A 56,664-nucleotide genomic window follows, 5' to 3' on the forward strand; every position below is an offset into this window, starting at 1 on the left:
CCGGCGCCCTCACGTCCTCCATGAGGAAGGGTGTCAGGCCGACCCAGGCGGTGCCGTCGAAGGTCTCGACCGTCAGGCAGCCGGGCACCAGGGCCTGGACGACATCGGCGGGAAAGCGCCAGTGGACGAAGGTGATGTCCGACCAGCGGTGGTACATCACCGGCCTGGTGACTCTCGGGGAGTCGGGTGCTCGCATCAGGTGCTCCTGTCCTCGGGGAACGCTTCTACGAACGCCCTTCCGCGCCCGTCTCGGTGAGGAGGCGCTGTTCGAGCACCGCCTCGAGCGACAGCTCCCGGTAGCCGGCCTCCTGGAAGAGCACCGTCAGCCTGTCCTCGCCGCGCTGGATGACCTGGCCGTGGCCCCAGGTCTCGTGCTCCACGTGGGCGTGCACGCGGAAGGGGCCCTCCCCGTTCGCCGGCTGGTCGGCGGTTCCCGCCCGGCAGGTGTCGCAGTTGCCGCAGGGTTCGGCGAGCTCCTCGCCGAAGTACCCGAGCAGGAAGCGGCGGCGGCACTCCTCGGTCTCGGCGTAGCGGCGCATCATCTCCAGCCGGGTCCTTTCGACGTCGCGACGGCGCTCGGCCAGCCGCATGGCCAGCTCCGCGGCGGCGTGCGGGTCAGGCGCTCCAGGAACGGGAGACACCCTGCGCGTGCCCAGCCGTACGGCGCCGGCCCTTTCCAGCAGGTCGAGCAGTGAGGTCAGCCGCCGTGGCGACAGCTCGGTCCGCTCCCGCAGCTGCTTGCGGTCGGCGCCGGGGCCCGCCGCCGCGACGGCCTGGGCCAGCCGCTCGAGCGTCTCGGGGTCGGGCAGGGCGCCGGTGAAGAAGCGGTGCAGACCCAGATCCTCAGGCCGGTAGAACAGCACCGCCCTGGCCGCCTCGCCGTCCCTGCCCGCCCTGCCGATCTCCTGGTAGTAGGAGTCGGGCGAGCCGGGAACCTCCGCGTGATGGACGAAGCGCACGTCAGGCTTGTCGATGCCCATGCCGAAGGCGTTGGTCGAGACCACGACGTCCAGCTCGCCGCTCATGAACCTGCCGTGCACCTGGTCACGCTCGGCCCGCCGCAACCCTGCGTGGTAGGCCTCGGCCCTGAGACCCGCCTCGGTCAGCATCCCCGCCAGCCGGCCCGTCTGCCTGCGCGAGGCCGTGTAGACGATGCCGGGAAGCGGCTCCTGCGCGACCGCCGCGACGAGTTCGACGGCGGGGTCGTCGAGCATCCTGCGCACCGTGAGCGAGATGTTGGGGCGGTCGAAGCCCTGCACGATCTCCAGAGGCTCGCGCATGCCGAGCCTGTCGACGATCTCCGCGCGCACGGGCGGCGCCGCAGTGGCCGTCAGAGCGGCGATCACCGGACGGCCCAGCGCCTCGGCCACCGCCCCCAGCCGCAGGTAGTCGGGGCGGAAGTCGTGCCCCCACGAGGAGACGCAGTGAGCCTCGTCCACCACCATGAGCGAGGGGGAGGCCGCCGCCAGTTCGCGCACCACGTCGGGGCGGGCCAGCTGCTCCGGCGCGCAGAACAGGAACTCCGTCTCCCCCGCGCGCAGCGCCTCGAAGGCCTCCGACCGCCTGCTTGCGGGCGTGCTCGCGTCCAGGCTCACCGCCTCCTCGTCACGGCGGCGCAGGCTCTCCACCTGGTCGCGCTGCAGGGCGATCAGCGGTGAGACCACCAGGGTGGGTCCCGGCAGCAGCAGCGCGGGCACCTGATAGATCGCCGACTTGCCCGCCCCCGTCGGCATCACCACCAGGGTGTCCCTGCCCTCGGCCAGCGCCGTCATGGCCGCCAGCTGGCCAGGACGCAGATCGGTCAGGCCGAGGACGCGCCTGGCCGTCCTTTCGCACTTCGCACCCGCATCCCGCATCGAACCTCCTCGTCAGAGAGGTCCTTCCTGCCCAGGCAGCCACCCGGCATGTCAGCCGATCTCCCACTCCTCGGCCTCCAGCGCACGGCGGACCTTCGCCACCCTGTCCCGTCCCACTCGATGCCGGGGTCGGGTTCGAGGAAGGCGAAGAGGGTGGTGGCGATGCCGAGGCGCGCGCGCTCACCTCGACCCGTCGAGATAGGCCAGGACGGCCAGCACGCGACGGTTGTGGTCGTCGGAGGCGGCCAGGCCGAGCTTGGCGAAGACGGCGGCGATGTGCTTGCCGACGGTGCCCTCGCTGATGAACAGCCCTGCCGCGATGGCGGCGTTCGAGCGTCCCTCCGCCATGAGTCCGAGCACGTCGCGTTCCCTCGCGGTCAGCGTGGCCATGGGAGGCAGGTGGGCGCTGCCGGTCACCAGCTTGGCGATCACCTCGGGGTCCATGGCGGTGCCGCCGTCGCGGACGCGCCTGAGCGCGCCGACGAACTCGTGGGTGTCGAAAACACGGTCCTTGAGCAGGTATCCCACCCCGCCCGAGCCCTCGGCGATCAGCTCGCGGGCGTAGATCTGCTCGACGTACTGCGACAGCACCAGGACGGGGAAGCCCGGCGTGCGGCGACGGGCCTGGATGGCGGCGCGCAGTCCTTCGTCGGTGAAGCCGGGAGGCAGCCGCACGTCGACGATCGCGGCGTCGGGCCGCGTGCTCTCGATCGCGTCGAGCAGCGCCTGGCCGGTGTCGACGCCCGCCACCACCTCGACGCCGTGCGCGTTCAGCAGGTGGGTCAGCCCCTCCCTCAGGAGATAGAGGTCCTCGGCTAGGACAACACGCATGGCAGCTCCATCGTCGCGACGGTCGGGCCGCCCGGCGGGCTCGACAGGGCCAGGGTGCCGTCGAAGCCGGACAGCCGCCTGCGGATCCCCTCCAGGCCGCTGCCGCCGCCCGGGACGGCGCCGCCCCTGCCGTCGTCGGTGACGGTGCACCGAAGGACACCGTCGGCATGCGTCAGCTCGATGACGACCTTGGTCGCGGACGCGTGCTTGCCCACGTTGGTGAGGAGCTCGGAGACGGCGAAGTAGACGGCCGCCTCGAGGTGCGGGTCCGGCCGTCCCAGCAGGTCGATCCGGACGTCGGCGTCGAGCGGTGCGTCCATGGCGAGCGTCCGCAGCGCGTCGGGCAGCCCTCGATCGGCCAGGATCGGCGGGTGGATGCCGCGGATGAGCTCCCTGAGCTCCGACAGCGCGCTCGCGGCGCTCTGCTTGGCCTGCGCGAGGACCGCCTTGGCAGCGGCGGGATCGCGGTCGACGAGGTGCTCGGCCACGCCCAGGTTCATCCCCATGGCCACCCACCTGGCCTGCGCGCCGTCGTGCAGGTCGCGCTCGATGCGGCGCAGCTCGGCGGCCTGGGATCCGGCCGCCTGTGCCCTGGTCACGGCGAGGTGCTCCACCCTCCGGGTGAGCGCCGAGGTCCTGGTGGGAGCCAGCAGCAGGCCGCAGACCCGCCCGTGCAGCCGCAGCAGGGCGGGAGCGGTCGCCAGGCCGAGCGCTGCCGCGGGCAGCCCGAGCAGCGGGCCTGGAACCTCCTCCAGCGCCGGGATCACGGTGCCGACGAGCTCCATGGGAGACCAGGTGAACCCGGGGATGACCAGGGCCAGCCCCGCCGTCCACGTCCACAGCCAGCCCAGCCAGACCAGCCCTCCCGCCACCAGCGACACAGGCGGCGCCGCGAGGACGACGGCGCAGAGCGGTTCCAGCGCCAGCCACAGCAGATCCCGCCAGGAGGCCGGATCCTCGGCGATCCACTGCAGGCGGCGCGCCCTGGCCGCCCGCTCGGGCGAGCGGTACACCGACCCGAAGGCCAGCCACCCGACCCGGTAGCCGCCGTCGGGGCCAGGCTCGGGCGCGGCCGGCTCTGGCGCGTACGGCTCGTCGATCACCGCCCCGTTCCACCGGCCTGCCAGCGCGCGCCTCCAGGAGACGAACCGCCTCGCGGCCGGCACGGCGCCCGGCCCTGCCACGTGCGCGACGGCCAGCGCGGCCCCCGCCACCGAGAGCGCCGTCACCGCCGCCAGCCTGAGCACCGCCGTCATCCTCGGCGCCGTCCACGACCACAGCGGTGACGGGCCGCGGCGCCGTACCGGTGCCAGCAGGACCCGTGTCCACCTGCCGTGCAGGCGCAGCGTGGCGGGGCCGGCCGCCACTCCGAGCGCGGCGGCGGCCCAGCCGATCGGCCGGTCGGCGGAGACCGCGCCGTACCCGATCAGCAGCGGCGGCAGCGCCGCGAGCACACCGCCGACGAGCGGATCGAGCAGCATCCACCACAGGTCGCGGGCGGTGGCCGGGTCGCGCGCGACCCACTCGAGACCGCGCAGGTAGCCGGGGATCCACGGCGAGCGGAACAGGTCGTCGCCGTGCCGGTACCAGCCGTCCAGGTCACGGAGCGGCGGCTCGGGCGCCGGGTGGTAGGGCCGGTCGATCGGCTCCCCCGACCAGCGGCCCGCGAGCCACCTGGCGAGGCCGGGCAGCGCCCGCGCCCGCGCCACGACCAAGGCCGGGGACGGCACGCCCGCGTGCGCGCAGACGAACGTCACGACGAGCACGACGGGACAGGCCAGCGCCACCAGCACGAGGACGGCGCAGCGCAAGGGGGCGAGCGCGTACCTGCCTGCCATGGTCATCGTCCCCGCCGTCGTCATCGCGTCCGACCCATGAAAACACGGCGGCACACCCGTCGGCATGGGGGCTGGCACCCATGAGGGCCGGGTGCTGGGCGGGTTCTGCGGCAGGCACGCCGTTCGTAGCGTCGACGTCACCCGTCGAAGGAGAACCTCGATGTCGACAACGCTCGAGACCGCGCCACGCGCGACCGTGTTCGTGGACCGGCTGCGCGTCGTGCTCATCGCGCAGGTGGTGCTGCACCATGTCGCGCTGACCTATGGGAGCTTCCCACTCTGGTACTACCACGAGCCCACGATGCGCGGCCCCGGCCTTCCCGCCGGGTCCGCGTGGCCGCTGGACCTGCTCCTGCTGCTGAACCAGACCTACTTCATGGGCCTGTTCTTCCTGCTGTCCGCCTGCTTCGTGCCGGCCTCGCTCGAACGCAAGGGCGGGGCGCGCTTCCTGCTCGACCGGCTGCGGCGGCTCGGCCTGCCCATGCTCGCCGGCTACTTCCTCATCGTGCCGCTGGCCAAGATCCCCAAGTATCTGTGGCTCAACGAGCGCGAGCCGGTGCCCTTCGGCGCGTTCTACCTCGACGAGCTGGAGATGGGGCCCTTCTGGTTCCTCGCCACGCTCCTCGCCTTCACCCTCGCCTACGCCGGCTTCCGCGCCCTGCGCGGTCAGGCTCCGCCGCCGGTCAGTTCGGCGCCGAGAGCGAGGACGATCGTCGGGTTCGGCGCGGTGCTGGCGGCGGCAGGGGTGCTGTGGCGGATCTGGGAGCCGATCGAGCGCGTCCCCGTCCTCGAGGTGGCGGCCCCCGCCTACCTGCCGCAGTACGTGTGCATGTTCGTGGCGGGCCTGGCGGTCCACAGGCGGGGCTGGCTGACCGCCCTTCCCGCCTCCGCCGCCGGGTGGGGGTTCGGGACGGCGCTCGCGGGCGCGCTGCTCCTGCTGCCGGTGATCGTGGTGACCATGGGGGCGACGGGCGAGCCGCCCCTGCTCCAGCACCTCGCGCACGGCCTGTTCGACGGCGTGTTCTGCACCGGGATGACGGTCGGCCTGCTGTCGCTGTTCCGCCACAGATTCGCAGGGGCGCCGCGTACGGCCTTCCTGACCTCGAACGCCTTCGCCGTCTACGTCGTCCACGCGCCCGTGCTCGTCGCCGTCTCGGTGGCGCTGGCCGACCTGCGCGTCGACCCGGTCGCCAAGTTCGCCGTCGTCTCGGTCGTCGCGCTGCCCGCCTGCTGGGGCCTGGCCCATCTGCTCCGCAAGGCGCTTCCCCGCCGCGGGACCCAGTCATAACCGGTGGTTATGACAAGGGGTCTTGGACAGCGCCGCAGAGAGCGACCGAGCATGAACGCATGCAGCGCCTTCGCCCCGCCCTCTGCGCTCTGGTTCTCCTCCTCAGCGCCTGCTCCACCGCGCCGCCCGTCGCCTCGACGGCTCCCACCTCAGCGCCCGCCACCTCCCCGCCCGTCGCTTCCACGCCCGCGACGCCCGTACCCACGACGACCGGGGCCGCCGGCGGCGTGCCCGCCGATCACCGCGCGCTGGTCGATCGGTTCGTCGCGGCGATCAACGCGGGTGACGCGGGACAGGTGGCCGAGACCTTCACGCAGGACGCCAGGTTCGACAGCGTGGGCAGGATCTACGACGGCCGGACGCAGATCATGGAACGGTTCCTCGTCCCCGAGGTCATCGAGGCGGGCGGCGCCTACACCCTGCGCGGGGTGAGCGCCGGAGCGGGCGGCCGGGTGATCGCCGAGTACGACTTCGCCACCGGCCACGGCGGATCCGAGCACTTCACCTATGACTGCGCGGTCGAAGGCGCCAGGTTCGCCGACTGCGTGGGCCGCTACGTCGGCTAGCTCATTGCGCTTCATCACCCGCTAAAGGGCGTGGATCTCCCCCACGGGCACGCCGCCGCCGAGCACCTGGACCACGGAGAAGGCGTCGGCGCCCGACACGTCGCAGCCCATGCGGCGCAGCACCGACAGCGCGATGGCCGTCGTCGCCCTGGGGCTGCCGTCGATGACCTTGACGGCCGCCGTGTGGCCCGACTCCAGCGCCGCGACCAGCACGCCCTCCGCACCGCCCTTCACGACCGCGCCGGGGAGCGCCCTCATGAGCTCGGTGTTCTGGTGCCCGGTGCCGCCGACGTACTCGGGATGCTCCCGCATGGCGTCGGCGACCTGCCTCGGCGCGCTGCCTGGCGTGGCGAGGACGAGCGCCTGCACGGCCCTGGCCAGCCCCGTGAGGGAGAGCCCGAACAGCGGCGCGCCGCATCCGTCGACCGCCACGGCGGCGGCCTTCTCCCCCGACAGCTCCTCCACGGCGGCCCGCACCTGTCGCTGCAGCGGGTGGTCCTGGTCCAGATAGGAGGCGACGTCCCAGCCGTTGGCGACCGAGGCGGCCAGCATCGCGGCGTGCTTGCCCGAGCAGTTCATGCGCTCGCGGGTCTTGGTGAGCCCTTCGCGGATCAGCCGCCGGCGGGTGCTCTCGTCCTCCGGCCAGTCCTCGGGGCAGCGCAGGGCGTCGAGGCCGAGGCCGTACTCCTCGAGCAGTTCGGCGACCAGCCGGACGTGGAAGTCCTCGCCCGTGTGACTGCCCGCGGCGATGGCCAGGCGGGCGCCCGGCAGCGCCGCGCCGGTGACCAGGCAGGCCAGCGCCTGGAAGGGCTTGGCGGAGGAGCGCGGAAGGACGGGGGCGTCCACGGGGCCGAGCGCGACCTCGGCGCGGCCGTCGGGGGTGAGGCCGACGGCGCTGCCGTAGTGGACGCTCTCGGCGAATCCCGAGCGGACGACCTCGGCGAGGGCGGCGAATTCAGGCATGGGCTCTGCTCCTTTGCTCCAGGACCCTGGCGAGCTTGGACAGTGAGGCGTTGACCCCGAGGTAGATCAGTGCCACCACCACGTAGGTCTGGATGACCAGGCCGTTGTAGGAGGCCAGGACCTTGCCCGAGTACAGGAGCTCGCCGTAGCTGACCACGAAGCCGAGCGAGGTGTCCTTGAGCAGGCCGACGGACTGGCTGACGATCGAGGGCAGCACCCTGCGGGCGGCCTGCGGCAGCACGATCATCCGCATGGTCTGGCCGCGGCTGAGACCGACCGCCAGACCGGCCTCGGTCTGGCCGCGTTCGATCGACAGGATGCCGGCGCGGAAGATCTCGGCGAAGGCCGCCGCGTTCGACACCGTCAGCGGCACCACGAGCTTCCAGAACAGCGGAAGGTCGAGCCCGTACTTGGGCAGCGCGAACAGCACCACGTAGACCAGCAGCAGCGCGGGGATGACCCGTACGACCTCGACGTAGGCGGCAGAGGGGACGCGCAGCCAGCGTCGCTCCGACAGCCTGCCGAGAGCGAGCACCAGGCCGAGGGCCATCGACAGCGCCGCCGACACGACGGCGGCCAGCGCGGTGGACCACAGCCCGTCGAGCAGGTAGCGCCACATGGGCCAGGTGGCGTACGGCTGCCAGCGCTCGGGAGCCAGCTGCCCGTTGGCGGCGAACTGGCGGACGGCGAGCGCGGCGAGCGCGAGCGCGGCCAGGACACCGACGACCGTGGCGATCCTGATCCTGCGCCTGGCGCGCGGTCCCGGCTCGTCGAACAGCAGACTGCTCATCGGACCATCACCAGCCGCCGCTCCAGACGGCCCGTCACGAAGCCGACGCCGGAGGCGATGAGCGCGTATATCAGGCCCACGCCCACGAAGATCGGGATGGGCTGGGCCTCCACGAGGTTGATCCTTTTCGCCTCTTCGGTCAGGTCGACCACGCTGATCGCGCCGGCCAGCAGGGTGTTCATGGTGAGCGCGATGATGATGTTGCCGAGCGGCTGCACGACCGTGCGCAGCGCCTGGGGCAGGATGACGTACCACAGCGACTGCCTGAACGTCAGCCCGAGCGCTCTGGCCGCCTCACCTTGGCCCTTGCCGACCGAGTTGACGCCCGAGCGCAACGCCTCGGCGATGTAGGCCGCCTCGTAGATGGAGATCACCACGATCGCGGTGACCAGCGGCTCGGCCTTGATCCCGATCTCGGGCAGACCGAAGAAGGCCAGCACGAGCAGGACCAGCAGCGGGAGATTCTGGAACGCCTCCACGTAGGCGGTGCCGAGGGCGCGCAGCACGCCCACCGGGCTCACCCGCATGGCGGTGACCAGCACCCCGAGCACCGCCGCGCCGAGGAACGACGCGACGGTGAGCTGGAGCGTCACGACCAGTCCCTGCCAGATCACAGGCAGGTGGTCCAGCAGGACGGACATCAGGAACCCGGCACCGAGCCGATCTGCGGCGGGGCGGGGGCCTCACCCTGGACGACCGTGCCGATGGAGTTCTTCCACACCTGCTGCCAGACGCCGGCGCTCTGCGTCTTCTTCAGCCAGTCGTTGACGAACGTCTTGAACTGCTCGTCGCCGTGCTTGAGGCCGATGCCGTAGGGGTCCTGGGTGAAGGGGTTGCCGACCACCTCGATGGACGGGTCCTTCTTGGCGTTGGCGATCAGCAGCGTCTCGTCCTGGACGTAGGCGACGCCCCTGTCCTGCTTGAGCGCCTGCATGCACTCGGGGTCGCTGCCGAAGGTGACGATCTCGGCCTTCGGAGCCAGCTTCTTGATCGCGGCGATGGCCGGGGTGTTGGCGCCCGCGATGACCTTCTTGCCGTTGAGGTCCTCGGGCTTGGCGATGCCCGTGGTGCCCTTCTTCACGGCGATCGTGAGGCCGGAGGTGTAGTACGGGCCGGCGAAGGCGACCTGCTCGGCCCGCTCAGGGGTGATCGTGTACGTCTGGAAGACGACGTCCACGGTGCCGTTGCCGAGCAGCGCCTCACGCGTCTCCGAGGCGGAGTTGACGATCTTCACCTTCGGCTCGCCGATGATGTACTTCGCCAGCGCCTTGCCCATGTCGGCGTCGAAACCCTCGATCTCGCCGCTGACCGGGTTCTGCTGGGACAGCAGCGGTGCGTCGAGCGAGCCGCCGACGATGAGCTCGCCGCGCTTCTTGATCTTTTCCATCGTCGAGCCCGGCAGGATCGCGGCAGCGTCGGCGACGGGCGCCTTGGCGAGCCACTCGGCGGCGGCGGGCTTCGCCTCTCCTGGTACGGCGGGGCTGCCTGAGGTGTTCGTGCTGGAACAGGCGGCGAGGCCGAGGAGCGACACGGCGACGACAGCGACCATCTTCTTCATGGGCACCATCCCTTGCTTTCAGTGAGTGAGCACCTTGGCCAGGAAGTCCCTGGCCCGGTCCGTCTGGGGTCGGTCGAAGAAGGCGGCGGGCGCGCCCTGCTCGACGATCTGGCCGTCGGCCATGAACACCACGCGGTCGGCGGCCCTGCGGGCGAAGCCCATCTCGTGGGTGACGACGACCATGGTCATGCCGTCGGCCGCGAGGCCGGTCATGACGTCGAGCACCTCGCCCACCATCTCGGGGTCGAGGGCGGAGGTGGGCTCGTCGAAGAGCATCACCTTGGGCCGCATGGCCAGCGCGCGGGCGATGGCGGCGCGCTGCTGCTGGCCGCCCGACAGCTGTCCGGGCAGCTTGCCCGCCTGCTCGCCGATGCCGACCCTGGCGAGCAGCTCGCGAGCGGTCCGCTCGGCCTCGGGACGGCTGACGCCGCGCACCTTCATCGGGGCGAGCGTGATGTTCTCCAGCACCGTCTTGTGCTGGAAGAGGTTGAAGGACTGGAAGACCATGCCGACGTCGGCGCGCAGCCTGGCCAGCTCGCGGCCTTCCAGAGGGGCGGGCACGCCGTCGATGACGACCTCGCCCTGCTGTGCCGTCTCCAGTCTGTTGAGGCAGCGGCACAGCGTCGACTTGCCCGAACCCGAGGGGCCGATCACGACGACGACCTCGCCGCGCGCCACGTGCAGGTCGATGTCACGCAGCACGTGGTGCTCGCCGAACCACTTGTTCAGCCCGCGTACCCGAATCATCCGACCTCCACCCGTAACGCTCGTTACTTCCTTCGATATCGAAGTCAAAGGGGACCGTATTGGATGATTTCGAGATAAGTCAACACATTGTCGTACGAAGGTAAAGCGTGGTATTCATCTGCTCATGTCTGGCAAAGAGCGGCTTCCCGTGACCGGGGCGCAGGGGGGACTGCTGCGGCTCGTCGCCACCGGCCAGGCCGAGTCCCGCGCCGAGCTGGCGCGGCTTTCCGGCCTGGCCGCCTCGAGCGTGTCGCTGCGCGTGGAGGAGCTGCTCGAGGCCAGGCTGCTGGTGGAGGAGGGGTCCGGCACCTCGCGAGGAGGGCGAAGACCGCGCAGGCTGCGGCTGGCGCCTAGCGCCGGCCTGCTGGCCGTCGCCGACCTCGGCGCCCACCACGTACGGCTCGGCCTGCTCGACCTCAGCGGGACGCCGCTCGCCGTGGAGGAGAGGGCCTGTGACATAACGGCAGGCCCTGAGACGGTGCTCGACTGGATGGCCGACGCCTTCGACGACCTCCTGCGCACGCACGCTCCCCCAGGGGTGCCGCTGCGCGGCGTGGGGACCGGCATCCCCGGGCCCGTCGATCCCGCCTCGGGTCGCGTGGTCGGGCCCTCCCGCATGCCGGGGTGGAACAACTACCCGGTCGCCGACCAGCTTGGCGCCCGCTACGACCTGCCGGTGCTCGTGGAGAACGACGCCAACCTCATGGCCGTCGGCGAGGCCCGATCGTGGCCGGGCTCGGACAACCTCATGGTGCTCAAGGCGGGCACCGGCATAGGGTGCGGCGTGATCGTCAACGGCCGGCTGCACAGGGGAAGGGGCGCGGCTGGCGACATCAGCCACGTCAGGGTCCGCACCGACTCCTCTGTCATGTGCGCGTGCGGCCACCCCGACTGCCTGGAGGCGTACGCCAGCGGCGCCGCGCTCATGGCGGCGCTGGCCGAGGCGGGCGTCGCGGTGGACAGGCCCGCCGACATCGTCGGCCTGGTCAACGACGCGGTGCCGGAGGCGACCAGCCAGGTGCGCAACGCCGGGCGGCTGATCGGCGAGGTTCTCACCGTCCTCGTCAACTTCTTCAACCCCGACGTCATCGCGGTCGGGGGGAGCCTGTCGGCGGCCGAGCCCCTGATCGCGGCGATCAGGGCGGCGGTGTACGAGCGCTGCCTGCCGCTGGCCACCCGCGACCTGGAGATCGCCCCGGCCCGCGCGGGCCAGGACTCCGCGCTGCTGGGAGCGGGCGCTCTCCTGCTCGACGCGGTGCTCTGACGTCCTCGCCGACCGGTCAGACGGTCAGCGGCACCTTGTGGATCTCGTCGGCCGGGTGTCCGGCCCGCTGGTGGATGCGCTGGACGGCCTCCGCGTCGGGCGCCTCCGACAGGCAGTAGACCACGCCCTGCTCAGGGTCGGCCCACGCGTGCTCGAAGGCCACCCCCTCCTCGCTCTGTATCGCGAGGTCGGCGTCGTGCGCCTGCCTGAGCTGCTCGTCGGTGATGCCCATCATGCCGTGATGGACGTCCATGAACTTCGCCATGGCTTCCTCCCCAGAGGGCTGTGCCGATCATTCTCAGCGTAGGTCGCTCCCTGACCGCCCGACCCCAAAACTTCGCCAAAGAGGGCGCCTCTCCCCCTGTCCCGCGCACGCCTTCGCCACGGGCCGGTCGAGGGGGTGCTCCCTGCTGGTCACCGGAGATCGCCGCCGTGTACACTTCCTTACTGTTGATCTACGCGAGGAGGTGAGCCCCATGACCATGTTCCGGTCCGCACGGGCGCTCCTTGCCGCTGTGTCTGTCTGACCAGCGGTTCAGGAGCGTCGAACACTCCTGAACGAAGGAATCATGACAGTCAACGCTTTTCGCATCTCCGTGTCCGACGACGTGCTCGCCGACCTGCGTGCCCGTCTGGAGCGCACCCTCTTCACCACCGCGTCCGACTCCGCCTTCTGGGCGGCGGGGGTCGACCCCGGCTACCTGCGCGAGCTGGTCGCCTACTGGGCCGACGGCTTCGACTGGCGCGAGGCTGAGGCGTCGCTCAACGCCTTCCCCCACTACGTCGCCGAGGTGGCGGGGCGGCAGGTGCACTTCGTCCACCTGCGCGGCAGCCGTACAGAAGGCGGGCCCGCGCCGCTGCCGCTGGTGCTGACCCATGGCTGGCCCAGCAGCTTCGTCGAGATGCTGCGCGTCGCGCCGCTGCTGGCCGACCCCGACGATCCCGCGGACGCCTTCGACGTGGTCATCCCCTCGCTGCCCGGCTTCCTGTTCTCGGAGCTGCCTCGGGAGCCGTTCACCCGCAGGGGCGTCGCGGAGATCTGGCACTCGCTCATGACCGAGGCCCTCGGCTACGAGCGCTTCGGCGCGTTCGGCGGGGACATCGGCGGCGGCGTGACGCAGTGGCTCGGCGCCCTGTATCCGGGCGAGGTGGCCGGGGTGCACGTCACCTCTGCCGTGCTCACGACCGACTTCAGCCAGTCGCCCGCCACCCCCGAGGAGCAGGCCTATCTCGACGGGCTCGCCGCCTACGACCTCAGGGACCAGGGCTACAGCGAGATCATGTGGACCAGGCCCGACACGATCGCCGCCGCCCTGATGGACTCACCGGCCGGGCTGGTCGCCTGGATCATCGACAAGTACCGCGACTGGAGCGACTGCGACGGCGACCTGGAGACCCGCTGGGACAAGGACACGATCCTGACCGTCGCCACGCTCTACTGGGCCACCGGCACGATCGGCTCGTCCTTCCGCCAGTACTACGACTACCCGCACAACAAGCCCGTCCCGCCCATCACCGTGCCCTCGGCGATCACCCTGAGCAACGAGCCCGCCTACGCGAACCTGCCCAGGAGCCTGCCCGAACGCGTCTGCACCGACCTGCGCCACTGGAGCACGCCGGGGCGCGGCGGCCACTTCATGTCGCATGAGGAGCCCGAACAGGTCGCCCGCGAGCTCAGGACGTTCTTCGGCCCGCTGAGGCGCCAAGTCTGATCGCTCCCCCGCCGGGCGGCCGTACCTCTGACCGCCCGGCGGGTCGCCGATCACCCGGCGCGTCGGGGGCGTGAGGCTGAGCGCCCGGCGGGTCGCCGACCATCCCGCCCCACGCCTGAGGTGCGACCCTCGGACGCGGAAGCCCTACGAGGGCCAGGCGTCCGGCGAGCGGTAGTGGTTGCGGTGGCCGGCCTCCAGGACAGCGTGCAGGGAGGCGACATGCGTGGTGTCCTGCGGAAGGTCCAGCCGCCGCAGGAGGGCGAGGGCCGCCTCGGGCTCGAGGCCGCCGTAGACGTCGTGGTAGCTGCCGAGCAGTCCTGTGAACAGCGCGGGGTGGAGCTCGGGCAGCGTGGCCACCGCCTGATAGACGGGGTGCTTGGTCTCCCACGGCACCGGGCCGGAGATCTCCAGGACACGCCGCGCCCTGCGGAACAGCGGGTCCACGGTCAGCTCGCGGAGCCTGCCGTGGGCCCGCAGTGTCTCGACCTCGTCACCCAGCACCTCGCCGAACGCGGCCGCCGCCGTGGCGCGGTCCTCGAACCAGTCGACCCACAGCGAATAGGTGATGGGCTCGGCCGGTCGGGACGCCTCCAGCCGGCGGCGGTAGGCGGCCCACAGCGCCCCCGCCTCCCTCGGGTCGCGCCCTTCCAGGACGAAGCCGATCTCGCACGTCACCCAGTAGTCGTCGAGAAGGTCGAGGAGGCCGAGGGCCAGGCGCAGCCTGCCGTCCTGGTCGAGGTCGGGGTCCTCCAGCGCCAGGCGCGTCCAGGTGTGGGCCACCTCGTTGGCCGTCAGCCGCTCCTGCGGCTCCTCGCCACTGGTCCAGGAGCCGTCGCCTACCGGGACGACTCCGTCCTCCGCCAGCCAGCGCCGCGCGTACTCCGCCATCTCCTCGTTCACATCGCACAGTGTGGGTCACCGAGGAACGCTTTCACAAACGCGATTATCCCGATATTTCACTGCCAGTCGAACGGCGAACGCGGAATGGAGCCCCCATTCGGCTGACATTCTCCTGAATCTGCGATCTCATATTCCCGCCGGCCCCTCAGGGATCTTCACGGGAACAAGGAGAGCCATATGGCACATTCGCGGAGAATCGCGGGAATCGCTGTCGCCTTGACGGCGGCGACCAGTCTCGGAGTCGTCGCCGCAGCTCCGGCGGGGGCCACGCCACCTCAGGACCCACGAGAGGTGCAGATCACCCGCTTCCTCGGCGAGCAGCGCCTGCCGCACAGGATGCCATTCGAGGGAACCACTGTCGGCGGCCTTTCCGGTATCGACAGGGATCCCCGTACGAATACCTGGTATTTCATCTCCGACGACCGCTGGCGATACGATCCTGCCCGCTTCTACACCGGCCGCCTCGATATCGACAGGGCGACCGGAGAATTCACCGGAGTGAGCGTCACAGGGGTCACCACTCTGCTGCGTCCCGACTCCACCCCCTATCCCGGCTACGGCCAGCCCGAGTCGGCCGATCCCGAGACGATCCGCTTCGACCGGCGCAGCGGGCAGCTGCTGTGGGGCCACGAGGGCGACAGGCCCGACGCGAACAACCCCACGGTTCCGGTGTCGCAGCTGTTCGTCCGCAGGATCGACCGTGAAGGCAGGCACCTCGGCGAGCTCCCCCTTCCCCGCAACCTCAGGATGACCGAGACCACCAGCGGCCCCCGCCGTAACTTCGGGTTCGAGGGTCTGGCCATCGCGCCACGGACCGTCGCCGCCATCACGGAGGGCCCACGCCACGAGGACGGCGAGCCGCCGACCGTCCGGCACGGCGCGCCCACGCGCATCACCGTCTGGAGCCGCTCGGGCCGGACCCTCGGGCAGTTCGTCTACCCGCTCGACCGGCTGCCCGCCGAGCCGGTCCCGCAGGGCGGCCACTCCGACAGCGGCGTCTCCGAGATCCTCGCGATCGACGACGACCGCCACCTGGCCCTCGAACGCTCCTGGATCGAGGGCGTCGGCTACCGGGTCAAGCTGTACGAGATCGACCTGCGCGGCGCCACGAACGTGCTCGGCAGGGACAGCCTGCAGACCCGCAGGCCGTACCGGCCGGTGGCCAAGCGCCTGGTCACCGACCTCAGCACGCTGCGTCCGCCGGTGCAGAACCTGGAGAGCCTGGCATGGGGGCCGCGCCTGGACACGGGCGAGTGCACGCTCGTGATCGGCTCCGACGACAACTTCGACAGCGCGGAGGCCACCCAGTTCCTGGCGTTCGCCGCCCGGGGCTGCTGACCGGCTCCCTGACACGGGAAGGCCCTGGAGCCGGGCCGGTGGGCCCGGCTCCAGCGCCTCCAGGAAGGCCACACCAGGGTCGGCGGCAGCCTCCATGGCGGTGTTGTTTGCACGCGGCTTCCCTGGAATTTATGCATTCCTTATGTCCGGCGAGTTTCGACACCTATTTGTGAAGGTGGCGAAGCAGATATTTGGGCGGCGCGCTCAGCGCATGACCTGAGCGGCAATCCCCCACGACCGGAGTTCCCCCGGCGGGCAATTCCCGCTGTTTTCAGGTGGCCGTTCCGTACGCCCGCGGAAAGGCGCCGGCCGGGGCATCGCCACGTGCGCGTCTCGGCGGAGGAGAGCGCGCCTTCCCCTGCCAGGGTGAGCAGCGACAGGAGCCGCGCCGCCGCCACGGCGGGGTCACACGGACGCGGGCCGGCCGGACAGCGAGAGCCGCGCCGGCCTGTCCGCCGACGCTCCGCCGAGCGGGCTCGACATGCGCCCCCGGACGGCCTCGATCAGGCCGAAAGAGCGGGCGACCTGGGGATATGTCAGCCGGCGCAGCGCGCCTGAGCGCGCACCGCAACCGACCTGGCCCCTCCGGCAGGCCAAGAAGGTCGCGAGGTATCCGGCCTGGGGCAGACTCACCGACCCCGCCCGCGGCAGCGAGGTTCACACCAGCGCCTGACCAGGCGCGGACCTGCCCGGTCCACGATCGTTAGCACTCTCTGACGACCATGACAACTGCACATATAACCAGCCACCCACCAACAACACACCCACACTAGAGCCCTCCCGTCAAAACTGCCCCAACAAAGGAACTGCACGGACAAAGATCCGATTTTGGGTGCTAGCGTCCCATTTCAGAGAGCGAAAAGGAAAGGGGGCAACAATCATGATTCCTATGAAGCTCTTGCCGGTCCGCGCCGACCACTGGTGGGGCGGAGGTTGGGGCGGCTGTGGCCGTCGTCGCTGGTGGGGTCGCAGGAGGTTCGGCTGCGGCTGCCGCAGGCGGTGGTGGTGGTAGCAACGCCGCGTGAGAGTCGGCGGGCTTTCCGCCGGCTCTCATTCCAACCGGGGGCGAGCGGGGAACCGCTCGCCCCCTCCACGTCCATTCGTAAGACGTTCGCCGAGTTCTGGCCGAACACCAAGGGTCTGCGCTGGCTGTTCGTCTGCGGCATGATCCTCGCGATCGTGGCGGCGCTGTGCGAGGTCGCGGTGATCGCGCTGTTCGGCTACATCACCGACAAGGTGCTCACCACGGGCGACCTGAGCGCGTTCTGGGCTCCGGCACTGGGCTGGCTGGGGCTGACCGCCGTGGCGGGCGGTGTCGCCTTCGCCGGCACCATGACGACGGCCCTCGGTTCCGAACGGTTCCTGCTGCGGCTGCGCGACCGGGTCTTCGGCCACGTCCAGCGGCTCACACCCGACTATGTCGACAACCGGCGCCTGGGCGACCTCATGGCCAGGCTCACCGACGACATCGAGGCCATCGAGCAACTGGTCGGATCCGGGCTGGTCAAGGTCTTCACCACGGTGGCCACCGTCATCTTCTTCTCCGCGGCGGCCTTCTTCATCAGGTGGGATCTCGCGCTGGTCACCATGGCGCTGATCCCTGCCTTCCTGCTGGTCTCCAAGGTGTTCGCCTCCAGGTTCAGGACGGCGGCGGCGCGCGAGCGGCTCAGCAACGGCATGATGAACAGCGTCATCGAGGAGGGCCTGTCCAACCAGGCCCTGGTCCAGGCCTACAACCGGCAGGAGGCGGAGGCGCGCCACCTGCACAGGGAGGGGCGCACGTGGCTGCGGGCCAACATGACGCAGGCCCGGCTGTCGGGTCTGTACGGGCCCGCCGTACAGGTGCTGGAGACGGTCTGCCTGATCGTCATCATCGGCTTCGGCGCGTGGGAGATCGCGCAGGGCAAGCTCACCCTGGGCGGGCTGCTGGCCTTCGCCGCCTACCTGGCCTATCTCTATCCGGCGGTGCAGTCTCTCGGTGAGATCGCGCTCACGGTGTCGGAGGCGGCCGCGGGCTCCGACCGCGTCATGGAGGTCCTGGGCACCGAGCCCACGGTCACCGACCGGCCCGGCGCGGTCGATCTGAAGGAGCGAGGTCCTGGGCGGGTGGAGTTCGCCTCGGTGGGCTTCACCTATCCATCGCGCAGGCAACCGGTGCTGCGCGGGCTGTCCTTCACCGTCGAGCCCGGTGAGGTGCTGGTGTGCACGGGGCCGAGCGGCTCGGGCAAGTCGACGATCACGAAGTTGCTCATGCGCTTCTACGATCCCGACTCCGGCGCCGTCCTGCTGGACGGCACCGACATCCGCGAGCTGACCAGGCACTCGCTGCGCGACCACGTCACGCTCCTGCAACAGGAGAACCTGCTGTTCTCGGGAACGGTCAGGGACAACATCGCCTACGGCCGCCCCGACGCCTCGCAGGAGGACGTGGTCCGCGCCGCCACCCTGGCGGGGGTGCACGACTTCGTGATGGCGCTGCCCAAGAGGTACGACACGCGGATCGGGGCGCGGGGGCGGCTGCTGTCCGGCGGTCAGCGGCAGCGCCTGGCGATCGCGAGGGCGATCCTGCGGGACACGCCCGTGCTGGTGCTCGACGAGCCGATGACGGGGCTGGACGAGAAGACGGCGGCCCAGATCATGGAGCCGCTGCGGGTGCTCATGGCGGGCAGGACCACCATTCTCATCACCCACGACCTCAGGCACGTGCCCGTGGACGCCCGGGTGATCGCACTCGAGCCCCTCACGCGCGCCGCTCCCCTGCGGATCCGGCACGCGCAGGGTCTCAGGCGCGGAAGGGGGTCGATCACGGGCGCATGACCCGCGCGGCCGCGCAGCTCCGCTCAGTTCCCAGGCGGTCTGCGCGGCCGCGCGCTGCTCGGCAAGGGATGAGTCGCGTGCCGGGACAAATCGCAACTCACTCTCACCACATGCAACTCATTGCGAAATGACGCAAGCGTCATCCATGATGCGAGGGTCACGGTGCTGAGTGTGCGAAGGTGAGGACGAGGCGATGGCTGGGTTACGGGCACGCGCGCGACGGGCGGTCGCCAAGGTGGTCGCGGGCATGGTGGCAGGCGTGATGGCGGGCGCCGCGCTCGCCCTGCCGTCCGCGCCGCCGGCGGCCGCGCGGGGCGAGGAGCTCCTGCGCGCGGACTTCACCGGCGGCATGGCGGGATGGCGGGCCGTGACCGGCTCGCTGTCGGAGTGGACGACCGCCGAGGGGCGCGCGACGGTGGACACCAGAGGGCAGACCTCCGGCCGCTACCTGACCCTCGATCCCAGGCTCGACCTGCCCGAGAACTACGAGGTCACCGCCCGCGTCAGGGTCGAGGCGACAGGCGGGGCGAGCAGCAGGCCCTTCAACCTCATCACCGACTGGGCCGACCCCGCCGACGTGCGCGCCGCCAACCTCGCCGCCCAGGTGATGCCCGGCGGCGGGATCACGGTGGCCAGGCCGCTGGCCACCACCACTGTCTGCTCGGGCCCGGGGCCGCTGGTCGTGCAGGGCGACTGGTTCGACCTCACCGTACGCAGGGCTCGCGGCGTCGTCGTGGTGGAGATCGCGGGCGAGCGCGTGGCGAGCGTGGCGGCGCGTGAAGGGTCGGGAACGATCGGCATCGGCGTCTACCTGGCCAAGATCTCGATCGACTCCCTGGTGGCGCGCACGCTGCCGCAGATCCCCTCCGACCACCCCGCCCAGCCCGGCGGGTGCTCGTGGAGCGCGGCCGCCAAGCTCGTCATGGTCAACCAGAGCGGCTACGACCTCGAGGGGCCGAAGCGGTTCACCGCGCCGAAGGCGGCCGACGGCACCGCCTTCACCGTCGTCGACGAGGACGGCGCGGTCCGCTTCTCCGGGGCCGTGAGGGGCGGGGTCGGCGACTTCACCGCCTTCCGCCCGGCGGACGCGGGGCCGTACAGGGTGGTGGTGGAAGGCAGCGGGAGCTCCTTCGACTTCGGCATCGGGCCCGCGTGGACCTTCCGCGTCGCCTACCGGCGGGCCATCGAGTTCATGAGCGGCACCCGCTGCTACTTCGGCGACGCGGGTGTGTCGTGGGCCGGGTTCAACGCCTCGCAGTGCGGCTGGAGCGTGATGTGGCGCGACGGCGACACCTACTCCTTCGAGATCCCCACGCTCGTCGACCTGTACGCCGCCAACCCCTCGGCCTTCGAGGGGCTGCGTCTCGACACCGCCGTGTACAAGGGCCTGCGCCATCCGCTGCCGGCCGACGCCCCCGAGATCGTACGGCTGATCGCCTGGGGCACCGAGATGCTGCTCGACGCCAGGGTCGACACCACCCTGTGGAAGGAGCAGCTCGCCTCCTTCCTGGCCGCCTACCCCGACCTGTCGCCCTGGGTGCCGCGAGCCCTCTACGAGGAGGTTCGCGACTACCTGTTCCCGATCTGGGGTCAGCAGGAGCGCGGCAGGTTCAACTCCCCCTACGACTACACCGCGCACACCGGTGACCTGTTCCAGACCTACACCCAGCTCGGCACCGGCAAGGGCGAGTTCCCTCCCGGCCACTCCATCAGGCCGAACCTCGACATGTACGAGGTGGCGCTGCGCGAGGGCCGGACGGACGCGGGCCGCTACCTGGCCGCCGCCACGGCCAACGCGCGCTGGATCGTGGACAACCTCGACTGGGCCGACCCGCGCACGACGAAAGGACAGCGGCAGTCGGAGTACGTCACCGTCCCGTCCCTGGTGCGCTTTCTGACCGAGTATCCGGGGCACGCCCCCTCAGGTCTCCTGGCGAAGATCGAGGCATGGGCGCGCACCGCCGTCGACCGCTCGGGCAACCTCTGGGACTTCAGGAAGTACTCCGCCGACCGGTGGACGATCCCGTCGTTCAGCGGCGGCGGCACGGGCAGCGACCCCAACGAGACGGGCAACGTCGCAGGGTTCGCCGCTCCGGCGCTCGCCGCGGCAGGGGTCGTGCGCGACCCGAGCCTGGCCGCCAGGCTGCGCGAGGTGGCGGCGGCCCACGTGGACAACATCTTCGGGCGCAACCCCACCGGCAGGCACGCGACCTACCGCGCGACCACGGAGCGATGGGGCTTCGAGGGGGCCGACCTCGGCTGGTTCAGCGAGTACCAGGGCGGCGTCGGCATGCTGCAGGGCGTGCCAGGGGTGCTCGACGGCTCGCCGAAAAACGGGCACTACCCCTTCAACCCCGCTGTCGGCAACATCGGCCACACCGAGGGCTGGGTCTCGTTCAACACCGCGTGGAACGCCTCCCTCGCCTGGCTGGCCGCCGACCGTACGGCGGTGCGCCTGCTCGGCCCCGAGGGCGCGCCGGTCACCAGGGTGCAGCCGGACTCCCCCGTCACCGTCGAGCTCACCGCGCCGCTCAACCTCACCGCGGGGGCCCTCGACAGCGCCGAGGTCGAGGTGCGCGTCGGCGACGAGGTGGTCGAGGTGACGGTGAAGGAGAGCGCCCCCGACGCCGCCACCCTGCGCGGCGTGATCACGCCCTCGCAGCTGGGCGCCTCACCTGGCGAGGTGCTCGTCGCCTCCTACGGTCACGGCGACTTCGCCCGCTCGGTCCGCGCCCCCGTCACCGCGTGCGCGCGGGACTCCGCGCCGACGGTCGTCGTCGGGGAGGCCGACTCGGGCGTGCCCAACGCGGAGGACCCGCAGGGGTGCTCCCTGGCCCAGCGGCTCGGGCTCGACAGGACCTGGCCCGACCACGGGAGCCTGGTCTCCTACGTCGCCCGCGAGTCGCGAGCACTGGCCGCTGAGGGGCTCCTCACGGCGGCGCAGCGCGCCAGGCTGATCTCGACGGTCGCGGGGAGCTGACCGCGTCTGCCGTCACCGCTCTCGCCGGGCCAGCGGCTGCCAGCCGAGGCCGGCGAGAGCGGGCGACCAGTCCAGCACCCGCCGTTCGTGGTCGCCGGTGATCGTGTAGGCGGCGTGGCCTGGCTCCGCGCGTTCGAGCGCGGCGAGGAAGGCGGCGGCCACGTCGCTTCCCGCGGTGACCACGTCGTGGTGCTCGCCCCCGTAGGCGTGCCACTCCTCGTCGGGCATGGGTCCGACCAGCCGCAGGACGGTGACCGCGAGCCCGTGCTCCACCGCCGCCGCCTCGCACACCTGCTCGCCGAGCCGCTTGGTGAGGCCGTAGGCGTCGGTCGCGTCGGGTTCGGGGCTGGAGGTGTAGTCGCGTGCGGTGTAGTCGGTGAAGACCGACATGCTGCCGGCGTAGACGGCCCGCCGCACCCCTGCCGCGGCGCAGCCCTGGAGGGTCACGTAGGTCCCCGTCACGTTGGCCGCGAAGTGGCTGGCCACCCACTCGGGCCCCTCACGCCAGCCCGTCTTGCGCCCCATGGCCAGGTAGACGACGGCGTCCTGGCCCTCGGCCGCCCGCTCGACCGCGCCCGGATCGGTGACGCTGCCGTGGAAGAACTCGCTGCCGTGGAAGGGCTCGTCACGGGGAGGGCTGAGGTCCATGACGCGGACCGTGTGGCGGGTGGCGAGCACGGGCACCACGAGCCTGCCCACGGCTCCCGACCCGCCCGCCACGAGCACCCGCACCTCACGCCTCCGCTTCGGCCGCGAAGGCGCGGGCGAACTCCAGCGCTCTGCCGTACGCGGTCGCGACGATCTTCTCCCCCAGCTCCTGGCCCGCCAGGCGGGCGTCGCCGAGCGCGCCGCCCGCCGACAGCGCGTCGTAGACGAGCGGCAGGTCCACCCTCGGCGCGGGCGGCGCGGCATGCGGCAGGACGGGGAGCGCGGGGTCGGGCGGCCCGATCCGGTCCGCGCGGACGACCTGAGGCGCCAGCGCCATCGCCACCGACGTCTCGCCCTCGCAGGCGTGGCCGTATCGCTCGCTGCCCATCAGGTCCTGGATGAGATCGCCCGCCAGCGTCGCCCACATGACGTGAGCCATGATCACCCCGTGGTCGCGCCGCAGCTCGCGTCCGGCGAGCCTGACCGCGTCGACGTTACCGCCGTGGCCGTTGACCACGAGGATCCTGCGCAGCCCCGCCGCCGCGAGCGACTCGGCCACGTCGCGCAACACGCCCAGCAGGGTCGCGGGCCTGAGGGTGAGAGTGCCCGCGAACGGCAGGTGATGCTCCGACAGCCCGTACGGCAGGCCGGGGCAGAGCACCGCCGCATGGCCGAGGTCGGCGGCGAGCCTGCGGGCGAAGGAGTCGGCGATGGCGAAGTCGGTGTCGTAGGTGAGGTGCCTGCCGTGCTGCTCGGTCGAGCCGAGGGGCAGGATGGCGATCCTCGCCCTGGCGAGGGCCTCGTCGATCTCGTCGGTGACCATCCGCGCGAGTTCGTTCACCTGGTTCCTCCATGTGTTCTGACAGGGTGCCGGTTCATGGCGCGTTCCGGGCGAGGCCGTCGAGCACCCGCATCGCGGGCAGGACGTCGTCGACCGTGCAGGCGGGCCGCCGCCCCCGCGTGATCGCGGTGACGAAGTCGCGGTCCTGGCGGGCGAGCCCTTCGCGCTCCATGCGGTCGCCGTCGCCGCGGTCGACGAGGACGCCGTCGTGGTCGCGCAGCGCGCCTCCCGACAGGTGCAGGGTGCGGTCCTCGGCGATGATCGTCAGGTCGCGCACGGCCAGGCGCGAGTGATAGGAGAGGGCGATCGTGGCCAGCCCGCCCCCTGGCGCGCGGAGCACGGCCGCCACGTCCATCGGCTTCCCGCTGCCCTGCCACGGCTCGCCGCGCGCCCCTCGCACGACGACCGCCCCCGAGGCGTCGCCCCCGCGCTCGCGGGCGGACTCGGCGCCGAGGAACCACAGGGCCGCGTCGACGGTGTGCGCCCCGTGGTGCCACAGGACGTCGTCGCCCCAGTCCCTGGGGCGGCCCTCCATCCCGAGATCGCGCTGGCGCATCATCAGCGTGCGGGCCACGACGTGCGTCACGCGCAGCTCGCCCGCCTCGACCAGCTCACGGACGGCGAGGTAGGGCGCGCAGTGGCGCAGCGTGTGCGCGACGGCCAGTCGCCTGCCGGTCCGCGCGGCGGTCCTGGCCAGCGACTCTGCCTCGCCCAGGCTGAGCGCCACGGGGATCTCGCACAGCGTGTGGAGCCCGGCGCGCAGGGCGGCCTCCGCCTGTGCGGCGTGGTAGGCGTGCGGCGAGGCGATGACCACGGCGTCGAGCCCCGGGTGGGCGAACAGGTCGCCGGCGGTCGCGTGGACGGCGGGCGGACCGTGGCCGGGCGTGGCGTGGGCCTCGGCGAACGCCGTGGCCTGCTCGCGGTCGGGCCCCGCGACGGCCGCCAGCACCGCGCCCGCCTCCGCCAGCGCGTCCGCGTGCCGTCCGGCGATGCCGCCGGGGCCGACGATGCCCACGCGCACGCTCATGGGGCGAGCCCGAACAGCTCGCGGGCCGCGCCGCCGAGGATCTGCCGCTGGTCGTCCTCGGTGAGGTAGGGCCGCTCGAGGACGTGCCTGACGGCGGCGGCGTAGTCGCCCGGTGCGGGGTCGGGCCTGTTCCAGTCGCCGCTCCAGGTGATCCTGCGCGCGCCGTACGCGGCGACCGTCTCGCGCAGGTACGGGTCGGCGTCGGGATACGGGTACGGCGTGCCGCTGTTGGCGTGGAAACCGCCCCACATGGTGTAGGTCAGGGGGCGGGCCGCGAGGGCCAGGAAGCGGTCGAAGGCGGCGCGGTCGGCGTCGGGGTAGGTGGTGAAGCCGACGTGTTCCAGCCGTACGGGCAGCTCCGGCAGTTCGGCGAGCAGAGCGGCGAAGCGCGGGCTCGCGATGTCCTCCAGCGGCCCCCTCACGCTGGCGACCAGCCCCTCGGCGGCGATCGCCCGCCAGAGCGCCAGCGGGTCGGGGCCGGGTGAGCGGGTCTCGGCCCACAGCCTGACGCCCCTGACCAGGCCGGTCGCGGCGAGCCGCGCGACGTGCGCAGGGGCGCCGTGGGTGTCGGCCTCGACCATCGCGACGGCGGCGAACCTGCCGGGGTGCGCGGCGACGAGGCCGGTGAGGTAGGAGTTGTCGGCGTTGCCGATGAACTGGACGAGGACGGCGCCCTTCACCCCGGTCTGCGCCATGGCGGGCAGGTAGTCCTCGATCGGCGGGTACTTCCACCTGCCGACGTGCACGTGCGAGTCCACGATCACCGGTCGGCCACCCTGACCATGGCCTGGGTCCCGCGCTCGCCGCCGTGCGCGGCGCGCACCCGCTCGGCCAGCTCGGCCACCCGGTCGGTGCCGGGCATCGGCAGTTCGCCCGCCGCCTCGCGGATCAGGCCCAGATCCTTCGTGAAGTGGTCGAGCTTGAAGCCGGGCTCGAGGTCGCCTTCGGCCAGGCGTGACCACAGGTAGTCCAGCAGAGGGGAGCCCGCCACGCCCGGCCTGACCGACTCGCGGACCCTGCCGACGTCGAGCCCGCCGTGCACCGCCAGCGCGTACGCCTCGCAGGCGGCCAGCGTCGCCCCCGCCACGAGCGTCTGGTTGACCAGCTTGGCCAGCTGTCCCGAGCCAGGCGGCCCGTGGTGGACGACGGTCGATCCCATGAGCTCCAGCAGCGGCCTGACGCGCTCGAAGGCGGCGGGGTCGCCGCCCACCATGATCGACAGGGTGCCCGCCCCCGCACCCGCGGGGCCGCCGCTCACCGGGGCGTCGAGCACGGCCACGCCCCTGCGCTGCCCCTGCGCCGCCCATGTCCTGGCCAGGGCGGGGGCGGTGGTGGAGCAGTCGACGACGACCGTGCCGGGAGCCGCGCCCTCCAGCACCTCGGCCATGACCTCGGAGGGGAAGGGCAGCATCGTGATCACCACCTCCCCCTTCACCTCCGCGACCGTCGCCGCCGCGCTCGCGCCCAGCTCCACCAGCGGGCCCGTACGGCCGGCCGTGCGGTTGTGCGCCGTCACCCGATGCCCCGCCCCGAGGAGGCGCCGGGCCATCGGCTCGCCCATCAGGCCGGTACCGATCCATCCCACATGCATGGTCAACGACTCTACGGTCCGAACGGCCGAAAGAAAAGACATAGGTCAGAGGATTCCCGGTCGCGCCGGGCCCGGCACGATGTGCCCCTGGCGCACCTGGACGAGGTGGCCGGGCAGGCCGTCGTTGGCGCGCGGAGCGTACTGGCGGCTGTTGTACTCGAAGGCCGGCCAGTCGAGCGGCAGGGCCGCGGCCAGCCTGGCCGAGTGCGCCAGCGCCACGTCCACGGCGGTGAGGTCCTGGACGGTGACACGCAGGCCGTGGTCGCGGGCGTGGGCCAGGCTCCTCATCGCCAGGCTCTGCCCCCTGGCGGCCTTGACCACCAGGCCGCTCCAGCCCTCCTCGGTGAGGCGGGGCAGGTCCCGCTCGGCGGCCAGGCTCTCGTCGGCGAGCACGGGCAGCCTGTCGGCGATCCTCCTCATGCCGTCGGGGTCGGGCGGCGCGTCCCTGGGAAGAGGCTGCTCCAGGTAGGTGAGGGCCTCCCACGCCGGGCTCGCGCGCAGGATGTCGAGCAACTCCACGACGGCCGAGGTCTCGGCGTAGCCCTCGTTGGGGTCGAGCGAGATCGTGTGGTGGCCGCCGGGGCTCCTGCGCAGGACGCGGTGGACGTCGGCGACCCTGCGGGCGTCCGTGACCGGGTCCTGCCCCGTGAGCTTGACCTTGACGTGGGTGATGCCCTCGGCGCGCAGCCACGCCCGCAGCGGCCTGACGGGGCCGGCCGCCCCTCCATGGTCGCGGCCTTCCCCGCCTCTGACCGACGGCTCGGGCCTGGCGCGCCGCCCTGGCGACTCCAGCGGATCACCCACCCCGACGACGTGCTGGACGGGGAGCAGGTGGCGCGGGCGGCCGAGGGCGAAGCCCTCGTAGAGCGAGGTGGCCGGACGCCTCGCCGCGCGCGCCCAGCCGTCGTGAACGGCGTTGTCGACCGCTCCCAGGGCGAGGGCCGCCGCCAGTGCGGGCATCGGCTCGCCGTCACCTCCGTCCTGCGCGCCATCCCCTTTCGGCGTCAGGCCGGCGGCGAGCTCCGCGCAGATCTGGAAGGGATCGCCGGGCCCCGTCGTGAGCGCGGTGGCCGCGAGGCGCCCGGTCAGCGCGCGCATCGCCAGGTCGCGGGCGGCCCACGACAGCCGCGACACCGGCCATGACCAGGCAACCGACAGGACGCTCGCGCCCTGTCCGCACGCCAGGCGGCCGGCGCGGTCCTCGACGGTCACCCTGACGATCGCCAGGGTGAACCTGTCGACCGTTGCGCCCGCGAGGCGTAAGGGGTGGTCGAGCTCGATGTCGCGGAAGGTGGCCGCCGCCTCGCGGATCGCTATGTCTGTCGAACGCATCTCGCCAACCTAGGACCTAGGATCTATCTTCGGAGCTACCATTGCACCACACGCAGGGAGCGCCGTGAAGATCGTGAGCTTGCCGTACGACCCGGTCGCCTCCGAGCGACGCCGCCTCGACCTGCTGGAACCGGCGCGGGTGCGCGCGCCGTACGCCCTCTGCTTCGTGCACGGCGGCGGCTGGACAGGCGGCGCCAGGGAGCAGTGGCACGAGCGGATGCGCGCGGCGGCGGGCAAGGGCACAGTGAGCGCGTCGCTCGGCTACCGGGTCGGCGGGCGGCTGGCGGAGATGACGGCGGACGTGGCCGACGGCTACCACCGCCTGAGGGGGCTGCTCGGCGAGCTGCCCGTCGCCCTGGTCGGCAGCTCGGCGGGCGCGCATCTGGCCACGCTGCTCGCCCTTGCCGGCCACCGCGAGGGCGAGGCGCCGCTGGCGTGCGTGAGCCTCAACGGGCCTGGCACGCCGTTCCCCTGGCAGGGCATGCACCCGGAGATCGGGCCGGCCGTCCAGCGGCTCGCGGAGGAGGGGGGCGACGCGGCCGACCCCGGGGCGCTCGCCCACGCCGGAGCGCCGCCCTTCCTGTTCGTCGTGGTCGGCAAGGAGCGCTTCTTCCCGCATGCCCACGTCCACGCCCTGGCCGCCCTGCTGCCCTCCGCCAGGGTCGTGACCCTGCCCGGCGCCGAGCACGGCTTCTTCTACCGCACCGGCTCCGAGGGCTCGGCCGCCGCTCAGGCGGAGATCGAGGCGTTCCTCACGGCCTCGGTGACCGATTCCAGCACGCGGACCGGCGCCAGCAGGTCGTCGGCTCCGAGCGGCCACTCCCCCGTGTCCACCATGTCGGCGAAGCGCCGCAGCGAGGGCAGCGTGTAGTCCTTGCCGAGCAGCAGCCGATCGGCGGCGACGGCCTTCGCCCCGACCACCTGGAGGTGGAAGGGCACGGCGGTCGAGGCGTCGCGTTCGACCAGGTTGATCACGGCGTGCGCGTCCCCCGCCCGCACGGTGGCGAGGACCGCGCCCTCCAGCACCGACACGACGGGCGCGGCGGTGGGCGTGGGCAGCAGGTGCAGGGCCAGCTCGACCGCGTGCACGCCGTAGAAGCCGACCCCGCCGAACGGGCTGTCGCGCTGGACGGGCCCGGTGGCGACCACCGCGCGCAACTCGCCCACCTCGGACGACAGCTCCTCCAGCGCCGCGTTCCAGCGCAGCGCGCTGAAGGAGGTGACGGGCGCGCCCCCGGCGCGGGCCGCCTCCAGGATCGCCTCCGCGTCGGCGACCGTCGTCGCCAGCGGCTTGTCGACGAAGACCGGGATGCCCGCCCTGAGCAGAGGCTCGGCGTGGCTCCTGTGCAGGGAGCCGTCCCTGTCCATCACGATCACCGCGTCGACCAGGCCGATCAGCTCCTCAGGGCGCTCCACGCGCCTCGGAACCCCGAGCTGCTCGGCCCTCTCTCCCGTGCCGCCGTGAACCGCGACGACGCGCGCGGCCCCGAGCGCGCGCTCCTCGTTCAGGTGCCTGACGGCGTGATCGGCATGGGTGTTGTCGCTGCCGATGATGCCCACTCGCATGGCTGCTCCGTTCTCCGTTGTCTCCGCTGATCGTATGACATAGGACAGTTGTAGGTCATTCCGTCGGTTTTGTTGACCCTTTTCCGGCACAGAACTAGAGTCCTAGGTCATATCTATGGAAAGGAGAGCCGTGCGATTCGGGATCGTTGGATGCGGGGTCATCGGGGCGTTGCACGCGAGGCTGATCGCCGCCATGGACGGTACGGCCGAGCTGGTCGCCGTGGCGGACACCGACCTGGAACGGGCCCCGCGGCTGGCCGCCGAGCACGGCGTGGACGCGCACGACGACCTCGCCGAGCTCTATGCCAGGCAGGACGTGGACGCGGTCGTCGTCTGCGTGCCGAGCGGCCTGCACGCCGAGGCCGCGGTGCCGGCGCTGCGGGCGGGCAAGCACGTGGTCATCGAGAAGCCGATCGACATCACGCTGGAGGCCGCCGACCGGATCATCGCGGCCGAGCGCGAGTCGGGCAGGACCGTCACGGTGATCAGCCAGCGCCGGTTCGAGCCGTCCTTCCTGCGGCTCAAGGCGGCGATCGAGGCGGGCGAGCTCGGCCGCCTCACCTCCGGCGCGGCCGAGGTGACGCTGTGGCGCCCGCAGTCCTACTACGACTCGGGCGGCTGGCGCGGCACCTGGGCGCTGGACGGCGGCGGCGCGCTGATGAACCAGGGCGTGCACGTCGTCGACCTGATGCTGGCCCTGCTCGGGCCCGCCGTGGAGGTGTCGGCGTACGCGGGGCTGCTCGCGCACGAGGGCATCGAGGTGGAGGACACCGCGGTCGCGGCCGTGCGGTTCGCGGGCGGCGCCCTGGGACGGCTGTTCGCCACCACCGCCGCGCACGGCGGCGCCAGCGTGCGGGTGTCGGTGCACGGCGACAGGGGGCACGCCGTCGTGGAGAACGAGGTGTTGGTCTCCTTCAAGGTGGGCGAGGAGGACAGAACCGAGCCAGGGCAGCGGCTGGGAGCGCAGGCGCATCACCGGCAACTGGCCGACTTCGTCTCCGCCGTGGCGGAGGGCAGGGCCCCCGAGGTCACCTCTGCCGACGGCCGCGCCGCGCTGGCGCTGGTGCTGGCCGTCTACGAGTCGGCCCGCTCGGGTGGCCCGGTCAAGCCGGGCTGACCAGCGGGTACGGCCTCGGCCCTCCCTCCCCTTCCGGTCCTGGGGAGGGAGGGCGGAGGTTTCCGGTCCTGGGGAGGGAGGGCCGAGGTCACGTGGGGTGGCCGAAGCGGTAGGAGGCGTCGAGCCGCCAGGTCGTACCGGGCGTGACCACCTCCTGCTGTCCCGGATACACCCTGGTCGGATAGGCCTTGTTGTAGACACCCGTGTAGACCCAGATGCCATGGCCCGCCGACCTGGCGTACCCGTCGAAGAAGTCGGGCCCGACCTCCACCGAGAGGGTCGCGCCGTTGAGCGCGTTGAACAGTTGCACGCCGGGAGCGTCGGCGTGCGCGCCAGGCCCCGGCGCCTGCGTGCGGGCCCTGTCGGTGAACCTGCACGCGCTGCTCACGTCCGGCTCGTTCACCGCGGGCAGCATCGCCCCGTAGGCGGCGTCCACCGTCCGCTCCGCCCTCCAGTCGAGGTCCCAGCGCAGGCGCAGCCCCTCGGGGGTGATCACGTGTCTGACGCGCACCTCCGCGACCTCGGCCTTCGACCTGTCGTGGACGATGTTCTCCTGGGCCAGCTCGAACTCCTCTCCCGGGGTGTACTCGGCGCTCGGGGCGGGCCTGCCGTCGAGCAGGGGCAGGAAGTCCCGCAATCTCTCGTAGCCGTGAGAGCCCGTCACATGCGCCTCGCCGACGAACTTGATCGCGTACTCGTAGTTGGCGCCGGTGGTGAGCCTGCGCGTGCCGGTCTCGCTCACGCCGGGGCCCGGAGCGTCGGCCGACAGCAGCACCGCCGCCACCTCCTGCACCCTCCAGGCGTCCAGGTGGATCGAGGTGTCGACGAAACGCTTCAGGTCGTAGCGGATCCAGCGGTGGCCGGGCCGCCGCGTCCAGATCCGCAGCTCAGCCGGGTTACGCCGGTGCAGGTACAGGTTCGAGGCAGCCGCGGCCTCGGCTCTCGACCGTCCCGCCGTGAGCGCGCCGGCCACCGCCGCCGCGCCGGCCATCAGCATCGATCGACGTTCCACTCGGCCGTCCTTCCGTCGCGGGAGCGGTGGTCAGGCGGGCAGGTCGGCGACCTTGCGCCAGTCGGCGGCCGAGGCGGTGCCGGTGGCGACGTAGAGGGCGGCACCCTGCAGGGCCAGCTGCCCCTGGTAGGAGGGGACGGCCGTGATGGAGGCGGGCACGTCCTGGGCCGCTTCGGGACGCCAGGTGCCCGGCGTGTCCGCCACGACGCACACCCACCGCAGCGGCTGCCCAGGGGCCGGGTCGCGCAGCTGGACGACCATGCCCTTCTCCCAGTAGCCCGTGGTCGGCAGCGCGTCCAGCGTCACGACGAAGGAATAGGTGATGTTCTCCTTCGACCCCGTCCTGAACATGCCCTCCTTGTTGCCGGTGAGGGTGTTGGCGCCGATGTCCACCCCCTTGGTGCGCTCGTGGATGAAGATGCCGTAGTCCTGGGTCTTGGTCTGCTGGTCGTCGAAGCAGCGGTTGCCGGTGATGACCACGTTCTCCGCCTTGAAGCCCGCGCGCGCGTAGGTCCTGATCCCCCCGCGCGCCTCGACGCTCAGGCCGCCGCCGTAGTTCTGGTAGTTGTTGTAGACCACGTTGCCGACGACGGTGACGTCGTTGCTCTGCCAGACGTTGATGCCGACGGTGTTGCAGTACCCGACGATGTTGTTGGCGATCACCAGCTTGCGGCAGCGGTCGGTCGACAGTCCCGCGTCGCCGCCGTAGAAGAGCACGTTGCGCTCGAAGACGCCGTCGAAGATGTCGTAGACGGCCAGCAGGTCGGCGTTGCCGCCCTTGCCGTAGGCCTTGCGGTTGCCGACGACGCTGTTGTCCATCGCGCGGACGAAGCGGTGCTTGTGCAGGCTCTGCTTGTTGCCGCCCGCGGTGATGTAGATCGGGTAGCCGACCTGCGGGAAGGTGCCGCCGATCCGCTCCAGGCGGCACCTGCTGACGGTCAGGTGCTCGGTGTGGCTGGTCGCGTTGCCGAGCACGTGCACGCCGAACTGCGTGACGTCGTGGACGTCGCAGTCGTCGATGGTGACGTGGCTGGAGTTGCCGGCGACGTTGATCCCGACGTACGCCTTGGTCACCCTGCAGCCGGTGATCTGGACGCGGTGGGAGTTGAGGAACCTGATGAGCGCGCTGGAGGCCACGCCGGTCTCGATGTCGTAGCTGCCCGCGTTGATGCCCTCCACGTGCAGGTTGTCCACGAGCACGTCGGTGGCCCCGGTGACCAGGACGCCGGCCACGAGCGAGGGCCGCTCGTCGCACATGATCTTCAGATTGCGCAGGGCCACGGTCGAGACGCCCGTGGCGGAGATCACCTGCGGCTCGCCGTACCCGGCGGTCAGCACGATCGACGCCCTCGACCTGTCCGAGACGAGCGCGACCCCGCTCTTGAGCTTCAGCGACGTGCCGATCAGGTAGCGGTGACCCGCGGCCAGGTGGACGGTGCCGCCGCCCGCCGCGGCGGCCGCGTCGATGGCGCGCTGCAGGGCGGCGGCGTCGTCGGCCACGCCGTCGGCGACCGCGCCGTAGGCGGTGGCGGGGTAGGCGTTGAGATCGTTGGGCTTGGTGAGGGACGCCTCGGCCGGCGTGGCCGCCGCCAGAGGGACCGTGACGGCCGCGCCGAGCAGGCCGAGTCCCGCGAGCACGCGGCGGCGGGGGGTTTCCTGAGCAGTCACCGCAGAGCCTTTCGTTAGGACCTAGGACAGAAGGTTTGGCCGGAATGTAACCGCCGCGACAGCCTCCGTCAAGGAATCGGCCTCGCCGGAACGCCTCTTGACCGCACGCCGATGCGCTGTACGGTGGGCACACACATCTGTCCTATGTCTTAGTTAAGAGAGGGCGGTGCCCATGATGATCAGCCGAGGTGGAACCGCGATCATCGCCGCCGTCTGCCTGCTGGCCGCGTGCGGCGGTCAGCCGGGTGGCACGGGTAAGGAGATCACGATCTGGAGCATGTGGTCGGAGGGCGAGCCCAACCAGAAGGTGCTGGCCGAGGCCGCCAAGGACTTCGAGAAGGAGACCGGGGTCAGGGTCAGGACCCAGTGGAAGGGCCGTGCGGCGGTCAAGACGCTCCTGCCGAGCCTGAACACCGACAATGTGCCCGCCGACCTGGTGGAGGGCAACAACAGGGAGCTGACCAGGCAGTTCGCCGCCACCAAGGCCGCTCTCGACCTGTCCGACGTCTACGGCGCGAAGGTCCACGGCGAGCAGGCCACCGTCGCCGACACCGTGGGCGAGGCCTACGGGCGGATGGCCACCTCGGCCGACGGGGTGGTCACCCAGCTGCCCTACCAGGTCTCGACCTACGGCTGGTTCTTCAACGGCAGGACCTTCCCCGAACTGGTCACCGCCCCGCCGAAGACCTGGGAGGACTTCACCGCCGTGCTGAGGGGGCAGCAGGCCAAGGGCCGCAGCCCCCTCGGGCAGGACGGCAGCATCCCCAACTACAACGTGCGCTACCTGGAGCACTTCGCCCGCGCGCTCATGGGCGACGAGGGCTGGCACGCGCTCGCCCCCGACCGGACGGGGCGGGGCTGGCTCAGCCCCGAGGTGCTGAAGGCCGCCACGATGGTCGAGTCGCTGGCCAAGGGCGGCTACTTCCCCGCCGGGTTCAACGCCACCAAGTTCCCCGCCATGCAGCAGAAATGGGCGGGCGGGGAGTCCGACTTCCTCTACCAGGGCACCTACCTGCCCAAGGAGGTCGCGCCCTACGCCGACCCCGGCTTCGAGTTCCGCGCCTTCCGCTTCCCCTCGGTGGAGGGCAGAACCCCCACGATGAACGTCACCACCACCGGGTTCGGCATTCCCGAGAAGGCCCGCAACGCCGCCGACGCCAAGCGCTTCCTGACCTTCTTCCTGCAGAAGAAGTACCAGGAGAAGGTCTCGAGCGTGGCGCTGGAGATGTCGGTGCGCAAGGACGTGCCCGCCGCCGCGCAGGTCGCCGACCTGAAGCGGGCGCTCGACAGCGGGGAGATCAACAAGGCGGACGTGGTCGACGTCGGCGACTTCAACGCCAAGGTGCTGCTGCCGCTCAGCGACGAACTGCTCTTCGGGAAGATCACCGCGGCCGGGTTCACCCGGAAGATGGCCGAGAACGCCGCCGCGTACTGGAAGTCGAAGGGCTGATGGCCACTCCCGTCCTGGAACGTACGGCGGCGCGGCCCGCCGTACGGGTGGAGGGCATCGGGCCCTTCGAGGCGGCCAGGCGGCGGATGATCGGCCCCTTCCTGCTGCCCGCGCTGCTCGTCTACGCGCTCGTCATGATCGTGCCGAGCGTCTTCACCGTCTGGATCAGCTTCAACGACTGGGCGGGCGCGGGGCCGATGGAGTGGGCGGGGCTCGGCAACTACACCGAGATGATCGCCGACCCGGTCTTCGGCCAGTCGTTCGTGAACACGATGAAGATCCTCTTCGGGGTGGGCGGCGCCGTCTTCCTCATCTCCTTCGTGCTGACCATGCTCCTGCAGGACATGGTCGGCAGGAAGTTCGTGCGCGCCGTGGTGTTCTTCCCGAGCCTGGTGCCGGGGCTGGTGATCGCCATCCTGTGGGGGTTCATGCTCGACCCCGACGGGCTGGCCAACTCGGTGCTCGAGGCGCTGGGCGTGGCGGAGCCGCCGCTGTGGCTGGCACCGGAGAACATGTTCACCACCGTGATGGCGGGCATGACGTGGCTGGCGGCGGGGACGTACACGGTGATCTTCATGGCCGCCGCCGACCGCATCCCCCGCGCCTTCTACGAGGCGGCCGAGCTCGACGGCGCTTCGGCGGTGCGCAGGTTCTGGCACATCACCATGCCGCTGATGTGGGACGTCATCGGGGTGTGCGCGGTGCTGTGGGCGATCGGCGCGCTGAAGACCTTCGAGTTCGTGCTCGTCTTCGCCGGAGCCACCGGCAGCCTGCCGCCCACGGGGCTGTGGACCTTCTCCGTCTACGCCTACGCCGGCGCCTTCCCCTCCGACGGCGTCCCGAGGTACGGCATCGCCTCGGCGGCCGCCGTCCTCACCATGGTCCTCACCGTCGTGCTGACCCTGCTGGTCCGCAGGGTGATGGGCCGCCGCGAGCGCACCGACTACTGAGGAGCCGCATGACCACCCGCACCGTACGGCGCAGCCGCGGCCCGCTGTTCCTCCTGGCGATGCCGCTGGCCTGGTCGCTGGCCGTCTTCGACCTGTTCGTGGTCGGCTGGATGGCGCTGTCGTCGCTCAAGACCACCAGGGAGGTCGTCCACGACCCGTGGGGCCTGCCGTCCGAGCTCCAGTGGGGCAACTACGGCGAGGCCTGGACCTCCGCCGCCTTCGGCGACGGCGTGCTCAACTCGCTGCTGCTGGTGACGGGCAGCGGTCTCGGCACGATCCTGCTGGCCGCGCCCGCCGCCTACGTGCTGTCGCGCTTCCGCTGGCGGCTGTCCGGCCCCGTCACCGTCTTCTTCGCGATGGGGCTCGGCATCCCTGGACCCGCCATCATGATCCCGATCTACCTCGGCCTCGACCGGATGGGGCTGATCGACTCGCTGGCGGGCCTGCTGATCGTCTACATCGCCACGAACCTGCCCTTCTCGGTCTTCTTCCTCACCGCCTTCTTCGCCTCGCTGCCCCGTGAGCTCGAGGAGGCCGCCGCGCTGGACGGCTCCAGCCCGTACCACACCTACTGGCGCGTCATGCTGCCGCTGACCAGATCGGGGCTGATCGCGCTGTTCATCCTGCAGGCCATCGGCGACTGGGGTGAGACGTTCTTCGCCCTGTCGTTCCTGCGGGAGCAGAAGACGATCTCCCTGACGCTGCTGAACTTCATCCAGACGATGCAGTACACCGGCGCCCGCTGGTCGGTGCTGTTCGCGGGGATCTGCATCGTCGTCATCCCCCTGCTGCTGCTGTACCTGTGGATGAGCAGCCGTCTCATCGAGGGCATCGCCGCCGGATACGGGAAGTGACATGAAACGATCTTCTTGGTCGGCAGCGTCGCCGACATCACGGTGGACCTCGACGAGCCTGCGTGTGACCGCTGTCGAGCGCATCACCCTGCACGTCCCCTTCAGGGAGCGCTCACGGCCGTGGAACGACATCCTGGTCTCGGAGTTCGGCGTGGTGGAGGTGGTGCGCGTCCGCACGAACTCCCCCGGCCTGGTCGGGTACGGCGAGAGCCTGCCGCACTACACCTGGGCCAGGACCACCGACGAGAGCGCCGCCCGCGTGGTGGAGCACCACCCTGCCGAGCTGATGGCCGACGACTCGCTCGGCGCCGGCCTGCAGATGGCGCTCTACGACGTGGTCGGCAGGGCCCTCGGCGTGCCCGTGCACCGACTGCTCGGCCAGCCGATGGTGCGCCAGTGGTGCCCGCTGGCCTGGTGGAGCACCAAGATGCCGCCCTCCGTACTGGCGCAGGAGGCCGAGGACGCGCTCTCCGAGGGCTACCTCGCCCACAAGCTCAAGGCCAGGCCATGGTTCGACGTCCACGAGCAGGTGGCCGCGCTCTCGGCCGTCACGCCCGAGACCTACGTGCTCGACCTCGACTGGAACGGCATGCTGCGCACGCCGGGCGAGGCGATCGAGGTGCTGCGCGAGCTGGACCGGCAGCCGCGCGTGGGCATGTACGAGTCGCCGGTGCTGCAGTCGGACGTGGCGGGGCAGAAGGCCGTCCGCGCCAGGGTGAACAGGCCGGTCGCCGAGCACTACAACAAGGCGCTGTTCCCCGTGTGGATGAGGGAGGACGCCGTCGACGGCTTCGTGTCGTGCAACGCGGGCGTGGCGGGCACCCTGGCCCAGGGGCTGCAGGCGGCGGCCTTCAACAAGGACCTGCTCCTGCAGATCGTCGGGCCAGGGCTGACCACGGCGTGGACGCTGCACCTCGGCGCGGTGCTCACCCATGCCCGCTGGCCCGCCGTCACCTGCCTCAACGTCTACGCCGACGACCTGATCACCGAGCCGATCGAGATCCGCGGCGGCTACGCCAGGGTCCCCGAGGGGCCAGGACTCGGCGTCACCCTCGACGAGGACGCGCTGGAACGCTGGCGGGTGCCCGACGGGTTCACCCCCACGCCGCCCAGACGGCTGCTCGGCTTCCACCTCGGCGACGGGCGGGTGCGCCGCTACGCGGGCATCAAGCAGCTGTTCGAGGAGTGCAGGCATGTCGGCAACCTGCCGGTCCAGCCGCGCGGCGCCAGCCTGGACGTGCGCGAGGACGACGGCACGGCGGAGTTCGACGCGCTCTACCGGCAGGCGGAGCGCGCGCCCGTCTGGGAGTAGCTCACTCAGGGCCGTCGCCGCGGAAGGTGCGCTGGACGCGCTCCAGGTGGGTGCGCATCTGCTGCTCGGCCAGCGCCGCGTCGCCGGTGCCGAGACCGAGCAGCAGGGCCCTGTGCTCGGCGTCGCTCTCCGCGTGCGACTCTCCGAGGATCTCCGTCAGCTCCTTGCCCCGCTCGCGCTCGGTGGCCAGCACGTCGGACAGCGCCTCGATCACCCCGCCGAAGAAGCGGTTGCGGGCCGCCTTGACGATGCCGATGTGGAAGGCCAGATCGAGCTCGACCCGTCTGCGCAGGTCGTCGCCCGCCTGCTCGGCCTCGTCGAGCAGGCTCCGCAGCCGCTCGAGCTCCTCGGGGGAGATCCTGGTGGCGGCCAGCCCCGCCGCCTTGGTCTCGAGAGCGAGGCGCAGTTCGATGAGCTCGTCGATGGCCGAGCCGTCGGCCTCCATGGCGAGCTTGAAGTAGCTGTGCACGGCCACCGGGCGCAGCTCGCTGACCACGGCGCGCTTGCCCTGGCGGGTGCGGATGACCCCCTGCTGGCTGAGCGCGCGCAGGGCGTCGCGCACGATGCGCTGGCTCACGCCGTACTCCTCGGCGAGCTTCGCCTCGGAGGGGAGCTCGTCGCCGTCGGCGAGCCCGTGGCGTCCGATGTGCTCGGTGATCAGAGCGGCGACGCGGGCGCCGAGAGGCTCGCGGTCGCGTGGGAGCGCACCGCTGGGCCCGGATGACTCTGGCACGACACCTCCACTAAAGACCTATGTTCCACGTCATCGTAGACCATGGAACCCCTTCGTCAGGCCCGCTTTTGTGCGGTGGCCCAACGACGGCGGCCGTAGGCGACTTCCGACCCTTGACTTAGGTCCTTTCTCTTCGGAGGATGAGGGCACCCCACCTGAGGAGCCAGCGCATGCGCGTGACCGCCGTCCGGCAGTGGATCGTCGAGTTCGGTTACTACAACGCCATCTACGTCCGCATCGAGACCGACGACGGCGTGGAGGGCGTGGCCGAGGTCGCCATGCGCCGCCGCACCAGGACGGTCTCCGCGATCGTCGAGGAGCTCGGCGAGTACCTCGTCGGCAAGGACCCCACCCGCATCGAGCAGCACTCCGAGCGGATGTACCGCGACTCCTTCCTCGGCGGCACGCTGCTGACGATCGGGATGTCGGCCATCGACGTGGCGTTGTGGGACCTCAACGCGCGCGCGCTCGGTGTGCCCGTCCACCGCCTGCTCGGCGGGAAGTTCCGCGACAGCGTGCCGGTCTACACCCATGCCAGGGCGACGGAGACCCCCGAGACCTTCGCCCGGGAGGTGGCCGACCGCATCGCGATGGGCTTCACCGCCATCAAGACCACGCTGCCCGGCTTCTACACCAAGGTCTCCAGCGTCCACCACGAGACCCCGGCGGCCATCCCCGCCAGGCAGACCGAGACCGAGCTGCTGCCCAACTGGATCTGGCCGCTGCTGGCCGAGTACTTCGCCGCCGCGCGCGAGGTTGCGGGCCCCGATGTGCACCTGATGCTCGACTGCCACGGCAGGCTGAACGTCGCCAACGCGGTACGGCTGTGCGAGGTGCTGGAGCCGTACCACCTGACCTTCATCGAGGAGCCGGTGCCGCCGGAGCGCCCCGAGTGGCTGGCCGAGGTCTCCAGGCGCTCGACCACGCCGATCGCCTCGGGCGAGCGGTGGGCCGGCCCGTACGCCGCCGCGCCCTTCCTCGAACAGCGCGCGGTCGCGGTGGCCCAGCCCGACGTCATCTTCTGCGGCGGGATCACCGCCGCCAAGCGCATCGCCACCCTCGCCGAGGCGAACGCCGTCTCCATCGCCTTCCACAACCCGTTCGGGCCGCTGGCCAGCGCGGCCACGTGGCACCTGGCCGCCACGCTGCCCAACCTCCTCATCTCCGAGTCGATGCTGACGCCCGAGCAGCTCGTCTTCTGGGACCGCTACACCGACGACCCCCCGCGGGTGAGCGGCGGCGAGTGGCTGGTCTCCGACGAGCCCGGCCTCGGCCCGCGCCTGCGGATCGAGGAGCTCGTCAAGCACCCGTTCAGGCCCGAGTACGACCGCGGAGGCACCAGGTGAGAGGCGTCTGGCCGGCCGCGCTGACCATGTTCGACGCCGAAGGGCGACTCGACGAGGACGCCACCGCCGCGCACCTCGACCTGCTCGTCACCGAGGGCGTCCACGGCCTGGTCGTGGGCGGGACCAGCGGCGAGTTCGTCGCCCTCACCGACGCCGAGCGACGGCGGCTGCTCGAGGTGGCGGTCGAGGCCGTGGCGGGCAGGGTGGCGATCCTCGCCGGGACGGGGACCTACGCGACCTCCGCGACGATCGCGCTGACCAGGCACGCGCAGGAGGCGGGGGCGGCGGCCGCGCTCGTCGTCCTGCCGTACTTCCAGCGACCCTCGCGCGAGGAGGTCCTCGGCCATTACCGTCGCGTCGCGGCCGCCACGGACCTGCCGCTGTGGGTCTACAACATCCCCGCCAACGCCGCGACCGACCCCCTGACCACGGCCGACCTCGCGGGGCTCTACCGCGAGGGCGTGGTGAGCGGGGTCAAGAGCACGCTGCCGACCGTGCACCAGATCCACGAGCTGCGCGCGGCCACCGACGAGGGGTTCCGCGCGTTCTACGGCGGTTTCACCGCCCCGCTCGAGGCGATGGCGGGCGGCGCCCACGGCTGGATCAGCGGGTTGCTGAACGTCGCGCCCGCCACGGCCGTCGAGTTGTGGGAGGCGGTGGGCGCGGGCGACCTGCCGCGGGCCCGCGACGTCTGGGCCCGCCTGCTGCCTCTGCGCCGCCTGGTCACCGATCCCGCGGTGCGGGGCGTGAGCGACCTGGCCCTCTACCGGGGGTTGCTGCGGATCTGGGGACGGCCCGCGGGCTTCTGCCGCCCTCCGCTGCGCGACCTCGACCCCGCGGAACTGAGCATGCTGGAGAAGACACTCCAGGCCGCACCACCCCATCACGCGACCTCGACCCCACCGAGCTGAGCATTTCGACCGGCCATTCGCGTCCAGCGCCTGAGGAACGCCCTGCTCCCCCGTGGCCTGCTTGTCAGCCCCCTTCGGGATGGCCCTGGGACGGCGCCGCCCATCGCCGCCGGGGTGCTCGGCGCCGCCGTACCGGCCCTGATCCTGCTGCGCGGCCGCACGAGCGGCGCCCACACCGCCCCCTCGACCCGGCAGCAGACCCCGGTCACCGTCGCTCACTGAGGCCGCCCTCTGCGGCCCTCACTGGAGCCGATCACCGGAGTGGCCCTGGCGCCGGCGCTGGGTGGGGTGACCAGCCACCGACCATGCGACGTGTCGTGTCAGCGGCCATGTCAGGACGGTAGCGGCCCGGTATCAGACCCAACGGCGATGGTGGATCCATGAACGGTTCAGCGACGGCGAACCGCTCACCAGCAGGACCCCCTTCCAGCAACGTCCTTTCCCTTGCATGTCGCAACAGATTCGAAGGAGCACACCACCATGTCCCTCACCCTTACCGATCAGGACAAGGCCACCCTGCGCACCGCCGCCTACGGCGCCGTCTCCCTCATGGCCGCCGCCGACGCCACCGGCTCACCCCACAAGAGCGCCACCGAGGGCTCCATCGCCCTGTCCTCCGCCACCGGCCTGGTCGGCCACATCCTCGCCGCCAAGTCCAACGACATCCACCTGTACGGCAAGACCACCGCCGCACTCGCCGACCACGTCCTCCCCGCCCTGACCGAAGCCATGACCCTGCTCAAGCAGCACAACCCCGCCGAAGCCGACAACTTCCGCAACACCGTCATCATCGCCATCGACGCAGCCGCCCGCACGCACCGGGGCCCGCTCAGCCCCACCCTGGCCGAGATGACCCGCAAGATCACCGAGGCCCTCGACGCCGCCTGACGGCACGTCGACCAGCGGCCCGCTCGCCCTGGTCGACGCCGCCTGCATGGACGACCAGGTCCATCCGGGCCACACCCGACGGCTGGGCGGCCGGCGCATCGCCGCCGACAGGATTCCGCGCTGCTCGTCGCGCCCGCGGCCCGGCCCACCCCCATCGACCCCGAGTCGCTCGGCGAGCTCTCGCCTGAGCGCGACACCAGAGACGAGGAACAATGAAGACCCAGTCCCCATCAGCGATCACGGCGACCAGGCTGCGCGGCAGGGTCTCGCGGCGCGTGGCGGTCGGCGCGCTGGCGGCGGCGCTGCTGGCCGGGGCGGCCACCACCGGGACGGCCGCAGCCGACAGCGGGGCCGACTCGAAGGCCGCTGCCGAGCAGGACCGCCCGGAGCTCCACAAGGCCATGCAGGCGTTCGTCGACGCCGGTTTCGCCGGGGTGCAACTGCGCGTGAACGACCAGCGGGGCGAGTGGACCGGCAGCGCCGGGGTGCGCAAGCTGGGCCAGAGCGCCAAGCCGCCGACGAACGGAAGCTTCTGGACCGGCAGCGTCATCAAGCCCATCACCGCCACCCTGGTGCTGCAACTGGTGGCCGAGGGCACGATCGGGCTGGACGCCCCGGTGGCCGGCTACATGGCCGAGCTCGGTCTGGACCGGCGGATCACCGTGCGGATGCTGCTGCAGCACACCAGCGGGTTGTTCAACTACACCGGCGAGTACTTCGAAGACGGCACGGTCAAGCCGGGCATCCCCGCCACCGGCGACGCATGGCTGGCCAACCGGTTCAAGACCTACCGGCCGCAGGAGCTGGTCCGGCTGGCGCTGTCCAAGCAGCCGCGGTTCGAGCCGGGGACGGACCAGAACTACTCCAACACCAACTACACGCTGGCCCTGCTGCTGATCGAGAAGGTCACCGGCCGCTCCTACGCCGAGGAGCTGCAGCGGCGCATCCTGCGGCCGCTCGGGATGCGGGGCACCGCCGTGCCGGGCAACCGGACGCGGCTCCCCGGGCCGCACGCCCACGGCTACTACCGCTACCAGGACGCCGGCCAGTGGAAGACGGTCGACATCTCCCGGCAGAACCTCTCGCTGCTGGCCGGCGCAGGGGACCTGATCTCGACCACCAAGGATCTCCACACGTTCTTCTCGGCCCTGAACGGCGGCAAGCTCCTGCCGCCCGAGCTGCTGGCCGAGATGCGCGAGCCGCACCCGAAGATGGGCTACGGTCTCGGGCTGTTCGTGCAGGACCTGGGCCCGGACTGCGGCACCGTCTACCAGCACAACGGCAGCCCCCCGCACGGCTACGGGGCGCTGATGTACAGCTCGCCCGACGGCAAGAGGACCCTGACCGCCTCGGTGACCTGGGTGGACGAGGTCACGAGAGGCCCGGCGAAGGACTTCCAGAAGCTGGTGGACGGACTCGTCCAGGAGGTGTTCTGCGGCGGGCGCCGGATCGGCTGACGGGACGGCCGGGACGGCCCAGCCGACGGGCCTGCTGGGCCATGCCCCGACGGTTCCACCAGGCGACCGGGATCACCCTCTGAAAGAAGGGCGGCCGGGCCCCCCGCAGGGGGCCCGGCCGCTGTTCTTCTCAGAAGCCCTGATCCCGGGCCCGTGCTGACACGGCCGCTGACACGACACCGCGTCGGATGTGATCGCCGCCGTGAACCCCACACGCCCATCCGTGCCCGCCCGAGGCAGATCGCCATACCATTCCGTATGGTACGGTTATGGCATGGCAAGTAAACGTGACTGGCTGGAAGCGGGCCTGGAGGTTCTGAGCGAGGAGGGCGCGCCCGCGCTGACCATCGAGCGGCTGTGCGCCCACCTCAACCTGACCAAGGGCTCCTTCTACCATCACTTCGGGGGTATGGCCAGGTACAAGAGCGACCTGCTCGAGCACTTCGAGAGCGAGCACACCGGCCGCTACATCGACGGCGCGGAAAGCGCGGGAGACAGCGCCCAGGCCAAGCTGTACCACCTGCTCAACCTGGTGCTCGACGACAAGGACACCGACCACGACCTGGAGATCGCGGTACGCGCGTGGGCCCTGCAGGACGCGGAGGCCCGGGCGCTGCAGCGACGCGTCGACCAGCTGCGCGTCGACTATCTGCGCTCATTGTGGCGGGAGCTCGGCGGCTCCGAGGACGACGCGGGGCCCATGGGGCGCCTGCTCTACCTGGTGCTCGTGGGGGCGCAGCAGGTGGTTCCTCCCGTGTCCGCCGGCGAGCTGAAGGAGATCTACGCGCTGGCCCTGCGCCTGGCGCCGCAGGAGAGGAGGAGCGAGTGAACGCGCTGGCCCGATGGGTGCCCCGGCTGATCATCGCGACGGCGGTGCTCCACTTCGTGTGGGCCTTCGCCCAGCCCAACTCGTGGGCGGTCATCGCACGTGAGGGCTTCTTCGCCACCAACGTCGACTCCGAGGCCGCCGACTACTTCGTGCACGAGGCGAGCATCTGGTTCATGGCCTCGGGCTTCGCGATGCTGGCCATCGGCACGCTCTCCCTCCACGTGGTGCGCGCGACAGGCCGGCTGCCCGCGCAGGTCGGCTGGTACATGCTCGTCATCGGGGTGCCGCTGTGCGTCATCTACTTCCCCGTGACGGGGAGCTGGGCGATGGTCGTCATCGGCATGCTGGGGCTGGTGGCCGCGCGCCGTCCCAAGCTCGCCGCCGTCAAGGAGCACCGGCGGGCCGAGGGGACGACAGCCGACCGTCCGTGATCCTGCATTGACGCCTCTCCACACCCGACCTAAACTCATCATGTAGTGAATTAGGGCGTGGAGAGGCGATCTCATGCGCAGGACACCAGCGGCCGTCGTCAGCACCCTCTTCTTCGCCGCCGCCCCCGGCACCGTCGCCGTCCTCGTCCCGTGGTGGATCACCGGTTGGGAGTCGCGCAGCCCGCTGCCCGGCTGGCCGATGACCCCGCTCAGGGTGCTCGGGGTGCTCCTGGTCCTGGCGGGCGCGGCGGTCATCGTCAACGCGTTCGCGCGGTTCGTGGTCGAGGGGCTCGGCACGCCGCTCCCCGCCGCCCCGCCCGAACGGCTGGTGGTCGGCGGTCTCTACCGGTACGTGCGCAACCCCATGTACGTGGCGGTGTTCTCGGCGGTCATCGGGCAGGCGATGCTGCTCGGCCAGCCCTCGCTGCTGCTCTACGTCGCGGTGGTGGCCGTCCCCGTCGTCGCGTTCGTCCGCTGGTACGAGGAGCCGACGCTGCGGGCGAAGTTCGGCGCCGACTACGACAGCTACCGCTCGAAGGTGCCCGGCTGGTGGCCGCGCCTGCGCCCCTACCGGCCATGACCGCGTGGCCGAACTCGCCATCAATATCGCCCGAGGCGAAGTACCCGACGGTGATCGAGCAGAACTACGCCGCCGCCCAGTGGGTGGTGAACAAGGGCGCGGAGAAGGGCCTGGACGGCTCCCGCATGGTGGTCGCGGGCGACTCCGTCGGCGGCAACATGGCCGCCGTCCTGGCGATCATGGCGAAGGAGCGCGGCGACGTCGGCCTGGACGATCTCCGGGGGCCGCCGCCCGCGATGGTCCTGAACCGGCGAGGCCGACGTGCTGTGCGACGAGGGCGAGGCCCACGCCAACAAGCTGCGTGAGGCGGGCGTCCCCGTCACCGCGATCCGCTTCCAGGGGATGGTCCACGACTTCGTCATGGTCGACCTGCTGCGTGACACCCAGGCCAACCAGGCGGCGCTGGAGGTCTCCACCGCCTTCATCCGCAAGCTCCTCGGCACCGACTCCTGACAGGACAGAGCGACCTCCCTGCCGGGACGACATCACGCGGCGTTCCGGCGGGAGGCGGTCCGCGCCCGGCCGGTGCGAGCAGCCGGCCGTGGAGCGCCTCGCGGTCGCGCTACGTCACAGAGTGACCGAGACGGCTACGGAGGGTCATTCTCGTTGACGTTGGGCGAAATAGTGTGACTCGTGACAACCAGAACCCCGGGTGAGACCGTCGAACCATTGAGCACGCGCGCGCATGGGGGCTGGATTGGTTCCGGGTTACCGCGAAGTACGTCAGCTGGGCGCCGGCCGTACCGGCCGGGTGTTCCTCGCCACCTACCAGTCCACGGGCGCATACGTGGCGATCAAGTACCTGAACGCGACGCTGCGCAGGGACGAGGAGTTCATGTCCCGGTACGGGGCCGAGACGCCCGGCCTCGTGGAGATCGACGATCCCAACGTCGTGCGCTTCTACGAGTACGTCGAGACCCCGACCAGGACCGCCGTGGTGATGGAACTGGTCGACGGCGTGTCGCTGCGGGCGATCCTGTCCGAGCACCGCAGGACCAGCCCCGAGGCCGCCCTGGTGGTGCTGAAGGGGACGCTGCTCGGGCTGGCCGCCGCACACGAGCGGGGTATCGCGCACAGGGACGTCAAGCCGGAGAACGTGCTGGTCCAGGCCGACGGGACCAGCAAGCTGGCCGACTTCGGCCTCGCGGTGCACGTGGAGGAGCCGGGGGTGCCCGCAGGCAGCCCGCCGTACATGGCGCCCGAGCTGTGGACCCAGGGGGCGGCGGGCGTGCTGGCCGACCTGTACGCGGCGGCGTGCGTGCTGTTCGAGTGCGTCACGGGGCGGCAGCCGTACCGGGCGCCCGACGTGGCGGCGCTGCGCGACAAGCACCTGGTGGAGCCCGTGCCCGTGGAGGTGGTGCCCGAGGCGGTGCGCGAGCTGTTAAGGCGCGGGCTGGCCAAGGACCCCGCAGGCCGGCCCCGCTCGGCCAGGGAGTTCGCCGCCGAGCTCGAGGTGGCCGCCGTGACGGGGTTCGGCGCGGAGTGGGAGAAGCGGGGACGCAGGCATCTGGGCGAGCTGGCGACGCTGCTCGCGCTGCACTACCCGCTGGCCAACCCGGGCTCGCCGCAGGAGGCGCCGGTCAAGGGCGCGCTGGTCAGGCAGTGGCGGATGCCGAGGCTGCCGCCCCACCTCTGGATCGCGGGCGGCGCGCTGGCCGCGACGCTGATCGCGCTGCTGCTCAGCGGCGGACGGCTGCCCGACCCCGGCACCTTCCTCGCCCCTCCCCCCAGGTCGCCCTTCGAGCTGGGGGCCACCCCCGTCGACTCCGAACCGGCGGCGACGAGACGCTCCACCCCCAAGACGTCGAGAAGCGCCGCTCCGACGCCTGTCAGGACCCCCGCTCCGACGACGGCGGCGCCGAGGACGACGACGCCGAGGAGCACGGCGCCCGCCGCCCCTCCCACCCCGCCGACCTCGCCGCCGTCCTCCAGCGCGCCCTCCCCCACCGGGACGACGGGCAGGGCGGCGGCGCTGTCACCCGCGGTCACGTCGGCCGACATCGTCACCTGGAGCGGGTCCGCGGGCGCGGTGCGGATCGCCGCCGAGGGAACCGGCCCGGTACGGCTGCGCGTCAGCTACACCCGCAGGGACGGCGAAGGCCCCTCGCGGACCCTCCACGAGGAGGTCAAGCAGCTGTCGGGCAAGACCTCCTACACCGTCGCGCTGCTGCGCGACCTCGGCACGGTGGCGTGCGGGAAGCGCGCCCACTTCGGGTTGATCGTGCAGACCGAGCGGGCCGCGGCCAACGGGCCGCAGATCTCCGAGGTGCCGGTGGACGGCCCGCCGTGCGAGAGCCCGTCGGACCGCGCGTCGGCTCCCACGTCCTCCTCCACGACCGCCGGCCTCTCCCCTCCCGCCTCCTCCTCTTCGACCACCGCGCCCGCCACGGTCCCCGATCCGCCCTCGACGGCGCCCGCGCCGAGGATCACCGCCGAGCCGCCCGCGCAGGAGCCCGAGCCCGACGGGAACCCGACCGGCGAGCAGGCCTCGGAGGGCGACCTGCCCCGTCAGGAGGACTCCTAGCCCGCTCTTGTGACCCAACCAAGCGTGCGCTAGCTTGGCAGGCGATGGACGCCTACTGGGCCGCCTGCGCGCGCGGCGAGTTGGTCATTCAGCGATGCACGGCCTGCGGGCGACGGGTCCACCTGCCCGCCGCCGAGTGCCCCTGGTGCGGCGGCGGCGACCTCCCCTTCGAACCGGTCGGCGGCGAGGGCGTCGTGCACACCTTCACCGTCGTCCACCGCTCGTTCGTCGGGGAGTTCATGGGGCGGGAGCCGTACGTGCTGGCCTGGGTGGACCTGCCCGAAGGGGCGCGCGTGCTCGGCCAGGTGGTGCAGTGCCCACCCGAGCGGGTGCGCGTCGGCATGCCGGTACGGGTGACCTTCCGCGACGAACTACCGCAATGGAGGCCCGCATGAACGTATTCATCCCCGTGGAGGACGTCGGCAAGGCGATCGAGTTCTACGGGCTGCCCGTGCGGTTCAGGGACGGCGACAGGTTCGCGCTGCTGGAGGGCGGCATCGGGCTGGCGGGACCTGACGAGCACCTGACCGGCTCCACGGCCGTCTGCCTCAAGACGGAGGACCTGGCGCGGGCCGTACAGGACCTCCTGGACAGGGGCGGTGCGCTGGTGCGCGGCCCCGAGGCCGGCCCGCACGAGACGCGCGCGGTCCTGCGCGACCCCTCAGGAAACCTCTTCGTGCTCTACTCCCCAGGAGGTTCTCGATGACGCCCTACGGCAACTACGGCCACGCGCTCCTGACGTCGGGGGCGGCGAGAAACCCCGACCAGGTCGCGCTCACCTACTGCGGCGAGCAGAGCTTCACCTACGACGAGCTGAACAGGCTCGTCAACCGGCGTGCGCACGCGCTGCTCGCGGCGGGGGTAGGGCCGGGCCAGCGCGTCGCCGCGCTGCTGAACGAGACGCTGAGGGTGGCGGAGGTCTACCTCGCGCAGGCCAAGATCGGGGCGATCACCGCCGCGCTCAACCCGTACTGGCCGGTGGAGACGCTGCGCGCGGTGGTCGCCTCCTCCGGGTGCACGGCCTTCGTCCACGACGCCACCGTGGCCCACGTCGTCGAGGAGATCAGGCCCTCGCTGCCGGAGATCACCACGTGGATCTCCGCCGAGGACCTCGACTCAGGCGAGGAGGGCGAGCCCCCTCTCGGCGCCTTCTTCGACGACCCGCTGGCGCTCTACTACACCTCGGGCACGACGGGGCTGCCCAAGCCCGTCGTCCACACGCACGCCTCGTCGCTGGCCACCGCGCAGATCTGGCTGGACGTGCCGCGCGCCCCCGGCTCGGTCTTCGGCACCGGAGCGATCATCTGGGGCATCGGCTTCCCCGCGATCGTCGGGCCCGCGCTCTACGCGGGGATGCGGCTGGTCCTGGAGCAGGACTGGGGCCCGGCCAACTTCCTGAAGGTCGTCCCGCGCGAGAAGGTCACCCACGTCTCGCAGATCCCCTCCTTCTACGCGGCGCTGCTCGGCGACTCCGCGCACGAACCGGTGGACCTGTCGTCGATCAGGGTCATCATGCTCGGCGGCGAGCCGCTGACCGCCTCGCTGCTGGCCCGGATCAAGCAGCGCCTGCCCGAGGCGGGCGTCTACTCCTACTACGGACAGACCGAGGCCCCCTACACCTGCATGGGCAGGGTGGACGACGGCTCCACGCCGCTCGGCTCCTCGGGAAGGGCCCGCACGGGCTGCGCGGTCGCCGTCACCGACCCCTCGGGCGCACGCGTCGTCGACACGATCGGTGAGATCAACCTGGCGGGGCCGCACCGGATGTCGGGCTACGACCTGCTGCCCGACAAGACCGCCGAGGTGCTGCGTGGGGAGTGGTACGTCGGCGGCGACCTCGGCACCGTGTCGGCGGACGGGGTGCTGCGCGTGCTCGGGCGGCGAGAGGACGCGATACTCAAGGGCGGCATATGGACCCAGCCCGCCGCCGTCGAGGAGGCGGCCACCGCGCTCGACCCCGTGGCCGAGGCGGGCGCGGTGGGGATCGGCGACGGCAGAATCCTGCTGGCGGTGGTGCCGAGAGCCGGACAGACGCTCGACTCCTCCAAGCTCTCACTCGAGCTCGCCGACACGCTGCCGCCGCACCAGCGGCCCGACGTGATCGTGGTCGCCGAGTCGCTGCCGCACGCCGAGGACGCCTCAGGCGGCCCCGGCAAGCTGCTGCGGCGCGAGATCCGAGAGAAGTACCAGCACCTTGTGGACTGAACACGAGGTCAAGGAGCTGCTCAGGCAGGCGGGCGTCCCGGTGCCCCGCGGCGTCCGCGACCCCGCGCTCGCCGGCACGCTGCGAGCGCCGCTGGTGCTGAAGGCGGCGGGGCTGCTGCACAAGTCCGACGCGGGAGGGGTCAGGCTCGGCCTGACCCACGACACGCTGGGCGCCGCCGTCGCCGAGATGCGCGAGCGGCTGGGCGACGGCTTCCTGGTGGAGGAGCAGGCCCCCGAGGGGGTCGAGCTGATCGCCGGGCTGATCCGCGATCCCGCCTTCGGACCCGTCCTGCTGGCCGGCCTGGGCGGCGTGTGGACCGAGGCGCTGCGCGACACCGCCCTGCGCCTGTGCCCGGTCTCCGAGAGCGACGCCCGGCGCATGCTGGCCTCGCTGCGCGGCTCCGCCCTCCTGTACGGCTACCGCGGCCGGCCCGCCGTCGACGTGGACGCCGTGGTGAAGCTGCTGATGACGCTCGGCGGTCCCGGCGGGTTGTGGGAGCGGCTGGAGCTGGGCGAGTTCGAGCTCAACCCGGTGATCGCCACGCCGTCCGGGGTGATCGCGGTGGACGCGCGCTACCTCCCCTCCCCCCGCCCGCCCTCGGCCGCCCCGCGCGCCGCGGCCGACTTCACCCCGCTGTTCGAGCCGCGAGCGGTGGCCGTGGTGGGCGCCTCCACGAGCAGGCCCGCCTTCGGGAACATGTTCCTCGACTTCTACCGCGCCGCAGGGACGCCCGTGGTGGCCGTCCACCCGACGGCCGCCTCGATCGACGGGGTGCCCGCGGTGCCCACCCTCGCGGCGGCCGAGGTGGACTACGCGCTGGTCGCGGTGCCCGCCGCCGCCTGCGCCGAGGTCGTACGGCAGGCGCGCGGCGTGCCGTACACGCAGGTCATGAGCGGCGGCTTCGGCGAGGCGGGGCGCGCCGACCTGGAGGAGGCGCTGGTGGCGGCGGCCCGTGAGGCGGGCACGCGGCTGCTCGGGCCGAACTGCATGGGCGTCTACTGCCCGAAGGGGCGGCAGACGTTCGTGGGCGGCGGCGTCGGGCCCGAGGGGAGCGTCGCGCTGATCTCGCAGAGTGGCGGGCTGGCGGGCGAGGTGATCAAGGTGGGTGAGCGTCGCGGGCTGGCCTTCAGCAGGGTCGCCACCCTGGGGAACGCGGCCGACGTCACGCCCGCCGAACTGCTCGGGTGGCTCTCCCGCGACCCTTCGACCTCGGCGGTAGGGCTGTACCTGGAGGACCCCCGCGACGGCCTCGCCCTCTTCTCGGCGCTGTCGTCCTGCCCGCTGCCCGTGGTGCTGCTGGTGGGCGGGCGCAGCGGCCAGGGGCGCAGGGCGGCCGCGTCCCACACGGGCGGGATGGTGAGCGACGCGCGGATCTGGCAGGCCCTCGCCGACCAGACCGGCGCCACCCTCGTGACCACCCAGGACGCCCTCATCGGCGCCCTCGCCTACTTCCAGGCCCACACCCCCCGCCCGCTCGCCGACCCGGCCCCCGCCCCGCGGGGCCTCGATCCGGGAGAGCGCCGGACGGCCGGGGTGTTGGTGGTCGGCCCCAGCGGGGGCGCCGGCGTGCTCGCCGCCGACGCCTTCGACGAGGCGGGGCTCACCCTCGACCCGCTCCCTGACGACGCGCTCGACGACCTCAGGGCGCTCGGCCTGGGCGCCGGCAGCTCGCTGGCCAACCCCCTGGAGGTCCCCGTGGGCCCCCGAGCCAGACCCGACCTCGTCAAAGAGGTGATCACCGCCATCACCGGGCGCCTGCCGTACCGGGATGTGGTCGCGCACGTGAACGTGCAGAGCTTCTTCACCTACGGCACCACCGCAGACCCCCTGCTCGCCTACGCCCGCCACCTCGGCGAGGTCCGCGGCGTCAGGGTCACGCTGGTCACCAGGAACGGCGAGTTCGCCCCGCCCGGCGTCGAGGACGAACTCATGGCCATCGCCGCCGCAGCCGGGATACCTGTCTACCGATCCATGGAGGCGGCCGCGATCGCCGTCGCCGCCGGACAACGTTTCCACGGAGGCACCGATGGGACTGCTTGACGGCAAGGTCGCGCTGATCACCGGCGGGGCGCGGGGCATGGGCGAGGCGCACGTGCGGCTGTTCCTGGAGGAGGGCGCGAGGGTCGTCTTCGGGGACGTGCTCGACGACGAGGGCAAGGCGCTGGCCGAGGATACCGGCGCGACCTACGTGCGCCACGACGTCAGGAGCGAGGCGGAGTGGGGGCGCGCGGTCGCGACCGCCCTCGAGACGTACGGCAAGCTCGACGTCCTGGTCAACAACGCGGGGATCATCAGATTCCGCAGGATCGCCGAGATGCCGCTGGAGGACTTCGGCCAGGTCATCGACGTGAACCTCAAGGGCACCTGGCTGGGTGTGAAGTCGGTCATCGAGCCGATGAAGGCCGCTGGACGCGGCGCGATCGTCAACATCTCCTCCATCGAGGGCTTCATCGGCGCTGCGGGCCTGTCCGCCTACGCGGCCTCGAAGTTCGGCGTGCGAGGGGTCACCAAGGCGGCCGCCCGCGAGCTGGCGCCCTTCAAGATCCGGGTCAACTCGGTGCATCCCGGCGCGATCAACACCTCGATGGCGACCGACCCCGACCTCATGGCCGAGGTCGACGGAGAGGCGTTCATCAACTCGATGGTGATCAAGCGGTTCGCGAAACCCGTCGAGGTCTCGCACGTGGTGGCGTTCCTGGCCTCCGACCGGTCGAGCTACTGCACGGGCAGTGAGTTCACCGTGGACGGAGGCCTGCTGACCGGGGCGGGCTACTGACGCGAGGCCGGGAGGCCGGGGCCGTCCTGGACTCTGACCGCCAGGCCGTCCCGTCCTCCTTCGGCGAGCAGGAGGTGACACCTGCCCGTCGAGGCGATGCCGTCATGGGCCGGCGGCGGAGCCGGCCATGCGACCTCGACGGGCGCGGCGCGGCCCACGAGGCCACCGGAGAGCGCCTGGGCCAGCACGATGAGCGCGAGTGTGCCGTAGAGGATCTTCACTTCGGGTTAGACCCACAGAACACGCCAACGGTTGGTAACGATAAGGCAACGGTGCGTGACGGCCTTCCTATGGAGGCTCAGGCGCTGATCCACGCCGACGGCGTGATGAACAGCCCGGTCGCCTCCACCAGCGACTCGCCGTCCGGCAGCGAGATCCTGCCCTCGGCCCAGGTCTTGCGGCCCTCGGTGCGGGTGTACTCCGCGGTCGCCACCAGCGGCGTGCCGTACGGCACGGGCCTGCGGTAGCGGACGGTCAGCGTCCCGGTCATGCCCGCCGAGCCGGCGGCGGCGACGGCCTGGCCGAGCAGGTGGTCGAGGATCATGGCGCTGATGCCGCCGTGGACCGCGCCGGGCGGACCCTCGTGCAGCGGCCTGAACACCACCTCGGCCCGCACCCCTCCGTCGCGCACCTCGATGAGCAGAGGCAGGGCGTGCGGGTTGGCGCCGCCGGTGACGGCGTTGCCGAGGTGCCTGAGCGTGCCGTCAGGAGCGATCTCGAACGGCTGGGGGGTCTGGCGCAGGACCGAGCGCAGCCGTTCGTTGACGGCGGTCAGGGCCGCGTGCGCGGCGGTGAGGTCGTCCTCTCCGACGTCGGTCAGCGCGACCGCGTCCATCAGCTCACGGGTCTGCTGGGCAAGAGCGCAGAGGGCGGCGAGGCGGGATTCCTCGGTGCCGAGTTCGACCGACATGCGGGACACCCTAGCGAACCCTTTAGGTAGATCTTTTCCACATTTGTCGGGGTTTGGGAGATATTTCTGGAACCGTCTTGACCTGCAGTTTCGACCCGAGCATCCGCTTGAGGCGCCCTTGGTACTGTCTTGACCTGCCCTTTCCTCAAGGTAGCCTCCCTCCTCACGAGTCCCGTCGTGCACGGAAGGGTTCCCCCGCAACTTCCATGACCCCAGAGACACAGAAGCTCATCAAGCTCCTGGAGAGCCATCTCGGCTACTCCGAGGGCAAGGGCGCGTACACCAAGTTCGGCGACTGGTACGGCAGGACGGTCGAGTTCGACGCCGACTACAGCGGCGCGCCGTGGTGCGACATGTTCCTGTCCTGGGCGGCGCACAAGCTGGGCTACGAGGAGTGGGTCGGGCAGTTCGCCTACACCGTCGCGCACGCGGAGTGGTTCAAGAAGAACGACGCCTGGGGGCACAAGCCGAAACCCGGCGCGCTGGTCTTCTACGACTGGGGCGGCTCCAACGACATCGACAACATCGACCACGTCGGGATCGTCACGAAGGTCGTCGGGGACACGATCTTCACGATCGAAGGCAACATCGACGGGGGCGTCGCCAAGCGCAAGGAGCGCGACCAGAGCAAGGTCGCCGGCTACGGGTACCCGGAGAAGATCAAGGAGCGGCTGGAGGCGGCGCGGCTGAAGGAGGCCGAGGTCGAGGGCTCGCTCCCGCCCGACACCGAGCAGGGCCAGGCCGACAGGCTCCAGTTGCCCGCCCCCGCCGAGACCACCGTCACCTCGCTCATCCCCTCGCGGATCCCCTCCGCGGAGCCGTCCTCGCCGACGATGGCGGCGGGCGCCGAGGACGCGGCCACACCCAAGGCCGCCACCGTGCCGAAGAGCACCTCCCCCTCACCGAGCGCGTCCACGCCCCGCTCGCCCGCGACCACCGCCACGGACAGGCCCGTCGCCAAGAAGGCCAAGCACGCCAAGCCCGCCACCGCCGACACCGAGGCCGCCACCCGCGAGCCCGTCACCGCCTTCAAGGACGCCTCGGCCTCGACCCCTGTGCCCGCGCTCGGCTCTCCCGCGCTGATCGGCCCGGTGCTGCTGGCCGCCCTCGGCGTGCTGGCCGTCGCCCGCACCCGCCAGCTGAGAGTACGGCTGTCGCCGGCCGTCGCTGCCGCCACGGCCTCGACGTCGCGCTCGGCGTCGGCTCCGGGATCGGCGTCGGCCTCGCGGCCGGCGGTGGCGTCGGCGCCGGGCCGTCCCTCCCGGCAGCCTGGGCGCCGTCGCGCCTCGGGCTCCCGCCGCGGCAGGCCCGTGTCGGGCCGCCCCGCCGAGCACCCGGCGACCTCCCCCCTGACGGCCACGGCGCTGACCATCTCGGCCCCCGTCGCCCACCCCGACCCCGTCACCACGACCGAGCCCACGCTCGCCTTCGCCGTGACTGCCGCCGATCACGCCATCGCCTCGACCGCCTCCGAAGCCTCAGCCGCCGCGACCGCCGCCGCCTCGACGACCGCCTCCGAAGCTGTGGGCGCCTTCGACGCGTCGCTCACCTCCGAGGCGGTGAACTCCTTGGAGACGCCGACCACCTCCGAGGCGACGGCCTTCGACGTCATGGCCGCCACCGGCACCAGGGCCGGATCCGGGTCGGGGCACGCTTCCGTGCGCGCCTCCGCTCTCGCGTCCGACCCCGCCGCGGCGCTCGCGGCCGGGCTGGAGACCTCGAGCGCGATCCTGGCGCAGCTGGAGGCGTCCTCGTCGGCACCGTTCGACGCGTTCTCGTCGGCACCGTTCGAGCCGTTCTCGTCGGCGCAGCTCGACGCGTTCTCGTCGGCGCCCTTCGACGCGTTCGCCGAGGCGACCGCCCCGTCGGGCGACGGGTACAGGGGCAGGCGCAGACGCAGGGAGCACCTCGCGGAGGAGAGCGCCGCCTTCGCCTCCGACGCCCCGATCCGCGGACGCCGGCACCGCTCGCAGGCCCCGGCCTTCACGCGAGGCCAGGACACCCGAGCCCATCGCGCCACCTCCACGGGCTCCCCCGCCCGGCTCACCAGGCCCGCGCGGCCCAGCCGCCCGACGCGTCCTGTCCGCCCCGAGCAGCCGGCCCGCGGCACGACGACGGCCCCCCACGCCGACGTCCTCGTCCACAGCGCCAGGACCACCGACACCCTCGTCCACAGCGCCGTCACAGGACCGCACGCGGACACCCTCGTCCACAGCGGCGCGCCGCGGGCGGGCGCCCTGCCCCGCGACACCGCGACAGGCCGTCAGCGAGACAGCCTCGTCACCGGGCCGCACGCCGACCGACTGGTCCACAGCGGCGCCACCGACGGTTTCGGCCGCGGCGCCACGGACACCTTCTCCGCCGCCGTCCCTCTCCGTGGCCGCCGCCACAGGGACTCAGCCGAGTACCGTGACGTGCCTCCCGCGCCCCACCCGTTCCCCTCGCCCGAGACCGCCACCACCCCGCCGGCCCGCGTCCTTTCTCCGCAGGCTCCGCCGGACCAGGTCCCTGCGCACGTTCCCGCGGCCTTCACCCCGCCGGCCCAGACGCCTCAGGTTCAGTCCGGCCGCCGGCAGGAGCCGGCGCTCGTGGGAGCCTCCGGCGGGTCGGGAGGCCGCAGCGGCAGAGGACGGGGAGGGCGTCACCGCGCCTGACCTCGAACGCCCCGGTCGGATACGATCTCGCGGTGACCGTCGTGCGCATCCCCGGCTCCAAGTCCGTCATGGCGCGAGCCCTGTTCATGGCCGCCGCCTCCGACGGGATCACCACGCTGGAGCTGCCGCTCCGGTCCGACGACACCGAGGCATTCGCCCAGGGCCTGCGCGACCTCGGCTACCACCTGACCCAGGACGCCGACCGGTGGAGCGTGCACGGCCGTCCCGACGGCCCGCCCGCCGGCCGCGCCGAGGTCTACTGCCGCGACGCCGCCACCGCGTCCAGATTCCTGCCCGCGCTGGCCGCCGCCGGTCACGGCACCTTCGCCTTCGACGCCTCCGCCCAGATGCGCCGCCGTCCCGTCGGCCCGCTCACCGCCGCGCTGAGAGAGCTGGGCGTACGGCTGTCCGACGCCGACGGCCATCTCCCCCTCACCGTCGAGGCCTCCGGTGTCAAGGGCGGCGACCTGCGCCTCGACGCGGGCCTGTCCTCGCAGTTCCTCACCGCCCTGCTGCTGCTCGGCCCGCTGACCGCCGAGGGCCTGCGGATCACGGTGACCGACCTGGTGTCGGCGCCGTACGTCGAGATGACGCTTGCGATGATGCGCCGCTTCGGGATCACAGTGGCGAGGGAGGGCGACACGTTCGCCGTGCCGCCCGGCGCCTACCGCGCCCACGCCTACGAGGTCGAGCCCGACGCCTCCAGCGCGAGCTACTTCTTCGCCGCCGCCGCGCTCACCGGCCGTACGGTCACCGTCCCCGGCCTGACCCGCGACAGCCTCCAGGGCGACCTGCGCTTCGTCGACGTCCTGGAGCGCATGGGCGCCACCGTCGAGATCACCACCGAAGCCACCACGGTCACGGGCCCCGAGCGGCTGTCGGGCGTCACGGTCAACATGCGCGACATCTCCGACACCGTGCCGACCCTCGCCGCCATCGCCCCGTTCGCCACCGGCCCCGTCCGCATCGAGGACGTCTACAACACCCGCGTGAAGGAGTGCGACCGCCTGGCGGCCTGCGAGGAGAACCTGCGCAGGCTGGGCGTCGAGGTGCGCACGGGACGCGACTGGATCGAGATCCAGCCGGGGACGCCGGAGGCGGCCGAGATCGCCTGCCACGGCGACCATCGCATCGCCATGGCCTTCAGCGTCACGGGGTTGCGCGTCCCCGGCGTCACCCTGGACGATCCCGGCTGTGTCAGGAAAACCTTCCCGACCTTCCACGAGGTGCTCGCCGCCTGGGCCTGACGGCCTCGGGAAGCGGCGTGAGCCCGACGGTCCCAGGATGTGGTCCCGGGATGCGGTCCCGGGATGCGGTCCCGGGATGCGGTCCCGGGATGCGGTCCCGGGATGCGGTCCCGGGATGCGGTCCCGGGATGCGGTCCCGGGATGCGGCCTCAGCCTGACGGCGTCGCTGAAGGGCGCTCATGGTCTGGTGTGAGGCCGTGGTCCGCGGCGAAGGCGGTCAGCTTCGTGACCGCGTCGCCGGTGCCCTTCCACGGGCGGACGATCAACCGGTCGACGCCCAGCGCCTCCCACACGGCGATCTCCTCGGGCGAGGCCAGAGAGGAGGCGTGGACGGTCACCGAGAACCTGCGTCCGTC

51 protein-coding genes and 2 pseudogenes (2 of these 53 only partly in view) are annotated in these 56,664 nt (G+C 71.8%); 29 read left to right on the forward strand and 24 right to left on the reverse strand.

Going from position 1 to position 56,664, the window contains the following annotated elements; all coding sequences use genetic code 11:
- The 4 genes from FHR33_RS16575 to FHR33_RS16590 form a co-directional block, all read right to left on the reverse strand.
- Positions 1–196: the 5' portion of a YqjF family protein gene (locus FHR33_RS16575; RefSeq protein ID WP_183648230.1), read on the reverse strand. 521 nt of this gene lie to the left of the window's left edge; only the first 196 of its 717 coding nucleotides appear in the window; its start codon is at positions 194–196; its stop codon lies beyond the left edge, outside the window.
- A 28-nt stretch (positions 197–224) separates the two neighbouring features.
- Positions 225–1,856: a RecQ family ATP-dependent DNA helicase gene (locus FHR33_RS16580; RefSeq protein ID WP_183648233.1), complete on the reverse strand. Its 1,632-nt coding sequence runs from the start codon at positions 1,854–1,856 to the stop codon at positions 225–227.
- A 180-nt stretch (positions 1,857–2,036) separates the two neighbouring features.
- Positions 2,037–2,687 carry a LuxR C-terminal-related transcriptional regulator gene (locus tag FHR33_RS16585; RefSeq protein WP_183648236.1) on the reverse strand — a complete coding sequence of 217 codons (651 nt, stop codon included), beginning with the start codon at positions 2,685–2,687 and terminating at the stop codon, positions 2,037–2,039.
- Positions 2,672–4,549, reverse strand: coding sequence for a sensor histidine kinase (locus FHR33_RS16590; RefSeq protein ID WP_183648239.1), 1,878 nt, complete (start codon positions 4,547–4,549; stop codon positions 2,672–2,674). The genes FHR33_RS16585 and FHR33_RS16590 overlap by 16 nt, the downstream gene beginning before the upstream one ends.
- Positions 4,550–4,685: 136 nt before the next feature.
- On the opposite strand from FHR33_RS16590, the gene FHR33_RS16595 reads away from it, so the two are divergent.
- Together FHR33_RS16595 and FHR33_RS16600 are read left to right on the forward strand one after the other, a co-directional pair.
- Positions 4,686–5,813 (forward strand): acyltransferase family protein, encoded by a 1,128-nt coding sequence (locus FHR33_RS16595; protein WP_183648242.1) that lies wholly within the window; start codon positions 4,686–4,688, stop codon positions 5,811–5,813.
- A 59-nt stretch (positions 5,814–5,872) separates the two neighbouring features.
- Positions 5,873–6,379 carry a nuclear transport factor 2 family protein gene (locus FHR33_RS16600; RefSeq protein WP_183648245.1) on the forward strand — a complete coding sequence of 169 codons (507 nt, stop codon included), beginning with the start codon at positions 5,873–5,875 and terminating at the stop codon, positions 6,377–6,379.
- 21 nt (positions 6,380–6,400) lie between these two features.
- On the opposite strand, the gene FHR33_RS16605 is transcribed toward FHR33_RS16600, so the two are convergent.
- From FHR33_RS16605 to FHR33_RS16625, 5 genes are read right to left on the reverse strand one after another with little or no spacing between them, the layout of a single operon-like run.
- Positions 6,401–7,342 (reverse strand): asparaginase, encoded by a 942-nt coding sequence (locus FHR33_RS16605; protein ID WP_183648248.1) that lies wholly within the window; start codon positions 7,340–7,342, stop codon positions 6,401–6,403.
- Entirely contained in the window at positions 7,335–8,132 is a 798-nt protein-coding gene (locus tag FHR33_RS16610) for an amino acid ABC transporter permease (RefSeq protein ID WP_183648251.1), read from the reverse strand. The genes FHR33_RS16605 and FHR33_RS16610 overlap by 8 nt, the downstream gene beginning before the upstream one ends.
- Positions 8,129–8,773: an amino acid ABC transporter permease gene (locus tag FHR33_RS16615; RefSeq protein WP_183648254.1), complete on the reverse strand. Its 645-nt coding sequence runs from the start codon at positions 8,771–8,773 to the stop codon at positions 8,129–8,131. The genes FHR33_RS16610 and FHR33_RS16615 overlap by 4 nt, the downstream gene beginning before the upstream one ends.
- Positions 8,773–9,690, reverse strand: a complete 918-nt coding sequence (locus FHR33_RS16620) for a glutamate ABC transporter substrate-binding protein (protein WP_246451940.1) — start codon at positions 9,688–9,690, stop codon at positions 8,773–8,775. The genes FHR33_RS16615 and FHR33_RS16620 overlap by 1 nt, the downstream gene beginning before the upstream one ends.
- Before the next feature lie 18 nt (positions 9,691–9,708).
- Positions 9,709–10,437, reverse strand: a complete 729-nt coding sequence (locus FHR33_RS16625; protein ID WP_183648260.1) for an amino acid ABC transporter ATP-binding protein — start codon at positions 10,435–10,437, stop codon at positions 9,709–9,711.
- Positions 10,438–10,561: 124 nt separating this feature from the next.
- On the opposite strand from FHR33_RS16625, the gene FHR33_RS16630 reads away from it, so the two are divergent.
- Positions 10,562–11,701, forward strand: a complete 1,140-nt coding sequence (locus tag FHR33_RS16630; RefSeq protein ID WP_221241129.1) for an ROK family transcriptional regulator — start codon at positions 10,562–10,564, stop codon at positions 11,699–11,701.
- Positions 11,702–11,717: 16 nt separating this feature from the next.
- Here FHR33_RS16630 and FHR33_RS16635 read toward each other — a convergent pair whose 3' ends face one another.
- Complete coding sequence (locus tag FHR33_RS16635) at positions 11,718–11,966, reverse strand: SCO4226 family nickel-binding protein (protein WP_183648263.1); 249 nt, start codon at positions 11,964–11,966, stop codon at positions 11,718–11,720.
- Positions 11,967–12,270: 304 nt separating this feature from the next.
- Between FHR33_RS16635 and FHR33_RS16640 the strand changes: the two genes are divergently transcribed.
- Entirely contained in the window at positions 12,271–13,413 is a 1,143-nt protein-coding gene (locus FHR33_RS16640; RefSeq protein WP_183648266.1) for an epoxide hydrolase family protein, read from the forward strand.
- Between the two features lie 144 nt (positions 13,414–13,557).
- Here the strand turns inward: FHR33_RS16640 and FHR33_RS16645 are convergent, their stop codons facing one another.
- The gene (locus FHR33_RS16645) at positions 13,558–14,313 is read right to left on the reverse strand and encodes a hypothetical protein (protein ID WP_221241130.1); all 756 of its coding nucleotides are present in this window, start codon (positions 14,311–14,313) and stop codon (positions 13,558–13,560) included.
- 291 nt (positions 14,314–14,604) lie between these two features.
- On the opposite strand from FHR33_RS16645, the gene FHR33_RS16650 reads away from it, so the two are divergent.
- The 3 genes from FHR33_RS16650 to FHR33_RS16660 all read left to right on the forward strand — a co-directional run bounded on the left by FHR33_RS16650 (position 14,605) and on the right by FHR33_RS16660 (position 21,448).
- A complete protein-coding gene (locus tag FHR33_RS16650; RefSeq protein ID WP_312895566.1) occupies positions 14,605–15,651 on the forward strand; it encodes an esterase-like activity of phytase family protein in 1,047 nt (348 codons plus the stop codon).
- Between the two features lie 1,164 nt (positions 15,652–16,815).
- On the forward strand, positions 16,816–18,468 hold the full coding sequence (locus FHR33_RS16655) for an ABC transporter ATP-binding protein (protein ID WP_246451942.1): 1,653 nt from the start codon (positions 16,816–16,818) through the stop codon (positions 18,466–18,468).
- A gap of 193 nt (positions 18,469–18,661) precedes the next feature.
- Positions 18,662–21,448 carry an early set domain-containing protein gene (locus tag FHR33_RS16660; protein WP_183648273.1) on the forward strand — a complete coding sequence of 929 codons (2,787 nt, stop codon included), beginning with the start codon at positions 18,662–18,664 and terminating at the stop codon, positions 21,446–21,448.
- A gap of 12 nt (positions 21,449–21,460) precedes the next feature.
- On the opposite strand, the gene FHR33_RS16665 is transcribed toward FHR33_RS16660, so the two are convergent.
- Genes FHR33_RS16665 through FHR33_RS16690 form a run of 6 tightly spaced genes read right to left on the reverse strand, consistent with a single transcriptional unit; the run spans position 21,461 to position 26,887 of the window.
- Positions 21,461–22,180, reverse strand: coding sequence for an NAD-dependent epimerase/dehydratase family protein (locus tag FHR33_RS16665; protein WP_183648276.1), 720 nt, complete (start codon positions 22,178–22,180; stop codon positions 21,461–21,463).
- A 1-nt stretch (position 22,181) separates the two neighbouring features.
- The gene (locus FHR33_RS16670) at positions 22,182–22,937 is read right to left on the reverse strand and encodes a creatininase family protein (RefSeq protein ID WP_183648279.1); all 756 of its coding nucleotides are present in this window, start codon (positions 22,935–22,937) and stop codon (positions 22,182–22,184) included.
- A gap of 34 nt (positions 22,938–22,971) precedes the next feature.
- The gene (locus FHR33_RS16675; RefSeq protein ID WP_183648282.1) at positions 22,972–23,964 is read right to left on the reverse strand and encodes a Gfo/Idh/MocA family protein; all 993 of its coding nucleotides are present in this window, start codon (positions 23,962–23,964) and stop codon (positions 22,972–22,974) included.
- Positions 23,961–24,728: an amidohydrolase family protein gene (locus tag FHR33_RS16680; protein WP_183648285.1), complete on the reverse strand. Its 768-nt coding sequence runs from the start codon at positions 24,726–24,728 to the stop codon at positions 23,961–23,963. Before FHR33_RS16680 ends, FHR33_RS16675 begins: the two co-directional genes overlap by 4 nt.
- Positions 24,725–25,555, reverse strand: coding sequence for an NAD(P)-dependent oxidoreductase (locus FHR33_RS16685; protein WP_183648288.1), 831 nt, complete (start codon positions 25,553–25,555; stop codon positions 24,725–24,727). Before FHR33_RS16685 ends, FHR33_RS16680 begins: the two co-directional genes overlap by 4 nt.
- A 45-nt stretch (positions 25,556–25,600) precedes the next feature.
- Positions 25,601–26,887 carry an enolase C-terminal domain-like protein gene (locus tag FHR33_RS16690; RefSeq protein ID WP_183648291.1) on the reverse strand — a complete coding sequence of 429 codons (1,287 nt, stop codon included), beginning with the start codon at positions 26,885–26,887 and terminating at the stop codon, positions 25,601–25,603.
- A 64-nt stretch (positions 26,888–26,951) separates the two neighbouring features.
- On the opposite strand from FHR33_RS16690, the gene FHR33_RS52630 reads away from it, so the two are divergent.
- The gene (locus FHR33_RS52630; RefSeq protein ID WP_312895567.1) at positions 26,952–27,758 is read left to right on the forward strand and encodes an alpha/beta hydrolase; all 807 of its coding nucleotides are present in this window, start codon (positions 26,952–26,954) and stop codon (positions 27,756–27,758) included.
- 362 nt (positions 27,759–28,120) lie between these two features.
- Here the strand turns inward: FHR33_RS52630 and FHR33_RS52635 are convergent.
- Positions 28,121–28,453: pseudogene (locus FHR33_RS52635) on the reverse strand (Gfo/Idh/MocA family oxidoreductase); the annotation flags it as partial.
- Positions 28,454–28,583: 130 nt separating this feature from the next.
- Here FHR33_RS52635 and FHR33_RS16700 point away from each other — a divergent pair.
- The gene (locus FHR33_RS16700) at positions 28,584–29,570 is read left to right on the forward strand and encodes a Gfo/Idh/MocA family protein (protein WP_221241131.1); all 987 of its coding nucleotides are present in this window, start codon (positions 28,584–28,586) and stop codon (positions 29,568–29,570) included.
- 88 nt (positions 29,571–29,658) lie between these two features.
- Here the strand turns inward: FHR33_RS16700 and FHR33_RS16705 are convergent, their stop codons facing one another.
- Positions 29,659–30,582: a hypothetical protein gene (locus FHR33_RS16705; RefSeq protein WP_183648299.1), complete on the reverse strand. Its 924-nt coding sequence runs from the start codon at positions 30,580–30,582 to the stop codon at positions 29,659–29,661.
- Positions 30,583–30,612: 30 nt separating this feature from the next.
- Positions 30,613–32,250, reverse strand: coding sequence for a right-handed parallel beta-helix repeat-containing protein (locus FHR33_RS16710; protein WP_183648302.1), 1,638 nt, complete (start codon positions 32,248–32,250; stop codon positions 30,613–30,615).
- A 172-nt stretch (positions 32,251–32,422) separates the two neighbouring features.
- Between FHR33_RS16710 and FHR33_RS16715 the strand changes: the two genes are divergently transcribed.
- The 4 genes from FHR33_RS16715 to FHR33_RS16730 all read left to right on the forward strand — a co-directional run bounded on the left by FHR33_RS16715 (position 32,423) and on the right by FHR33_RS16730 (position 36,816).
- Positions 32,423–33,700, forward strand: a complete 1,278-nt coding sequence (locus FHR33_RS16715; protein WP_183648305.1) for an ABC transporter substrate-binding protein — start codon at positions 32,423–32,425, stop codon at positions 33,698–33,700.
- Positions 33,700–34,650 (forward strand): carbohydrate ABC transporter permease, encoded by a 951-nt coding sequence (locus FHR33_RS16720; protein WP_183648308.1) that lies wholly within the window; start codon positions 33,700–33,702, stop codon positions 34,648–34,650. The genes FHR33_RS16715 and FHR33_RS16720 overlap by 1 nt, the downstream gene beginning before the upstream one ends.
- An 8-nt stretch (positions 34,651–34,658) precedes the next feature.
- Positions 34,659–35,504, forward strand: coding sequence for a carbohydrate ABC transporter permease (locus FHR33_RS16725; protein WP_183648311.1), 846 nt, complete (start codon positions 34,659–34,661; stop codon positions 35,502–35,504).
- Positions 35,505–35,568: 64 nt separating this feature from the next.
- Entirely contained in the window at positions 35,569–36,816 is a 1,248-nt protein-coding gene (locus tag FHR33_RS16730) for a mandelate racemase/muconate lactonizing enzyme family protein (protein ID WP_221241132.1), read from the forward strand.
- Between the two features lies 1 nt (position 36,817).
- Here FHR33_RS16730 and FHR33_RS52640 read toward each other — a convergent pair whose 3' ends face one another.
- Positions 36,818–37,549: a FadR/GntR family transcriptional regulator gene (locus FHR33_RS52640; protein WP_183648321.1), complete on the reverse strand. Its 732-nt coding sequence runs from the start codon at positions 37,547–37,549 to the stop codon at positions 36,818–36,820.
- Positions 37,550–37,719: 170 nt separating this feature from the next.
- Here FHR33_RS52640 and FHR33_RS16740 point away from each other — a divergent pair, with 170 nt between their 5' ends.
- The 14 genes and pseudogenes from FHR33_RS16740 (at position 37,720) to FHR33_RS16805 (ending at position 51,497) form a co-directional block, all read left to right on the forward strand.
- The gene (locus tag FHR33_RS16740; RefSeq protein WP_183648322.1) at positions 37,720–38,895 is read left to right on the forward strand and encodes a mandelate racemase/muconate lactonizing enzyme family protein; all 1,176 of its coding nucleotides are present in this window, start codon (positions 37,720–37,722) and stop codon (positions 38,893–38,895) included.
- A complete protein-coding gene (locus FHR33_RS16745; protein WP_183648323.1) occupies positions 38,892–39,806 on the forward strand; it encodes a dihydrodipicolinate synthase family protein in 915 nt (304 codons plus the stop codon). Before FHR33_RS16740 ends, FHR33_RS16745 begins: the two co-directional genes overlap by 4 nt.
- 480 nt (positions 39,807–40,286) lie before the next feature.
- A complete protein-coding gene (locus FHR33_RS16750) occupies positions 40,287–40,694 on the forward strand; it encodes a hypothetical protein (RefSeq protein WP_183648324.1) in 408 nt (135 codons plus the stop codon).
- A gap of 212 nt (positions 40,695–40,906) precedes the next feature.
- The gene (locus FHR33_RS16755; protein WP_183648326.1) at positions 40,907–42,151 is read left to right on the forward strand and encodes a serine hydrolase domain-containing protein; all 1,245 of its coding nucleotides are present in this window, start codon (positions 40,907–40,909) and stop codon (positions 42,149–42,151) included.
- 274 nt (positions 42,152–42,425) lie between these two features.
- Positions 42,426–42,980, forward strand: a complete 555-nt coding sequence (locus FHR33_RS16760; RefSeq protein WP_183648328.1) for a TetR/AcrR family transcriptional regulator — start codon at positions 42,426–42,428, stop codon at positions 42,978–42,980.
- Positions 42,977–43,411 carry a DUF6463 family protein gene (locus tag FHR33_RS16765; RefSeq protein ID WP_183648330.1) on the forward strand — a complete coding sequence of 145 codons (435 nt, stop codon included), beginning with the start codon at positions 42,977–42,979 and terminating at the stop codon, positions 43,409–43,411. The genes FHR33_RS16760 and FHR33_RS16765 overlap by 4 nt, the downstream gene beginning before the upstream one ends.
- A 73-nt stretch (positions 43,412–43,484) precedes the next feature.
- Positions 43,485–43,991, forward strand: a complete 507-nt coding sequence (locus tag FHR33_RS16770) for a methyltransferase family protein (RefSeq protein WP_183648331.1) — start codon at positions 43,485–43,487, stop codon at positions 43,989–43,991.
- 26 nt (positions 43,992–44,017) lie between these two features.
- A pseudogene (locus tag FHR33_RS16775) lies at positions 44,018–44,444 on the forward strand (alpha/beta hydrolase); the annotation flags it as partial.
- 232 nt (positions 44,445–44,676) lie between these two features.
- Positions 44,677–46,515, forward strand: coding sequence for a serine/threonine-protein kinase (locus tag FHR33_RS16780; RefSeq protein WP_183648333.1), 1,839 nt, complete (start codon positions 44,677–44,679; stop codon positions 46,513–46,515).
- 44 nt (positions 46,516–46,559) lie between these two features.
- A complete protein-coding gene (locus FHR33_RS16785) occupies positions 46,560–46,910 on the forward strand; it encodes a Zn-ribbon domain-containing OB-fold protein (protein WP_183648336.1) in 351 nt (116 codons plus the stop codon).
- Positions 46,907–47,221 (forward strand): VOC family protein, encoded by a 315-nt coding sequence (locus FHR33_RS16790; protein ID WP_246451946.1) that lies wholly within the window; start codon positions 46,907–46,909, stop codon positions 47,219–47,221. Before FHR33_RS16785 ends, FHR33_RS16790 begins: the two co-directional genes overlap by 4 nt.
- The gene (locus FHR33_RS16795; protein ID WP_183648341.1) at positions 47,218–48,720 is read left to right on the forward strand and encodes a class I adenylate-forming enzyme family protein; all 1,503 of its coding nucleotides are present in this window, start codon (positions 47,218–47,220) and stop codon (positions 48,718–48,720) included. The genes FHR33_RS16790 and FHR33_RS16795 overlap by 4 nt, the downstream gene beginning before the upstream one ends.
- Positions 48,710–50,761, forward strand: a complete 2,052-nt coding sequence (locus FHR33_RS16800) for an acetate--CoA ligase family protein (protein ID WP_183648344.1) — start codon at positions 48,710–48,712, stop codon at positions 50,759–50,761. Before FHR33_RS16795 ends, FHR33_RS16800 begins: the two co-directional genes overlap by 11 nt.
- Complete coding sequence (locus FHR33_RS16805; protein WP_183648346.1) at positions 50,748–51,497, forward strand: glucose 1-dehydrogenase; 750 nt, start codon at positions 50,748–50,750, stop codon at positions 51,495–51,497. The genes FHR33_RS16800 and FHR33_RS16805 overlap by 14 nt, the downstream gene beginning before the upstream one ends.
- Here the strand turns inward: FHR33_RS16805 and FHR33_RS16810 are convergent.
- On the reverse strand, positions 51,491–51,718 hold the full coding sequence (locus FHR33_RS16810; protein WP_183648349.1) for a hypothetical protein: 228 nt from the start codon (positions 51,716–51,718) through the stop codon (positions 51,491–51,493). The genes FHR33_RS16805 and FHR33_RS16810 overlap by 7 nt on opposite strands.
- Positions 51,719–51,795: 77 nt before the next feature.
- Positions 51,796–52,407, reverse strand: a complete 612-nt coding sequence (locus tag FHR33_RS16815; protein ID WP_183648350.1) for a PaaI family thioesterase — start codon at positions 52,405–52,407, stop codon at positions 51,796–51,798.
- A gap of 206 nt (positions 52,408–52,613) precedes the next feature.
- Here FHR33_RS16815 and FHR33_RS51765 point away from each other — a divergent pair, with 206 nt between their 5' ends.
- Together FHR33_RS51765 and aroA are read left to right on the forward strand one after the other, a co-directional pair.
- Positions 52,614–55,061 (forward strand): CHAP domain-containing protein, encoded by a 2,448-nt coding sequence (locus FHR33_RS51765; RefSeq protein WP_183648353.1) that lies wholly within the window; start codon positions 52,614–52,616, stop codon positions 55,059–55,061.
- Between the two features lie 32 nt (positions 55,062–55,093).
- Entirely contained in the window at positions 55,094–56,308 is a 1,215-nt protein-coding gene (gene aroA, locus FHR33_RS16825; RefSeq protein ID WP_183648356.1) for a 3-phosphoshikimate 1-carboxyvinyltransferase, read from the forward strand.
- Between the two features lie 149 nt (positions 56,309–56,457).
- Here aroA and FHR33_RS16830 read toward each other — a convergent pair whose 3' ends face one another.
- On the reverse strand, positions 56,458–56,664 hold the end of the coding sequence (locus FHR33_RS16830) for a TIGR03619 family F420-dependent LLM class oxidoreductase (protein ID WP_183648359.1). The gene runs 657 nt beyond the window's last position; only the last 207 of its 864 coding nucleotides appear in the window; its start codon lies beyond the right edge, outside the window; the stop codon is at positions 56,458–56,460.

It is taken from the genome of Nonomuraea dietziae (assembly GCF_014195505.1).
In the GTDB taxonomy this organism is placed as follows: Bacteria; Actinomycetota; Actinomycetes; order Streptosporangiales; family Streptosporangiaceae; genus Nonomuraea; species Nonomuraea roseola.

Excerpts from the sequence above, each read along its gene's own strand:
- FHR33_RS16580 (WP_183648233.1), bottom strand. The coding sequence starts at position 1,856 with ATGCGGGATGCGGGTGCGAAGTGCGAAAGGACGGCCAGGCGCGTCCTC.
- FHR33_RS16585 (WP_183648236.1), bottom strand. The coding sequence starts at position 2,687 with ATGCGTGTTGTCCTAGCCGAGGACCTCTATCTCCTGAGGGAGGGGCTG.
- FHR33_RS16590 (WP_183648239.1), bottom strand. The coding sequence starts at position 4,549 with ATGACGACGGCGGGGACGATGACCATGGCAGGCAGGTACGCGCTCGCC.
- FHR33_RS16595 (WP_183648242.1), top strand. The coding sequence starts at position 4,686 with ATGTCGACAACGCTCGAGACCGCGCCACGCGCGACCGTGTTCGTGGAC.
- FHR33_RS16600 (WP_183648245.1), top strand. The coding sequence starts at position 5,873 with ATGCAGCGCCTTCGCCCCGCCCTCTGCGCTCTGGTTCTCCTCCTCAGC.
- FHR33_RS16605 (WP_183648248.1), bottom strand. The coding sequence starts at position 7,342 with ATGCCTGAATTCGCCGCCCTCGCCGAGGTCGTCCGCTCGGGATTCGCC.
- FHR33_RS16610 (WP_183648251.1), bottom strand. The coding sequence starts at position 8,132 with ATGAGCAGTCTGCTGTTCGACGAGCCGGGACCGCGCGCCAGGCGCAGG.
- FHR33_RS16615 (WP_183648254.1), bottom strand. The coding sequence starts at position 8,773 with ATGTCCGTCCTGCTGGACCACCTGCCTGTGATCTGGCAGGGACTGGTC.
- FHR33_RS16620 (WP_246451940.1), bottom strand. The coding sequence starts at position 9,690 with ATGAAGAAGATGGTCGCTGTCGTCGCCGTGTCGCTCCTCGGCCTCGCC.
- FHR33_RS16625 (WP_183648260.1), bottom strand. The coding sequence starts at position 10,437 with ATGATTCGGGTACGCGGGCTGAACAAGTGGTTCGGCGAGCACCACGTG.
- FHR33_RS16630 (WP_221241129.1), top strand. The coding sequence starts at position 10,562 with ATGTCTGGCAAAGAGCGGCTTCCCGTGACCGGGGCGCAGGGGGGACTG.
- FHR33_RS16635 (WP_183648263.1), bottom strand. The coding sequence starts at position 11,966 with ATGGCGAAGTTCATGGACGTCCATCACGGCATGATGGGCATCACCGAC.
- FHR33_RS16640 (WP_183648266.1), top strand. The coding sequence starts at position 12,271 with ATGACAGTCAACGCTTTTCGCATCTCCGTGTCCGACGACGTGCTCGCC.
- FHR33_RS16655 (WP_246451942.1), top strand. The coding sequence starts at position 16,816 with ATGATCCTCGCGATCGTGGCGGCGCTGTGCGAGGTCGCGGTGATCGCG.
- FHR33_RS16660 (WP_183648273.1), top strand. The coding sequence starts at position 18,662 with ATGGCTGGGTTACGGGCACGCGCGCGACGGGCGGTCGCCAAGGTGGTC.
- FHR33_RS16675 (WP_183648282.1), bottom strand. The coding sequence starts at position 23,964 with ATGAGCGTGCGCGTGGGCATCGTCGGCCCCGGCGGCATCGCCGGACGG.
- FHR33_RS16685 (WP_183648288.1), bottom strand. The coding sequence starts at position 25,555 with ATGCATGTGGGATGGATCGGTACCGGCCTGATGGGCGAGCCGATGGCC.
- FHR33_RS16690 (WP_183648291.1), bottom strand. The coding sequence starts at position 26,887 with ATGCGTTCGACAGACATAGCGATCCGCGAGGCGGCGGCCACCTTCCGC.
- FHR33_RS16715 (WP_183648305.1), top strand. The coding sequence starts at position 32,423 with ATGATGATCAGCCGAGGTGGAACCGCGATCATCGCCGCCGTCTGCCTG.
- FHR33_RS16720 (WP_183648308.1), top strand. The coding sequence starts at position 33,700 with ATGGCCACTCCCGTCCTGGAACGTACGGCGGCGCGGCCCGCCGTACGG.
- FHR33_RS16725 (WP_183648311.1), top strand. The coding sequence starts at position 34,659 with ATGACCACCCGCACCGTACGGCGCAGCCGCGGCCCGCTGTTCCTCCTG.
- FHR33_RS16740 (WP_183648322.1), top strand. The coding sequence starts at position 37,720 with ATGCGCGTGACCGCCGTCCGGCAGTGGATCGTCGAGTTCGGTTACTAC.
- FHR33_RS16750 (WP_183648324.1), top strand. The coding sequence starts at position 40,287 with ATGTCCCTCACCCTTACCGATCAGGACAAGGCCACCCTGCGCACCGCC.
- FHR33_RS16755 (WP_183648326.1), top strand. The coding sequence starts at position 40,907 with ATGAAGACCCAGTCCCCATCAGCGATCACGGCGACCAGGCTGCGCGGC.
- FHR33_RS16760 (WP_183648328.1), top strand. The coding sequence starts at position 42,426 with ATGGCAAGTAAACGTGACTGGCTGGAAGCGGGCCTGGAGGTTCTGAGC.
- FHR33_RS16770 (WP_183648331.1), top strand. The coding sequence starts at position 43,485 with ATGCGCAGGACACCAGCGGCCGTCGTCAGCACCCTCTTCTTCGCCGCC.
- FHR33_RS16780 (WP_183648333.1), top strand. The coding sequence starts at position 44,677 with ATGGGGGCTGGATTGGTTCCGGGTTACCGCGAAGTACGTCAGCTGGGC.
- FHR33_RS16785 (WP_183648336.1), top strand. The coding sequence starts at position 46,560 with ATGGACGCCTACTGGGCCGCCTGCGCGCGCGGCGAGTTGGTCATTCAG.
- FHR33_RS16790 (WP_246451946.1), top strand. The coding sequence starts at position 46,907 with ATGAACGTATTCATCCCCGTGGAGGACGTCGGCAAGGCGATCGAGTTC.
- FHR33_RS16795 (WP_183648341.1), top strand. The coding sequence starts at position 47,218 with ATGACGCCCTACGGCAACTACGGCCACGCGCTCCTGACGTCGGGGGCG.
- FHR33_RS16805 (WP_183648346.1), top strand. The coding sequence starts at position 50,748 with ATGGGACTGCTTGACGGCAAGGTCGCGCTGATCACCGGCGGGGCGCGG.
- FHR33_RS16815 (WP_183648350.1), bottom strand. The coding sequence starts at position 52,407 with ATGTCGGTCGAACTCGGCACCGAGGAATCCCGCCTCGCCGCCCTCTGC.
- FHR33_RS51765 (WP_183648353.1), top strand. The coding sequence starts at position 52,614 with ATGACCCCAGAGACACAGAAGCTCATCAAGCTCCTGGAGAGCCATCTC.